We start from the raw sequence: 55,067 nt of genomic DNA, 5'->3' as shown, positions 1-55,067 counted from the left end.
GCTTGACCGAACTCTATTTCTACGTCGCGATCACGGCGGTGATTCTTGTGTGTAGGCGACCGCTGACGATGGCGCGCATACCGGAGCATTCTCCGAGCGGGCTGAGCCAGGTGTACTGATGCGTCTTCTGATACTCGTGGAGGATTCGCGCGACAATGCTCTCGGACGAGCGTATGTGCTTTGGCTCCTCGCGGAGCATCTTCGGTGGACTGCGGCGATAGTTGCGTCGCGAGGGAGTGAGATCTGGCAACCGCTCGCTCACACTAGATTTGCCGATGCTTGCGTGACTATTTCTGACGAAGAATCGCCCACGCTGCTTGATATGGCACGATCATCAGACCTGATCGTGGCGGTCAAACCTCTCCCCAATTCATTCGGTAGGGGCCGCGCGCTTTCGCGGCGCTCGCTCCGTCCGCTTCTCTTAGATGTCGATGACCCAGACCTTGAGTCCAGGATGGCTTTCGGTCGGCCCGGTAAGGCCATCGCGAAGGCCGTCTTGAAACCGAACGTCTACTGGGGATCTCTCCGGCTTCGACGTGCCGCGCGAGGTTATCCGGTGTTGGTTAGCAACCCGTCTTTGCAGAGCTATTACGGAGGGCGGATCGTGCCCCACGCCCGCGCCGACGGAGGAGCCGGGGAATTCCACAAATCATCGACGCCGACCGTTGCGTTTGTCGGAACGAATCGCCCGCACAAGGGTTTGGGTTTACTCCGTGACGCTGCGGCGCACGTGGGATTGCCGCTGGTGATCACGGATGACCCACCTACGGACGTCCGAACGAACGAGCGATGGGTTGGACGGACGACCATGCAGGAGGGGCTTGACCTCGTTAGAAGGAGCGACTTGGTGGTTCTCCCGAGTATGCCGACTGATGCGTATTCATGGGCACAACTTCCCGCCAAGCTGATCGACGGTATGCTGTCCGCCCGGCCAGTGATCGCTTCCGACCTCCCCCCACTGAGCTGGGCTCTGGGCCCCGGTGCCCCGACATTTCCGCCGGGAGATCGCGAGTCCCTGATTGCGAGGCTAGAGACCTACCGCTCGCCGACGCTTAGGGCGGAGACAGGGCTCGCCGCGCGCGACAGAGCACTCAAGCTCTTCACCATCGAGAGTGTGGCTCCCGAGTTTGAGAGCGCTTGTCTCGATGCGGTGCACCAAACGCAGCCAGGCCTTTAGGTCTCGTGGATGCTGGACTCTGGGGGTTCGGACCTCCTCGCGCCGCCGACCGACGCCACCCAGGGGTTGGTCACGTCTCCGGTCAGCCTTCAGGGCGACGCTCAGAGGTAGCCATTGATCTGGCCGGCTTCGTCACCACGCCGGCCCGCTCAACGGCTCCTCCGCAAGAGGATTGCCGCCACCTGCTTAATGTCGCGCCGCACTGGTGGTGTCGCCGCCGCCAGCGCATAGACGAGCGCCACCCCAGCAAGACTGCCCGCTAGCTGCAGGAGCGGTGCGGAGGCCGTCAGGAGCCGCGCTGCGATGTAAGCGCCCGCTGCTGAAAGCATCGCAACCGAGGCGGGAGCGACCAATTCTCTTGCCAGCACACGAGTAGGTAGTTGTGTCGCTCTGCACGCCCAGATGTACGCCGTTGGCGCCGACAGCACTGCCGCCAAGAGATAGGCGCACGCGACGGCCAAGGTGCCATACGGGGCAGCTAAGAGAATCGCGGCGGCCTTGATGCCGAGCGACACGGCACTGTACGTGCTGAGAGATCGTCCCTTGCCCGTTGCCAGAAGGATCCAACTGGAAATCGAGGCCAATTGCTGGATCGATGCGGCGATAGCCAGAACGGCCACGAGCTGTATGGTGGGTCTCCAATCTTCGCCCAGAAAGACCAGCACGACAGGAGTCGACGCACCCGCCACCACAAGAGCTGCGGGAAATATGGTGTAGGCCAGCACCTTCTGACCGAGGCCAACTGCGCGAACGAATCCTGGGCTGTCTTCCACCCGCCGCGACAGCAGCGGAAGCGCGACAGAAGTCGCTGGCGCCTTCAACAGAGTCAGGGGCTGCACCGCTACTTGAAAAGCGCGCGAGTAGTAGCCGAGTTGCGTCGGTGAAACCCACAATCCGAGCGCAAATATGTCGATGTTGTTACCGATGTAGATCAACGACTGCGATCCCGCGATGTGCGCACCGAATGTAATTACGCTTCTTGCGCCCTCCACCCGGCGCGGGAGTCCCGGCACCGACCCGCTCAGGGCCACAAGAGCCGCCGTTGAGACCACCGCGGAGGCGATCGGTTGCAGGACCAATGCCCAGTAGCCGAAGCCGACAGCCGCCGAGAATATGGCGACGCATACCCCGACAACGGGCGCCACGCTATCCACTATCGCCATCGCCGAAAAGCGCATGCTTCGATTCAGATCGGCTCTGTATTGTGCGCCGACTCCGTTGAGGATGAACACGAGCGACAGCCAAGGCAGGACGGTTCCCACCTGAGGGCTATCGAACAGGCTAGAAATCCAGGGAGCAATGAGGATCGTAAGGAACGCCAGAACGATTGCGATTACACAATTCAGCCAGAAAAGTAGGTCACGGAGCGACTTCGAGAGATCAGGTGTCGTGGTCGCGGCGGTCGACAATCCCATATCTCTCAGAATCTCGCCGACACCCACAATCGCCAGTGGGACCGCCACAAAACCGAATTCCTCCGGCGTGAGGAGCCGCGACAGAATTACTATGCCAAGGAAGAGAGTGACTGCTTTTGAGCACTGTGCAAGAACGAGACTTCTCGCGCCGCGCGGCGCCCGGGGTCCACCAGTCATAAACTGAGTGCCGCTAGATTGATCTTCTCCGCAGGCTGCCACCCAATTTACTGGCGACACGACGACCCGCCACCTGTTGCATTTGGATCATGCGGCGCGCCGGGGTAAGCCGACGGAATTCGTGCTCGAGGAGTTCCGCGCTCGCAACGCGGTCCTCCGGATGATTAGCGACGACGACTTGCACAGCCTCTGCGATATTTGACTCCGCATGGCGCGCGAGACTGTCCGCGAGTCGATGATCATCGCCCCCGCCCGTCGAGCCGATCCTCTCCGCCGACTCGACTGCCCTATCGAGGTGGCGAAGAGAAACACCCGTGGGGTACGGAATGTCCCAGGAGTTAGCGTACTGCTCCACCTTCTTTAGCAAGAGTCCTACACGAGGAACCGCGAAGGCGGTAGCGATGATGAATCCGTGCAGGGATGTGCCCGCCCAGAATCCAGAACGAGCGATCTCCGAGGCTTTGTCCAGCGCGGTCCGCGCGGTCGAGACATCTATTCGATCTCCGCCGCCGCGCCTGCGAAACTCGTCGGCGACGTTAGCCAACAGTTCGGTCGAGTCGTGCCCGGGTGCCTCCCCGGCCGAGAAGAGCCGAATCCGGAACCGGGAAAGAGCAAACGAGGTCCGCAATGCGTCGGCGAACCGGGTGATGCCAATCTGGCGGATGCGCGCCGCCTTTGCCTGAACAATTGCTATGTCAGGTGAAGGATTCTGTCGGAGGTCAGCAGTCAAGCGGAGGGTTTGGACAAGGTCGGGACTGACCGCGTGGGTGATCGACAAACTCCGCAAGAGTTCGGCAGACGCGCGATCCCGCACGGATAGGAAGCTTGCTTCTCGAAGCGACGCGATCGCCTCCAGCCGACGTGCACCATGCAGTGTAGCGACGCCCGAGATTCCTACTGAGTTGACGATAGCAGGGACCCGAGCGGTCGCGACGTGCCGCGTCGGTCGCGGGAGGTACGGAGAAGCCGAACTCGTAATCATACCGAGACTCGACGGCTCCAGGGAACCGCCGCTCATGCGGAGCGCATCTCCCACAGACGTCGCGCCAGCCTCTCCGCCGACTGTCCATACAAATCTGATCTCTGAACGGGCGAAAACCGCAGAGTACGCCTCCACGGCGTCGCCACCGACAGCGCTGGTGTCACCGGATGACGGGGCGCAAGCCACCGACTCGATGCCGCCTAGGTAGTGACGAGTTTGCTCAAGGAAGAGTATGTCTCCGAAATTGTCCCGTTCATATGCACCCACCAACACGCCCGCCACCATGGCGATCATGCTAGCCAAATCGCACCGTCGATGTCGGCTCAGCGCAGAGACCAGCCCTGGCTCCGCTGGGCCCATCCAGTTCGCCCAACAACCCGAGGTCCACAACTGGTGGCGTGGCCCAGATCGATGCCTCACCTGACTTACGTGGGATCAGTTGGCCTTCACACCGCTTCACGCGTTTCAGCACGCCACCGAGTGGCGGGTGCAGATGCCGTAAGGCGGATGGCCTTGAATCAACCAGCCGGCCGGTCGGGGACATCGCGATTACCTGACACTTCGTAGCGCTGCCCCCCAGCGCGAAGAGCAGCGCTGATTGCGGTCACGCGCCTGTTGGCGAAGATTGGCCGGATATAGACAAGCGCATGAATGCCTAGTCGACGCCTCATGGTAGTCAGCCAATGGCGCCATGCCGACCACGCCGCGTCACACCTCGTCTGATAGGAAAGATGCTGTTGCCTTCCCGCTCGAACGGAGAATCATGCGCCTGTCTGTCATCGGCTGCGGATACCTCGGCGCCGTCCACGCCGCGGCAATGGCGTCCATCGGGCACGATGTCGTCGGCATCGACGTCGACCCGCGCAAGATCGAGTCGCTCTCCCGCGGCGAGGCGCCGTTTTATGAGCCCGAGCTGCAGGAGCTGCTCGCGGCCGGGATCGAGTCCGGACGCCTGAGGTTCACGACCGACGTGGCCGCGGCATCCGGATCATCCGTGCACTTCATCGGGGTCGGCACCCCGCAGCAGAAGGACGGCTACGCCGCCGACCTCACCTACGTCAACGCGGCGGTGGACGCATTGCTCCCGTACCTGCGACCGGGCGACATCGTCGCCGGCAAGTCGACCGTGCCCGTCGGCACGGCGGCAGAGCTCGCGCCGCGCATCGAGGCGACCGGCGCGACGCTCGTGTGGAACCCTGAATTCCTGCGCGAGGGCTGGGCTGTACAGGACACCATCGACCCCGACCGCCTCGTCGTAGGCGTGCCCGGCGGAGACGCGGGAACGGAGGCGGCCGACCTGCTGCGCGAGGTGTACCACCCCGCGGTCGCGAAGGGCACGCCGTTCATCGTCACGGACTGGGCGACGGCCGAGCTCGTGAAGGTCGCGGCCAACGCGTTCCTCGCGACCAAGATCTCGTTCATCAACGCGATGGCCGAGATCGCCGAGGTCACCGGCGCCGACGTCACGCAACTCGCCGACGCCATCGGACACGACGTCCGCATCGGCCGCCGGTTCCTGGGCGCCGGCATCGGGTTCGGCGGCGGATGCCTCCCCAAAGACATCCGGGCATTCTCGGCGCGCGCCGAGGAGCTCGGTCGCGGCGAGTCGGTCGCATTCCTGCGCGAAGTCGACGCGATCAACCTCCGCCGCCGGGAGCGAGCAGTCGATCTGGTGATCGATGCGCTCGGAGGCTCCGTGTTCAAGAAGAACGTCACAGTGCTGGGAGCGGCCTTCAAGCCCTACAGCGACGACATCCGCGACTCCCCCGCCCTCGACGTGGCGGTGCGTCTGCACGGCCTGGGCGCCTGGGTCACGATCACCGACCCGGCGGCAATCGAGAACGCTCAGCGACTGCACCCGCAGCTCAACTACGTCGCCGACCGCGACGAAGCCCTCCGCGCGGCCGACGCCATCGTGCTCGTCACCGAGTGGGACGAGTACCGTCGCGAGCTGACTCCCGAGCACGCGTCGACCCTCACCACGGGCCGGGTGGTCGTCGATGGACGGAACGGATGGGATGCCGCAGCCTGGCGCGCGGCCGGCTGGAGCTACTACGGCATGGGGAGGCCGTGACAGCTCGCGCCCGGTGAATGGTTGGGTGTCTGTCCGATACGAGCTGAGCTGGACGGCGCCGTGCGACGCGGCTGTCGTGACGCCGGTCAGTGGCCTGGAATGAACCCGTCTGTGAACGGCCGACCGAGCTGGATCGTCTGGTCCGGGTCTATCACCCGCATGACCGCGGTCTGATATGGGTTCGCGTTCACGCCGAGCGCCGCTTCCCAGTACCAATCTCGGTAGCTCACCCGGTACTCCGGCACCGTCCAGGCCCGCTCCAGCTCCCGCGTGAGCAGGCCCTGCGCCTTGCCTCCGATGGACTGCTCATGCGCCACTTGCGCATCCATCGACGCGGAGATGATCAGCCGTCGCGGCCCGTCGCTCACCCGCTCCTCGACGATCCGCGGTTCCGGCACGTGAGCGGCGCGGACGATGGTCTCGGAGTGGCACGAGTCCACGATGATCGTGGCGGTGAGATCGGCCCTCGCGGCGGTCCAGAACGGCACCCACCAGTCGTCGATGAGGGGAACGTCCGACAGCGCGAAGAGTTCGTCCAGCCCGTCGGTCTCTTCGGTGTCGGAGGTGGGCACCTGGAAGCCGTGCCCGACGAGCACGATCACCAGTGCGTTGCAGCCGCAGGGCGGGTCCCGCCGCGCGTGCTTCTCGAGTTCGGCCGTGACGCTTTCGAAGGTGGTCTCTTCGGGGCACTCGAGGCGTGAGATGACCGCGGCGGGCGCCTCGTCGGTGATCATCGTCGTGAACGAGTCGAGGTCGTTGCCGACGCCGTCCAAGGTCGAGAACACGTAGTCGGAATCGAGCAACGGCTCCGTCGCCGTCACCCAGGTGCCGAGTTCGCCCGACCATCTCACTGGAGCAGGCGCCGCCACGCCGATCAGCACGGCGTGCACCTCGTTCACCGGTCCCCCTCCTCCCCCGCGGGTTCCTCAGGCTCGCCGGTCTGGGTCGTCGCGGGCGGATCCGAAACAGCCTGCTGCACAGTCAAGGCCGTCAAGCCCAGCACGACGAGCATCACGCCGATCACGAACGCCGCGATGGTGCCGCGCACCTTGCTCAGGGCCTTCGCGAGCCTCTCCACATCGGCGATGCTCATGCCGATTCCCCCGGCACCTCGCGTTCCGCCCTCCGCCAGGCTGAGCTTCGCCCTCTGCCTGCCCCTCGCCTCGAGAAGGGCCATCCAGACGCCGGCGAGGATCGCGATGACGCCCACCGCGAGCGCGATCGTGCTGGCGGCCGCGACGACGCGCTCAGTGATATCGACGTCGTCCGCAGCAACGCCTCCCATCGGGAGGATCCATAGAAGCATCCATGCGGCGAGACCCGCGAACAGGAACGCCAATCCCCGGAACACGGCGCCCGTGCGCCTGGCGAAGTCGGCGTCGTACTCACCGACCGCGACCTCGGCCGGCGCTTCGGCGTTGTTGCCGCTGCCACCCCCACCTCCGGTCGCCGCCGGCGTCTGCGCCGCGGCCGAGATGACGGTGATCGGCATCGCGGGCGAGCGCACTTCATCCGTCCCGTCGCCGACGGTGGCGTAGATGTCGTCCGCCGGCTGGCTGGCGAACGAGACGTTGCCGGACCACTCCTTCGCCGAGCCGTTCTTCATGCGGAAGGTGGCGGGTATCTTGACGGCACCTGCCTTGAGTGTGGGCTCGGCGATGTCGACGTTCGAGCGGACGGTGAAGAGAACCGGGGCCTTCGCCCTCACCGCAGACAGCGGATCCGGCGCCGTGACGGGCTGCTTCGGCGGCACCACCGCCGTGAGCACCAGCTGCGACGGATTGGTGACGTCCTTCCCCGGCAGTGACGGAGCGGGGACGGATGCCGCATCCGCCGCGGATGCCGGAGCAGCGGCCGGTTCGGGGGTTGCGGCTGAAGCGGCCCCCGACGCCGGGCCATCCGCGGTTGCCGCGCCGCCCGCGTCCGCAGTTCGACCCGACACAGGCTGTTCTGTCGCGGCGGGGTCGCTCGGCTCGGCCGGTGGTCCGGCTGCGGCCGAGGCCGAGGCGTCTGCGACGGCTTCACGGGGCACCGGCGGGTCGGAGCGACCCCCGACGCCGGCCGGCGGTTCCGAGTCGGCCGCGGCTGCGGCATCCATCCGCCCTCCGTCTGCCGGTCGGTCGCCCGCGTCCGCCGAATCGTCGTCTTCCGGCTCGTTGATCTGCGCGTCGTCCACGATCTCGCCCCCACACGGTCGAATCCAGGCGCGACGAACTGGCGCGCCTTCGCGATGACCCCCGACGATTGCCAGTACCCCCGCAATCGATGCCCGGATGCTAGCGCTCCCGACGACGGCGTACAAGGGACCCGCGCGCGCGGGAAAGTTTCGGTCGGCGCTCCGATGTCGGAACCCCGCGGCATCATTGGAACATCGAAGAGATCGGGCGACCGAGAGCTTCGATCGACCGGTTCATCGAGTGCCCGCGATGTTCCAGGTGGTGGTCCTTGTCAGGACGCTGTGCCGCGCGCTGCCGTGCGGCGGAAAGGGCACGAACGTGGGCGACGCAGAACGCGACGAGGTCGAGGCGCAGCGCGCCGGCGTCCTCGCTGACGAGCTGCGACGGATCCAGGCTGAAGAGGCCGCGTTGCACGCCCGCCGCGCTCGCGTGCTGGCTGATGCCTACGCGCTGACCGAGGCGCAGAAGGCGCGAATCGCCTCGACCGCGTCGAAGGAGCGCGACATGCCGTTGCGCTCGATGTCGGCGGAGCTGGGGATGGCCGTCCGTATGAACGACCGCACCATGCAGTCGCACATGTGGGATGCCTACGTCCTGACCACGTCGTTCCAAGCGACGCTGGCTGCCCTCGACGCGGGTCGCATCACGCGAGCGCATGCCACCGCGATCGTCGATGCAGGCACGGGGATCGACGAACCTTCCGCTCGGGCGCCGTTCGAGCAGACGGTGCTCGAGTTCGCCGAATCCACCACGTCGGCTCGCACGCGCGCCTACGCGAGGCAGCAGGCTGACATCTTCAACCCCCGCACGATGCAGGAGCGCCACGATCTGGCCGCCCAGGGCCGGCGCATCTGGGTCACCGACCTCGACGACGGCATGTCGCTGCTCTCCCAGCTCCTTCCGACCGTCATCGCCCACGGAATCCTCGACCGCACCACGCAGCAGGCGAAGCTGATCAAGAAGACCGATGCGATCCGCCGGCGCGAGGTCGCTGCCCGCCTGCGCAGCGGAACCATCGCACCGGGCGGTGTAGGCGACGGCACCGGCAGCGGCAACGGCCTCGACGGCGAGTGCGTGGGCATTGACAGCCGCGTCGGCACCGATGCCGGCGGCTCCGGCGACCATGGCGACCTCTGGTTCGATGAGCGCACTCTGGACCAGATCCGAGCCGACCTCGTTGCCGACATGCTCCTCACCGGTTCACCGCTCATCGACCCCTCTCGCGACACCGCACCCGGCGGACTGGGCGCGATCCGGGCGAACGTGCAGATCACTGTGCCGGTCACCACGCTCACCGGGGTCACCTCCGGCGGTGCCGAACTGGATGGCATCGCACCCGTCGACGACCTCACGGCGAAACGTCTCGCCGGTGACGCCCCGGGATGGGACCGCGTCCTGACCGATCCGGTCACCGGCATTGTGCTCGCGGTCGACCGGTATCAGGTGACTCCCGCGCAGAAGAGATTCCTCAACGCGCGCGACCGCCATTGCCGAACACCCGGTTGCCGACGGCCGGCTCGGTTGTGCGACCACGACCATACGCTCGACTACGCCTTGGGCGGGCAGACCGAGGTCTGCAACCTGGCCTGCTTCTGCAAGCGGCACCACACGCTGAAACATGCGACCGACTGGACCGTTCGCCAATTGGCAGGCGGCAGCCTCGAGTTCACCAGTCCATCGGGCCGCAGTTACCGGGACGACCCGACGCCGCGCGTCGTGTTCCTTCCGAGCGACGACGGCGCAGCGCCCTTCTGAGCCGGCGGAGCGCGCCCGCTACGGTGGAGCCACGCAACCGACTCCCGTCTCGCCACGGAGGACACGACATGACTCAGCGCCCGCTCGGCGTCACCCTCGTCGCCATCATCGCCTGGATCTCGGGCTTCCTGCAGATCCTCGGCTCGATCTTCGTGATCATCGCCGGTCTGTTCATCACCTGGCCCGCCATCCTCGGCTGGATCAGCCTGATCATCGGCGCGATCACGCTCGGTGTGGGCGTCGGACTGTGGCGCGGCAACTCCACAGCCCGCACGATCGCGATGATCGTCTTCGTCGTCACGATCGTGCTGCAGGTGCTCGGCGTCTTCAACGGCGCGAGCCTCTGGTCGGTGATCGGCGGGTCGCTGCTCTCGATCATCGGATTGATCCTGCTCAACACCCGCGACGCGCGCGCCTTCTTCGGGCACTGAGCACCGAGCAACTTCGCTACGCCGTCGCCGTGCGAGGTCCTCGTCAGGCGCCCCGTGCTGCGGGTCTCAGGGCGGAACTCCGTCCCTGGGGAGGTGCGCCACGGGGCGCGGCATCCGTCAATCCGGAAGCTTGCGGCGCTCGAGCAAGAGCACGAGCGCCAGCCCGATGGACGCACCCAGCACGTTCGCGACGATATCGCGCAAGCTCGGAGTGCGCTCGGTGAGGAACAGCGCCTGGCACGACTCGATGACGAGGGTCGTGGCCAGCGCGATCGGCAAGACCAGTCCGCGGTGCAGAGGAAGCGCCAGCGCGAGCAGGATCCCCAGCGGCACGAACAGCACGATGTTCGCAGTCATCTCGATGACGTCGTACGTGAGCCACGGCACCGCCCGCGAGATGGTCCGCAGCAGCCCGGCGGCACCGCGATCGACGGGAGTCGGCCAGAACGCGATCAGCGCCAGGGCCATGCCATAGACGAGCAGCAGACGGATGCCGCGCCCTTGCGCGAGAGGCCACGCCTTGGTTGCGACGGCGGCGGTCGACGAGTTCGCCGGCGCGAGGACGGGCGCATCAGTCACGGCGGCTCCCCTCGCTCGGGCGCCGCGACGATGCCGCGCAGTGCGGCGAGTCTACCGAGTCGGGGGGCGGTCGGTGGGGTTCACGACGGATGCCGCCATCCGCGTGCGACGGCGGCGCCACCGGCGGACGGGTGGCGGCCGCGAACATCGGTGAAGGCTTCGAGACCGACGATCCCGGCGAAAGGCCTCTCACCATCCCTCGCCGACGACGCCGCCTGCCTCGAGCCGTCATGACCTCTCGCGATCACCTCACTGAGAACAAACCGGTGACGATCGCGAGCGATCGTGGGACGAACGCACAGAGCAGCACGCCGGTGGACCGAACGATCGGGGTGAGGAGAAGCCGGGCGGCCTCGGTCCGGACCGATCGATCTCACGCGACAGCACGCGGTCGCCGCCGCCCACGCTTGCGAGCTGTCGACTTCGAACGCGAAGACGACGAACAAGCACGGGAGCCTTGATCGCGCGACGCCCGGACGATGACGCCGCCGGCTGCCGTCGCTAGGGTGGGCGCGTGACCGAGACCACCACCCTGCGACTAGGCGAGGCGGTCGAGCTCGGCTACGCCTGGGTGCAGCGAGCGGCAACGGGACGCGGCATCCGTGTGCTGTTCATCAAAGGTCCGGCGCTGCACCGTCAGGGGCTCCGCGACGAACGCGTGTCGGCCGATATCGACGTGCTCGTCGACCCCGCGAGGTTCGCGGAACTCTGCGACGCCGTCGCGGAGGGCGGCTGGCGCGAACGCCCGGGCAACTTCCTCAGCGCGCGCACGACGCTGCATTCTCGCACCTACGTCCGCGACGGCTGGCCCTGCGACCTCGACGTGCATAGCCACTTCCCCGGTTTCCTCGCCGACACGGCGACCGTCTTCGACGCCCTCTGGGCGCGCCGCGAGCACATGCCTTTCGCGCACCACGATTGCGACGTGCCTGACCGCATCGGGGCGATGCTGATCCTCGCACTGCACTCCCTGCGCAGTGCGCGCACCCAGCGCCGTCACGCCGACGAGCTCGAGCAGCTCCTGCGCGTCGAGCTCACAGACGAAGAGAGAGCGGATGCCGCGTCCCTCGCCCTCACGACCGGCAGCGCCGCCACTCTCGAAGCCGTGCTGCCGCGCCTGGGCATCGAGCTGGAACCACCGGCCGGTGAACTGCAGTCGGAGGCCCTACGCGAGTGGCGTCTGCGCGTCGCGGCAGGTGCGCACGGCGCGTACTTCTGGTTGCTCGCATTCCGTCGCGCGCCGTGGAAGGAACGGCCTGCCATCGTCTGGCGGGCCTGGTGGCCCACCCGCCGCGATCTGCTGGTCGCCCGCCCTCTTACCGTCGACACTGTGCGCGGCCGCACCGGTGCCCGGCTGGCGCGATGGAGCAGTGGCGTCCGGTTTGCTCCTGCGGCGATGCGCGCGCTCTGGGCGCACGGTCGGCCGGTGCGCTCGAGCGCATCCAGACGGCGAGGCGTCGACATCTGACCTGTTTTTGATTCTCGCTCGCACGGGCACCGCGCCGTTACGCTGGGATCAGGCGGAACGCCGAGACGGGGGCGTCGAACCGTCGTATCACGAGGATTCCGGGGGGGATTCCATGAACGAGTCGTTAGGTGCGTCGGACGGTCGGATGGATCGGCGGCAGCTACTGAAGGCCGGCGTCTGGGCCGCACCGGCACTCGTCGTCGCAACTGCGGTGCCCGCGGCAGCGGCTTCCGTCTCGAGCGCAACGGTATTCAGCAACGGGAGCATCAGAGCAGATTCTTTCGACGCGGCGCCGTTCGTCGAGAGCGCGGCGGGCGCTTTCGACCCGACTCAGGACTCGGTCCAGCTCATCGTGTCTTCGGCGGCGGGCCTGCTGCCGATCGATCCTCCGCTGACGACGGGTTGGAGCGTCCTCAGCTCGACCGCGACGCAGCTCATCATCTCCCACGCCCTCAACGGGCAGTACGCGAACACGGGCTACGTAGCGCTGACGCTGCTGGCGCCGGCAGCACCGGGAGAGTTCTCCGTGGATGCCGGCGTGCCGACGGCCGACCCCCTGACGAAGGTCGGTTCCCGATGGTCTGGAACGGCTGACTCCGCCGTTCGATCAGCCCTCGGCTTTCGAGGAGCACGAGAAACGCGTGGACATCCGCAGCGACGACCCCGACTGCGACTCCGGCCGACGCGGCCACCCGCTCCGTCACCTCGGCTTCGGTTGCGGGCGGTGTCAGGGCTTCCCAGATGAGGGCGGCCGACCCCTCCAGCGCACGAGGATGAGCTGCGGCATCCGCCATCGTCCACGCCACGACCCGACCCTCACCTCCGGTCCACGCGACATCTTCCCGCACGGCCCATCGCGAGACGAAGTGACGCAGAACGCCGCACCCAACGAGTTCGTCGGCGACGGCGGCGACGGCGGCGCGGGCATCCTTCCCATCCGGCTCTCCGTGAGCGGCGACGGCCGCATGCACCAGGCGTTCGAGAGAGATTCCGTCAGCCGCACGCCACAGCGCCGGAGCGATCCCCGCAAGGATGCGAAGCATCCCGGGGTCGTCGCTGTCGCCCCGATGAATCAGCGCGATCCGTTCGGGATCCTCCAGCAAGAGGGCGTCGACGAAGGGCGTGCGCGCGAGGCCTTCTCCGACCGAAGACGAGACAGACCGGGGAGACACCGTCGCCACCGTCACCGGCCGGGGCTCGGCGACGGCGAAGGCAGGAACCAGATCGGCCAGATCTGACGCCTCACGGTAGACCACGCGGCGCACGCCGCCCACCGCAGCGGCGTGCGCGGCGATCGTCCGCAGCGGCGCGGCCATCTCGGCGAGATGGCTCGACTGGGCCACCAGCTCGTCGAGCGCGTCGCCCAGCTCCATGTCCTCCACGATCGCGCCGTCGACGTCCTCCCGGCGATCCAGCAGCACGATGCCGGCAAGCCGCAGCGGAGCGTTCGGGAGCTCCTGCAACCCGAGTCTCGACGGTGAGCGCTGCGCTTTCACGGCCTCGCCCGGCTCGAGGATCGACAGCGGCTTGCGATAGGGGTGCACGCGCCCCTGTCCATCGATGGCGACGGTCTCATCCGACACGTACCCGAACGCCTCGCCGAGCACCCTGGCCGCGGTCGTCTTGCCACGCCCGCTCGGACCCACCAGCGCGACGACGCGACCGTCCGGAAGAGCGAGCCCCGCTGCGTGGAGCATCCACATCCGCCCGCGTTGCGCCTCGATCGCCGCGAGGGTCACGCGCTGCGACAGCCAAGCGAGGAGATGACGGATGCCGCCACCCGGGCGGGTGACCACGTCGACGTTGAACGCGCTCGACTCACCGGCATCCGCTCGAGCATCGCGCCACGCCTCTTCGACGGCCGCCCGCGAGAAGCCGTCGAGATCGTCGCACACGATGTGCACCTCCGCCCCGAGGGCCGAGATCCGCAGGCCGGCTGACACACCGGGTAGTGTACGGGGAACGGGGGAGGCCGCCCATGGAATTGCGGGACTATCTGCGCATCCTGCGAGCGCAGTGGCTCGCGGTCGTCCTGCTCACCCTCTTCGGGGCCGCTGCCGCGTGGGGGTGGACCGCCTTGCAGCCCCGGATCTACACGGCCGAGGCGAGCGGCATCGTGACCGCGACCAACGCCGGCTCCGACACCGGATCATCGCTCGTGGGCGATCAGCTGTCCCGCAGCAAGGTGACGTCGTACGTCGAGATCGGCTCGTGGCGCGCTGTCGCCGAGTGCGCGATCGACGAGCTCGGCCTGACGACGACGCCGGAGTCGCTCGTCACCCGCGTCGAGGTCGCGAACCCGGTCGACACCGTGATCGTCCGGGTCACCGCGACAGCCCCGAGCCCGGAGGAGGCCCGCGACCTGGCCCAGTCATGGATCGGCTGCATGGTGGAGCAGATCGACGCCGTCGAGGGCACCGGAGAGGCGGGCACGGCAGCCGTCACGCTCGTCACGGGCGACTCCGCGCGGCTGCCCACCTCGCCCTCGTCGCCCAACGTGCGCCTCGCGCTCGCTCTCGGAGCGCTCATCGGCCTCGCCCTCGGGATCGGCTACGCGGTGGTGCGGCACGTGCTCGACCGCCGGCTTCGCGATCCCCGCGACATCGAGCGCGAAACCGGGGTGCCCGTCGCCGGCACGCTCCCCGTCGACAAAGGCCTGGCAACCCAGCGGGGTATCGCGGACTTCGACAGCCAGCACTCGGCATCCGCGCCGCTGGCCGAGGCCATGCGGGAGCTGCGAACCAACCTGCAGTTCATGGACGTCGACAATCCGCCGCGAGCGATCGTGGTCACGAGCCCCCTGCCGGGCGACGGCAAGTCCACGACCGCCGCCAACCTCGCCGTGAGCCTCGCCGCCGCCGGCCGGCATGTCGTGCTCCTGGACGCCGACCTGCGGCGGCCGATGGTCGCCTCGGTCTTCGGCCTGCCGGAGGGCGCCGGGCTCACCGACGTGCTCGCCGGGCGGGCCGAGCTCACCGAGGTCGTCCACAACGTCGGCGCGAGCCGCCATCTCGCCGTGATCGCCGCCGGCAGGGTGCCGCCCAACCCGAGCGAGGTGCTCGGGTCGAATCGCATGCAGGCGCTGCTGCGCACCCTCACAGAGCACGCCCTCGTCATCATCGACTCGCCGCCCCTGCTTCCGGTGACCGATGCCGCCGTGCTCACCACCGCGGCCGACGGCGCGCTCGTCGTGGTGAGCGCCGGCAAGACGACGTACGACATGCTCCAGAAGGCGCTCGCGAACCTCGACAAGGCGAACGCCCGCGCGCTCGGCATCGTGCTGAATCGAGTTCCGCGCACGAGCGGCGCCTACTACGGCTACCAGTATCAGGGCGACTATTCCGCGGCCGACGCGAAGTGACTTCGCGGCGAACGCTCGGACCGGCCCCGTAGGGTGGTCGGGTGACCGACTCGCCGCTCCCCCGCTCCGCGCGTCTCGGAGGCATCGTCTTCGCCGCCGTGCTCGGGGCGATCCTGCTGATCACGGTCATCGGCGCCGCGTGGATCGGCGTCCGCGGCATCCTCGCCTACCTCCACCTGAGCGACGCGCAGCAGACCGCGTCGGAAGTACGGGACAGTCTCTCCGACCCTGCCGCCGCGAGCGAGGCGATCGCGGCCCTCGCCGCGGACACGGGCGCCGCCCGCGCCCTCACCTCAGACCCCGTATGGGAGCTGGCAGAAGGGCTGCCGTGGGTCGGCCCGCAGCTGGCTGCGGTTTCGACGGTCGCGGCATCCCTCGACGACGTGACGACGACGTCCCTCGGCCCGCTCGCCGACGTCGCCGCCTCATTCCAGGTCGAGGCGCTCCGCCCGCAGGGCGGTCGTCTCGACCTCGCGCCTCTTCAGCAGGTCAGCGGCGCCGCGCAGACCGCCGCCGACGGCGTGGGTGCGGCCGCGGCCTCCGTCTCCGCCATCGATCGCGCTGCATTGGTCGCACCGGTGCGCCAGGCGGTCGACGAAGTGGACGGACTGCTCGTCGAAGCCGAGGTCGCGACGGATGCGCTCTCGCGCGCGACGCGGCTCATTCCCTCGATGCTCGGCGCCGACGGACCGCGCGATTACCTCGTGCTGTTCCAGAACAACGCGGAGTGGCGATCGCTCGGCGGCATCCCGGGGGCGATGGCCCTCATTCACACGGACGGCGGCGCGATGAGCCTCGCCGCGCAGGAATCCTCGAGCGACTACCCCCGCTACGACGACGCCGTGCTGCCGCTCGACGAGGAGATCCTCGAGATCTACGGCGACCGGCCCGGCCGCTGGATCCAGAACGTGACCCAAGCGCCCGACTTCGCGGTGAGCGCTGCGCTCGCCCGCGAGATGTGGGCACGAGAGCACGGCGGGCAGCAGGTCGACGGCGTGATCGCGCTCGACCCCGTCGCGCTGTCCTACCTCCTCGAGGCCACTGGGCCGGTGACGCTCCCCGCCGGCGATGTGCTCACGCCCGAGTCCGCCGTGCCGTTGCTGCTCAACGACGTCTACGCGCGCTTCCCGCGCCCGGCCGACCAGGACGACTTCTTCGCGGAGGCCGCCGCCGCGGTGTTCGCGAGGCTGTCGGGCGGCGAGGTCGACCCGACCGCGCTGGTCGCCGCGCTCACCCGCGCCGGCGACGAGAACCGGCTCCTGCTGTGGAGCGGTCACGAGAACGAGCAGAGCCTGCTGGCCGACACGACCCTCGCGGGCGGCCTGCCCGCATCGGACGACGAGACCGCACGCTTCGGTGTCTACGTCAACGACGGCACCGGCTCGAAGATGGACTATTACCAGAACCTCGAAACGACGCTCGGGTGGAGCGACTGCGTGCTCGACACCTCTGGACAGGCGACCGGAGATGCCGTGCTCACCGCCACGATCGGCAACACCGCGCCCGCTGATGCCGCGAAGCTGCCCGCCTACATCACGGGTGGAGGCGGCTCCGGCGTGCCCGCCGGGATCACCCGCACCGTCGGCTACCTGTACCTGCCGGAGGGCTTCGAACTGGTCGAGGCGACCATGTCGGACGGCTCGGGATTCGGCGGTGGCATCCACGACGACCGCCGGGTGCTGAGCTTCTCGGTCGACCTGATCCCGGGCCAGACGGCGACCGCGACGGTGACCGCGCGCCCGACAGGCACGGCCGGCGCCACCCTCGAAGCCGTCGTGACCCCGACCCTGACCGCGCCCACGTCGGTTGCCGCCGTCTGCGGGGATTCGTAGACTGCTCTGGATGCCCCACGTCGCCGACTTCCCCCTGCGCCGAGCAGCCCTCGCCGCGACGCTTGCCGCCGCGGCGGTGTTCGCAGCGCCGGCAGCGGCGAATGCTTCGACCATCTACCCGCCCTCCGGCTCGTGCACGGCGTCTCCGACGACCACGCAGGCCGGAGGCACCATCGAGTTCGCCTGCGCCGCCGAGACCTTCTCGCCCGACGAGAGCGTCACGATCACCGTCACCGGTGAGAACGGCGCGGGAACCCGCATCGGCATGGTCCGCTTCGCCATCACGACGGCGAGCAGCACGGCGTCCTCCGCAGCGGACGGTTCGCTGCCCGGGATCGACATCACGCTGCCATCGAACGCCTCCGGCACCTACAACATCGCGGCGGTGTCTGCGACCTCCGCGGGCGGCAACGCCGCCGTGACGATCACCGGCGCCGACGGCCTGCCGTCGACGGGCCTCGATCAGGGGCAGACGCTCGGCCTGTGGATCGGCGGCGGTGCGCTCCTGCTCGCCGGCGCGGCCCTCGCCATCGTCGCCGCGATCCGCCGCCGCAACAACGCGCGCTGAACCCGCCCGGCTCCCGCCCGTCGCGCGGGCTGCCCGCTATCGTGAGCGGCATGTCCTCGCCCGGGGTCTCGACATCGCTCGAGCGCACCTACCGTTACCTGCGCATCGGGATCGCCGGCACCGTCGTCGCGATCTTCGTCGCCGTCGCGCAGGCCACCACGACCTACGGCTGGCTCACGTCGGTGAGCGACTACTTCTACACGCCGGCGCGCAACGTCTTCGTGGGCGCCCTCATCGCCGTGTCACTCGCGCTGTTCGCACTCTCGGGTCGCGGAGCGGAGCGTGCGCTCCTCGACGCGGCCGCCCTCTTCGCGCCGCTCATCGCCCTGGTGCCGACCACCGTGGCGACGGGCGCCGTGCCGGGAGTCGACGTGACGTGCGAGGCCCGATGCTTCCCGCCGGCGTACGAAGCGGATGTCGCCAACGGCGTGAGCGTTTACCTCGTGCTGGGCGTGCTCGTGCTGATCCTCGCGCTGGTCCTCGGTGCCCTGGGGCAGGTCTTCCTGCGGGCCGTCTGGCCGTCGCTGCTGATCGCGGCGATCGTGCTGGTGGCGACCGGTCTCACGTGGGCCTTCGCCCGCGGGGCATTCCTCGCGCAAGGGCACTTCGTGGCGACGACGGCGTTCTTCGCGCTCTTCGCCGCGGTCGCGATCCGCAGCGCCTTCCCGCGCCGCGGCCCGCAGCCCTCGCCCGTGGTCCGCGTGCTCTATGTCGCGATCGCCGCGGGCCTCGTACTGCTGCTGGTGCTGTACGTGGTGCTGCTGCCGCAGGCCGATGCCTCCGCCATCCCGATCGTCCTCCTCATCGAGGCGGCCGCCCTCGCGCTGTTCTTCGCGTTCTGGGTGGTGCAGGGGATCGAGAAGTGGAGCGATCCCGACCCCTCGATCATCGCGGGCTGAGGTCTGCGCGGACGCGGGCGCGTTTCGTCTCGCTCGCTCGACGACCGGGTGAGCTCAGGCCGCGCCGGCGTCGGCGACGGCGCCGGTCGTGGCCTCTGTGACCTCGACCACGCGTCGCACGCCCGGGGCGGGGTGCGCCGTGACGAGGATCGGCAGGTGGTCGCTGAGCCCCTGCGGCAGCGTGCGCACGCGGTCGATCTCGAAGCCGATCGAAGTGGCGAAGTCGTAATGGCCGCGGAAGAAGCGGTAGCGCGTGTACGTGCGAGAGTCCGAGAGATTCAGCTCGTAGCCCTGCTCGCGGATGTGCTGGCCCAGCCGCTCCTTGAACACCGGGTAGTTGTAGTCGCCGACCATGAGAGCGGGAACCCCTTCGCCGAGCTGCTGCAGCTCGCCGAGCGCCGTGCGGATCTGGTGACGCCGCAGCGAGTTGAGCGCGGTCAGCGGGGCGGCGTGGAACGAGGCCACGATGACGTCGATGTTCTCGTCGATGTCGTGGAGGCGCACCCCGAGCATGCGCTCCTCCGCCGGCTTCAGCACGCGGTCGTGCAGCGACTTCTTGAGGGCGAGCGCCCGCACGTCGACAGCGCGATAGGTGTTCTCGCGGTAGTACACGGCGAGGCCGAGGCGGTTGCGCTGCGTGGACTCGGCCAGTCGCAGGCCCGAGATCTCGTGCGGAAGGTCGGACGTGTCGGCCTCCTGCAGGCACAGCACGTCGGCTCCGTACCGCTCGACCAGGTGGGCGAGCTCCCCGGCGGCGCGATGCTTGCGCAGGTTGTACGAGATGACCTTCATGGCCAGCCAAGCCTATGCCGCAGACGTTGCCGTCGCGTGGCCTTGACAAGTCCGCATCGGGATCTCCCAGCAACCGCTCGAAGAAGGATGTACGAAATCCGGATGCCGCGGCTCTGGAGTGTTGTGCCGGTTCACGGCATCCGAACCCGAACCTGCACCCAGACCCGATCCAGGAGAACGCCATGGCCGCTTCCGCTTCCGCTTCCGTTTCCGCCATCCGCGCCGAGCTCGCCGACGCGCGCGACGCGAGCCGCACCGCCCGCGAGGCGGCCGAGCGCGAGCTGCGCGTCAGCGTGGTCGCCCGCTCGCGCGTCGCCGACGCCCTCGAGCGCACCGCGGCCCGCCCCGGCCTCCAGGAGGCCGAGCGCGCTCGCCTGCGCGCCGAGTACGCCGCCGCCGACCGTGTGGTCGCCGAGCGCCGCGCCGCGGTCGACAAGGCGCGCGAGTTCGAGGCAGCCGCGACGGTCGTCGCCGACGCCTTCGAGACCGAGGCCGCATCGGCCAGCCCGCTGGCGGCTGCCCTGATCGAGCTCGTCGGCTCGAAGCGGGGCACGTCGGCACGCGGCCGCACGGCAACCGTCTCGCCCCGTCGCACGGCCCCCGCCATCCGGCTGGGCGGCACCCGCCCTCGCACCGCGTGACACGCCGCCGCGAGGCGGACGTCTCGTAGGCTCGCCTTCATGCCCACCTCGCGACGGACCCTCACGATCCTCGCGGCCGTGGGTGCGGTCGCCCTGGCCGGCGTCGCCGCGATCACCGTGATCGCCCTGACCGGCGCCGCGGCTCCCGAGCCGCCGGGCGCCGGCACGCGGGTGGTGGCATCCGAGCTGTCGAAGGCGACGGATGCCGCGACCCGCGCCACGCCCGGAACACCCGAGCACGCCGCCGCCCGGTATCTGAGCGAGCAGCCGACAGCGGTCTGGCTGACGCCGGAAGCCGACCCGATCGGCGTCGTCGCCGATCGGATCGCCCAGCTGGCCGAGGAGGCCAGAGCGCAGTCGGCACGAGTGGCGGTCGTCGTGTACGGGCTCCCCGAGCGCGACTGCGGCGGGCTCTCGGCGGGCGGCCTCGACGACGACGCCTACCTCGAGTGGACGCAGGAGATCGGCGACGCGCTGCGCGCCGCCGCCGACACCTCACCCATCGTCATCCTCGAGCCCGACGGCCTCGCGCTGGCGCCCGAGTGCGGCAACGTCGCGGAGCGCGTGGAGCAGCTGGGCGCGGCCGCCCGCGCGATCGCCGCCGACACGACCTGGATCTACGTCGACGGCGGCCACTCGGGCTGGCTGCCGGCGGACGAGATGGCGGGCCTGATCTCGCAGGTCGACCGCGCGGCCGGCGACGGCGGTCGCGGCATCCGTGGATTCGTCACGAACGTGTCGAACTTCATGCCGACCGACGACGAGGTGGCGTACGCGCGCGACGTCGCCGGCCACCTGGACGGCCTGCACGCGATCATCGACACCTCACGCAACGGCGCGGGTTCGAACGGCGAGTGGTGCAACCCCCCGGAACGCCTCGTCGGCGAGCCGAGCGGAACCCTCGGGGATGACGTGATCGACACCAATCTGTGGGTCAAGCCGCCGGGAGAGAGCGACGGCGAGTGCAACGGCGGTCCGGCGGCCGGGCAGTGGTGGCCCGAGGCCGCGATCGAGCTCACGCGGAACGTCGTCCGCGAGGATTGACGCCCGACCGGGCCTTCCCTCCGGTTGTGTGTAGCATCGGAGGTACTGCGCATGCGTCGGGGGCCGCTGCTGGGGTCGGTGCTCGGGGCTCGTCCGTCCATCCTCCGAGAGGCCGCACGTTCTATGACCACCCCTTCTGACGAGCTGAAGACCGCCGTCATCATCGAGGACGACTCCGAGATCCGTCACATCCTCGCCGAGGTCCTCGAGTCCTCGGGCTTCTCGACGGTCTCCGTCGGCAACGGCATCGACGGGGTGCGCGCCGTCCTCACCTACAAGCCGCTGCTGACCACCATCGACGTCAACATGCCCGGGATCGACGGCATCGAGGCGGCCAAGCGCATTCGCGCGCAGTCCGACACGTTCATCATCATGCTGACGGGGCTCAACGACGAGGCGGACGTGATCGCGGGCCTCGGCGCGGGCGCGGACGACTATCTGCTGAAGCCCTTCCGGCCGCGCGAACTGCGGGCGCGCGTCGAGGCGCTGCTGCGCCGGTCGCGTCCCGTCGCGGGTGGCGCCGCTCAGCCGGCTCCGGCGCCGTCGCAGGGCAGCGTCGGCCCGTCCTTTCCGGGCGCCCGGCCGAGCACCACGGCGATCCCGACGACCTCGGGCACCGGCCCCCTCGAGGCTCCCGCCGAGACACCCGCGGCCGAGCCGCAGCCGGCGGCCGCGGCATCCGTCCCCTCCCCCGTCGACGCCGACGGCGACGCCGACGGCGAGTGGCTCGTGCACCGCGACCTGCGCCTGCACCCCGAGAACCGCATCGTGCTGATCGGCAGCGGGGAGCTCGAGCTCACCCGCACCGAGTTCGACCTGCTCGCGACCCTCCTCGAGTCCAAGCGGCGCGTGCGCAGCAAGGCCGATCTGACGCTCGTGCTGCGCGGCGAGTCCTACGTCACGAGCTACTTCGTCGGCGACGCCGACAAGCGCGCCGTCGAGGCCCACATGACGAACCTGCGCCGCAAGCTCGGCGACAGCGCCGCAAGCCCGCGCTACATCGAGACGGTGCGCGGCGTCGGCTACCGGCTGACTTCCGACGCGGTCTGATCGACGGATGCCGGATGCCGGATGCCGCGGCGAAGGCATCCGCTCTCCCCAGGTGAGCGGATGCCTCCGCGGCTTCCGGCGAACGCCCGTCCCTCCCCCGGACCGGGCGCCACACCGTACATCGGACGGGGTGCCCGTCCCTCCCCCGGACGGACACCCTCGCCTCCTCCCCCGCGTCGAGCCTCCCCAGCCTCGACGCTCTTCCCCAGTTCCGACCCGCCTTCGGGTGACGTGTCAGACCTTGTATCCGTGCTGTCGACGGATGAGCTTGAAGAACATGGACAGTGTCTGCAGCACCGTCACGACACCGACGATGGGCCAGCCGATCCAGAGGATCGTCGACTGCACCATCGGCCCGAGCATCGACCAGATGACCGCCATCGCCACGACGCTGGCGACCACCACGATGAGCGGCGTCCAGTGGCCGAGCCCCGCCCCGCGCTCGGCCTTCGCCTGCATCGCCCAGTTGTCGACCTTCTTCCGTGACAGGAAGCGGGTCCACGACCGCGCGAAGTAGCTGAGGCGCAGCCACATGTAGACCTCTGCCGGCGCGAGCGTCACCGCGAAGAGGATGTCGCGCGCGTTGCGGTTGCCCATCGTCATGGCCATGCGGGTGTTCAGCGCGATCGCGACGAGCGGCGGCAGCAGCCACCACGGCGAGAACACGAAGGCGCCGATCGAGAGCGACCCGGCCAGCAGCGCGATGAACGCCACCCGCACGAACAGGTTCGTGAGCATGCCGAAGTTCTCGAGCCAGCGCACCCGCAGGTTCGGGTGGAACGGCTGGCCCTTGGTGTCGCCGCGCTGGCCGGGCCACATGAGCTCGATGGCGCCGTACGTCCACTTGACCTGCTGGGCGTCGAGGGCGCGCAGCGTCGTCATTCCGCCCACGTCGGCACGGGCGAAGGGGCTGATCTTCGTGAGGTAGCCGGCGCTCTTGATCTGCAGCGACAGCAGCGAGTCCTCGACCTCGGAGTCCTTGACCCACGGCGTGGACTGGTGGTTCTCCTTCATCACGTCGCGCAGCGCCTGCGTCGAGAAGATCGAGAATTGGCCGCCGAGCACCGCCATGTTGCGGCCGCGGAGCAGGTTGTGCATGTTGAAGGCCGCGAACTGCGCGCGCTGACCGGTGATGAGGAACTTCGCGATGCCGCCCTTGATCGGCCGGTCGTCGATCGAGTAGATCGCCGAGATGCCGCCGATGCGGGTGTCGGAGGTCGCCTCCGCCTCGAGGTACTCGACGGCCTTCGTGTCGGCGACGGTGTCGCCGTCGACGCCGAGCAGGTAGTCGTAGCCCTCCACGAGCGTGTAGCCGTAGTTGAGCGCGCCGACCTTCTTGTCGGGGTTCTTGCCGATGTCGTGGACGAAGACCTCGGTGAACTGCTCGCCGAGCTCGGTGGTGATCTCGTGCGCGCCGGCGTATTGGGACGCGAGCCGGACGGTCGCGTCGGACGTGTTGTTGACCACCACGTGGATGACATCGGGCACCCGGGTCTGAGAGAGCAGCGACTCGATCACCTGCGCGATCGACTCCTCCTCGTTGTACGCGGGGATGACGCAGCCGATGGTCGAGCGGTGCACCGAGGTGTCGTCGAGCACGGCTTCGAAGTCGTCGGCGAACCCGGGCGCGTCGGTGAGAGGCTCCTGAGGTGCCACCTCGACGAGGCGCATCGTCCGCGGGCTGCGGGTGAGGGGGAGCAGTTCGGTCACGTTCTTCGCTTCCAGGTTCGGGAGCCGGTGTCTCCGGCATGGATCAAGCTTGACCCGCGCACCGCAACGGCCCGCCGAGACGACGCGAGGCCTGTCGCAACGTTTGCGCAAGGCTTCCGCAAGAATGCGTTCGCCCGCTCTCGGCTCCGCCGACGAAATGCCCGGTGGTCGGGTCAATAGACTTTCAGGCATGGCTACCGGGGCTGCACGACCGTCGGTCGTGGGCGCCCGCACGCGCTCGATCTGGCTCACCCAGCTCGTGCTGGCGGCGAGCGTGCTGATCACCGCCATCCTGATCATGGCGCTGCAGCCCGCGATGTTCAGCCGGTGGACGTTCCTGGCGGGCACCCTCACGGTGGTGCTGGTGACCCTCGCCACCCTCGCCCTTCCGTGGGCCCGGCTGCCCGAGCAGGCCGTCCTCGCCGTGCCGTTCGTCGACGCCGTCGCGATCGGGGTGCTCTCCAGCGGCCTGGACCTCCGCCTGGGGTACCTGTGGGCCTTCCCCGTGATGTGGGTGGCGATGCACTTCAGCGCGGCCGCGCTCGCGGCCCTGCTCGCGCTGATCGGCGGGATCCTGCTGATCGAGTCGGTGATCACGCCCGGCCCTCTTGCCGCCTTGCGCGGCTTCGTGGTGGTGGTGTCGATGACGTTCATCGGCATCACCGCGCACCTGGCGCACCGCCGCACGCGCTCGCTGCGCCGCCTGCTGAGACGCCAGGCCGACCGCCTCACCGCGACCCTCGCCCGCCGCTCCGACCAGGAGCGGCGTACCACCGAGATCCTCAACGGCGTCGACACCGGGGTCGCGCGGCTGTCGGAGGACGGCGTCGTGCTGACGGTCAACGACGCCTATTCGCGGCTGTACGGGCTCGACCCGCTCGATCCGACGCGGCCGGCGCGCTCGGTCGAGTACACCGGCCTGCGCGGCATGCCGGTGCCCTACTCGGAACGGCCGCTCGCCCGCGCCGCCCGGGGAGAGACCTTCACGGATGCCTCGATCTGGCTGTTCACCGCCGCCGGCGAATGGCGGGCCCTCGCGGTGACGGCGAAACGGCTGCCGGCACGCGGCGAGGAGGACTCGAGCATCCTGCTGCTCGTGGACGACGTGACGGCGATCACCTATGCGCAGCGCGAGCGGGAGCGGTTCACCGCGATGGCCTCGCACGAGCTGAAGCATCCGCTCACCGTGATGATCGGCAACGCGGAGCTGGCCCTCGACATGGACGAGCTCTCCCCGCGCACCCGGGAGCGGTTCGAGTCGATCATCGGCGCCGCAGAGCGGATGCTCACGATGACGGAGTCGCTCGGGCACACGTCGCGGCGCGGGTTCTCCGACCGCGACGAGGTCGACGACATCGATCTGCGGCAGATCGTCTTCGACTCCGTCGCGTCCTTCCGTCCGACGGCCGTGGCGGGCGACATCCAGGTCGAGGTGACGCTGGACGGTCCACTGCGCGTCACCGCCGACGGGTTCCGGCTGCGTCAGGTGATCGACAACATCGTCAGCAACGCCATCAAGTACACCCCGCGCGACGGACGCGTGCTGATCGCCGGCGCCACCTCGGCGCAGGCGATCGAGCTGTCGGTGTCCGACACGGGGATCGGGATCCCCGCGGCCGACCTGCCGAACGTCTTCACGCCGTACTTCCGCACCGCCGAAGCCAAGGACACCTCCGGCGGAACCGGTCTGGGCCTCGGCATCACCCGCGACATCGTCGCGGCCCACGGCGGCACGCTCACGATTCGGAGCGAGCCGGGAACGGGCACCGTTGTCACCGTGCGGCTTCCCCGGCCGTCCGACCTCGAGGGCCCCGCCCCTGACCGGCCCGACGCGGAGGGACGCGAATGACCGACCTCATCGCCGAGTCCGGCATCGACCTCGGCATCGCCCAGGCCGTGATCACGACCCTCGCGACCATGCTGACGATCGGGATCGCGTTCCTTCTCAAGCCCGGGCGGGCGACGCTGTACTGGGGCTTCGCCTTCGCGCTCTCGATGATCGCCACGTACGGCGTCGTCGCCGGCGAGCTGACCGGCGCCGAAGGCCTGCGTCGCGCGTCGCTGGGGGCGCTCCTCGGGGCACCTGGACTGCTGTGGTCGGGGTTCCGCGCCGCCTGGCGGCTGCGCCCGCACGTGTGGGCCGGTCCCGCTCTGGCTGCCGTGGCCGCCGTGGTGCTGGCGACGGCGGCCGACCTCGCGTGGTTCACCATGGCGTATCGCGCGGCGTTCTTCGCGGCATCCGTCTTCGCAGCGATCTTCGTGCTCGACTGGGCGCGCTCGGCCGCCCGGCGCAGCGACGGACTGTTGCTGCCGCTCGCGATCGTGTCGGTCGCGTTCTTCGCCACCGGCACGGCGACGTTGATCGGCGGCTTCGTCTTCCCGCCCTCCGGCGGAGACGACCTCCAGCTCGTGAGGCTGGTCTCGTCGGCGGGGATGCTGGTGTACGTGGCCTGCGCAGTGGTGGCCGTCGTCGGCACCACTGCGCGCGACAGCGGGATCGGTCGCGCCGCGGCCGGCTCGACGGCATGGCAGCAGTTCGAGCGGATCGCCGGGGACCGGCTGCTGCGGGCGGCCAGTACCTCCGAGCCGTGGTCGGTGGTGTATTTCACCCTCGACGACGCGCGCGACATCCGCCAGACGGCGGGTGGGACAGCCTTCGGGCGCCTGTCGGAGCGTCTCGTCGACGAGGTGCGCGGCGTGTTCCCGCCGGAGTCCGACGTCGGCTCCCCCGCGGCCGGATCCGTCGTCGTGCTGGTGCCACGCCCCGAGATCGCGGTGCGCGACCTCATGCGACTGAGCCTCGAGCGCGTCACCCTGCTCGACGTGCACGGAGCGCTGCCGATCCGCCCGACGGCGAGCGCGGGGTGGGCACCCGCGTCCGTGCTCGGCTACGACCTGGATGCGCTGGTGTACACCGGCCGGGAGGCGGCCGCCCTCGCGAGCGAGAAGGGCGGCGACCGGTGGGAACGCGTGGGCGCGACCGTCGTCGAGCGCCTGATCAGCCCGTCAGAGCGACTGTGACGGTATCGGTCGCGGTCTGCTTGGCGTACTCGCTCGAGGTCGGGGTCGTCTGCACGAGGAAGTCGTAGCTGAACTGCAGCGTCACCGCCGTCGCCTCGGCGGGCACCGGACCGACGTTGAAGGTCTGCGAGTAGCTGTACGGGTCGAGCACGAGGTAGCCGGGGCTGACGGTCGAGGCGTCGACCTGCGGCTCCAAGGCGTCCAGCGCACCATCCGCCGACGACGGCACGGCCGTCATCGCTGCGCGCTGGAGGTACACCTTCTGGCCGTCGGCCGGCTGCACGGTGGTGATCAGGGAGATGCTGACCGGCTTGATCGCCTCAGGCGTCCATCGGTCCATCGAGAGGGTCGACCAATAGTCGATCGTCGCGGTGACCGGACCCGCGGTGAGCTCGCGCTGGGTCGACCCGCTGGAGAGATCGTTCGGCGCGGGAGTCGGCACCGCGGTCGAGGTCGGCGTGGCGGTGGCGCCCCCGGCGGGATCCCACGGCGCGGGGCCGCACGCGGCGAGCGCGCCGACGCTCAGCACTGCGAGCGCGACGACGATGGTGAACCGGCTCCAACTGCGCATGAGACCCCCGAGATCGCTCGCGCCGGACAGTCCGGTCAGTCTAGCGACGAGCCCTCATTCCCGGTCGCGCCGCGCGCGCGTCTGCTCGGCGCGCTGCGCCAGCAGTTCGTCGGCGGGGTAGCCGACCTCGGTCAGCGTGAGGCCGCGCGCCGCGAGCACCTTGACCTCGGGCACGCGCTCCCGCGCGTCCCGGATGTCGACGACGTCGTCGATATCGAGCCGCCCCTCCCCGACCGCGACGCACGCACCCACCAGCGCGCGCACCATGCTGTGGCAGAAGGCATCGGCCTTGACATTGGCGACGAGCACGCCGGCGTCGTCTCTGTGCCAGTCGAACTCGAGGAGGGTGCGGATGGTCGTCGCCTCTTCACGCGGCTTGCAGTAGGCCGCGAAGTCATGGAGGCCGACGAGCGCGCGGGCCGCGGCATCCATCGCCTTCGCATCGAGGGATGCCCGCACCGACGTGGTGCGGTGCCGCTCCAGCGGGTCGTAGCCGGTCTCGGTGTCGCCGATCCGGTACTCGTACCGCCGCCACACCGCCGAGAACCGCGCGTCGAAGCCCTGGGCCGCGAGCCGGGACCCGTGGACGGCGACGTCGGAGTAGGCGCCGACCACGCCGGTCATGCGCGCGGCGAGCGCGGCGGCGCGATCCTCGGTCGTCTGCGGGCCGGCCGACGGTCGCGCGTGCCGCGCGAGCATGCGCTGCTGCTGCGCCTCGTCGAGGTCGACGTGCGCCACCTGGCCGGTCGCGTGGACGCCCGCGTCGGTGCGTCCGGCGACGACCAGTCTCGGATCGCCGCCCACGACCCGGGCCAGCGACGACTCGAGGGTCTCCTGCACGGTGCGCAGCCCGGGCTGACGCGCCCATCCGCGGAAATGCGTGCCGTCGTAGGCGATGTCGAGGCGGATCCGCACGGGACCCAGCCTACCGAGGCGGGTGACGGCGACCCGGTGGTTGCCCCGCCTGCCCCGTCGGCCGCCCCGACCTGCGCCCGCGACCGTGGGACGCCCAGCCGTGGCCGCGTACAATTGCCGTTTCCCCACCTCCCCCGTCCGCGGAAACCCATGACGTCGACTGCGCCCTCGCCCGCCCGCTTCGCCGGGCTCGACGGCATGCGCGCGCTCGCGGTGGTGCTCGTCGTGGTGTACCACCTGTTCCCGGTGCTGCCGGGCGGGTTCGTGGGCGTCGACGTCTTCTTCGTCATCAGCGGGTTCCTGATCACGAGCCTCCTGCTGCGCGAGCACGCCGCGCGGGGGCGCGTAGCGCTCGGCGCGTTCTGGCAGCGGCGCGCGCGACGGCTGCTGCCCGCGCTGGCCCTGGTCGTCGCGGTGTGCTCCGCCCTCGCGCTGATCGTCGGCGGCGATGTGCTGGTCGACCTCGACGCGCAGGTGCTCGGAGCCGCCACGTTCAGCTACAACTGGGTGTCGGTCGCGGGCGGCGGCGGATACTTCGCTGCCGCCGCGCCGGAGCTCTTCCGCAACTTCTGGTCGCTCGCGGTGGAGGAGCAGTTCTACCTGCTGTGGCCGCTCGTCTTCCCGCTGTTCCTGCTGCTGCCGTGGCGGTGGGCGCGGACGGCAGCGGCCTTCGGGCTCGCCGCGGCCTCAGCAGTCTGGATGGGGCTCGTCGTGGCGGGCGGCGGCGACGTCACGCGCGCGTACTTCGGCACCGACACGCACGCGTTCGGTCTGCTGCTCGGCGTGGGACTCGCGTTCCTGCTGACGCCGCTGTTCACCGCGGAGGCCCCGCGGTGGACCGCGTCACCCCTCGCCCGTCACCTCACCGGCGGCGCGGGCGTGATGGCGCTGGTGGCGCTCGTCGGACTCGCGACCGTGCCGGCAGCCGACACCACGGCGACCTTCCCGGGGAGCCTGCTCGCGGCGAGCCTTCTCAGCGCGGTCGCGATCGTGGCGGGCGTGTGGCCGGGCTCGTGGTTCGGTCCCGCACTCGACGTGCGTCCGATGCGCTGGATCGGCGACCGGTCCTACGGCATCTATCTCTGGCACTGGCCGCTGCTCGTACTGGCGGCCGCCGCCTTCTCGCCGGACGCCGCCATCGCCTCGACGCCGATGTGGATCGGCCTCGGCGTGCTCGCGGCGACGGCTGCGGCATCCGCCCTCTCGTACCGCTTCGTCGAGACGCCCGTGCGCCGGCTCGGCTTCCGGGCGTCTTTCCGCGCCGCGGTCAGAAGGCTCCGCGGCGGACCCACCGCCCGCCTGCGCGCACTCGGTGCCGCGCTGGCAGGTGCGCTCGTGCTCACCGGCGCCGGCGCGGCCATCGCGGTCTCGCCCGACGTGACCAGCGCCGAGGCCGCCGTCGAGGCGGGCCGCCGCGCTCTCGCCCAGGCCCTCCGCGAGAACCCCGCGCCGATCGCGCCGACACCCGGCGCGGAGACGGATGCCGCCGCCCCAGGCCCCGCGCAGGTCACGGGCGACCAGATCAGCGCAGTCGGCGACTCCGTCATGCTGGCGTCCGCCGGCGGCCTCATGGAGCGGCTGCCCGGCGTCGAGGTCGACGCCGAGGTGTCGCGCTCGATGTGGGCGGGGCCCGGGATCGTGGAGGACCTCGCCGACGGCGGGCGACTCCGCCCGTACGTCGTCGTGGCCCTCGGCACCAACGGGCCGGTGGACCATGCGGCGCTCGAGGAGCTCGCCGATGCCGTGGGCTCCGATCGCGGGCTCGTGCTCGTGAACGCCTACGCACCGCGGGACTGGATCCCGGGCGTCAACGCCGAGCTGGCCGCCTTCGCCGATGCGCGCCGCAACGTCGCCGTGGCGGACTGGTCGGGCGCCATCGCGCCGCACGAGGACCTGCTCGCCGACGACCGCATCCACCCCGGGTCGGCGGGCGGCCGCATCTTCGCCGACGCCGTCGCCACGGCCGTCGACGACCTCGCCGAGGAACGCAGGGCCTACGCCGCCGACATCGCCGGCCGCCTCGCGGAGATCTTCGAGGCCGACCTGACCGACGGCTGAGACCCGCTCCGCACCCCCTCGGGGGCCAGCGGCGCCGGCGTGCGCACGAAGTCGCCCGCAGACGCAGCGAGACCCGCCACCCAGTGGGTGACGGGTCTCGCGGTGCAAGGGTGCCGGGCGGCGACGCCCGGCGGGTCCGATTACTCGGACTTCTCCGCGGGGGCCTCGACGGCCTCCTCGGCGGCGGCCTCGGCGGCAGCGCCCTCCTCCTGCGACTCGGCGCCGGCCTCGGCGGCCTCGTCGGCGGCCGGGGTCTCGTCGGCGGCGGTCTCGTCGGCGGGAGCCTCCTCAGCCGGAGCCTCGGCGGCGGCCGGAGCGGCGGCAGCGGCGGACTTCTTGGCCGACGGCTTCTTCGTCACGGGCTCGAGGACGAGCTCGATGACGGCCATGGGGGCGTTGTCGCCCTTGCGGTTGCCGACCTTGGTGATGCGGGTGTAGCCGCCGTCACGGTCCGCGACCAGCGGAGCGATCTCGGTGAACAGGACGTGCACGACTTCCTTGTCACCGATGACCGAGAGCACGCGACGACGCGCGTGCAGGTCGCCGCGCTTCGCGAACGTGATGAGGCGCTCGGCGAGCGGACGCAGGCGCTTGGCCTTGGTCTCGGTCGTCTTGATCGACTTGTGGGTGAACAGCGCGGCGGCCAGGTTCGCAAGCAGCAGACGCTCGTGTGCGGGGCCGCCTCCGAGGCGGGGACCCTTGGTGGGCTTGGGCATTCTCAGTTACTCCAGGATGAAATTCGGTCGGGGGGAGACGGCTCAGACGGTCTCGTCGTCGTAGCCGCCGTAGAAGTGCGCACCGTCGAACCCGGGGACCGAGTCCTTCAGCGACAGGCCGAGCGAGACGAGCTTGTCGCGCACCTCGTCGACCGACTTCTGACCGAAGTTGCGGATGTTCATGAGCTGCGTCTCCGACAGGGCGACGAGCTCCGACACGGTGTTGATGCCCTCGCGCTTGAGGCAGTTGTACGAACGCACCGACAGGTCGAGGTCCTCGATCGGCATCGACAGCTCGTTCGAGAGGACCGTCTCGACCGGCGCGGGGCCGATCTCGATGCCCTCGGCCTCGACGTTGAGCTCGCGGGCCAGGCCGAAGAGCTCGGTCAGGGTGCGACCGGCGGAGGCGACGGCGTCGCGCGGGGCGATCGAGGGCTTGGTCTCGACGTCCAGCACGAGCTTGTCGAAGTCGGTGCGCTCACCGGCACGCGTCGCGTCGACGCGGTACGAGACCTTGAGGACCGGCGAGTAGATCGAGTCGACCGGGATCTGGCCGGCCTCGGCGTACTCGTTGCGGTTCTGCGTGGCCGAGACGTAGCCGCGGCCGCGCTCGATCGTGAGCTCGAGCTCGAACTTGGCGGTGTCGTTGAGCGTCGCGATGACGAGCTCGGGGTTGTGCACCTCGACACCGGCCGGGGCCGAGATGTCGGCGGCGGTGACCTCACCGGAGCCGGTCTTGCGCAGGTACGCGGTGATGGGCTCGTCGCGCTCGCTGGAGACCACCAGCTGCTTGATGTTGAGGATGATCTCGGTGACATCCTCCTTCACACCCGGAATGGTGCTGAACTCGTGGAGGACGCCGTCGATGCGGATGGACGTCACGGCCGCGCCGGGGATCGACGACAGGAGGCTGCGACGCAGCGCGTTGCCGATCGTGTAGCCGAAGCCGGGCTCCAGCGGCTCGATGATGAACCGGCTGCGGAACTCCCCGATCTTCTCCTCGGTCAGGGAGGGACGCTGTGCGATGAGCACTATGTGTTCCTTTCGATCACGTGCCCGCTATATGACACGTGCGGTGGGTGAGGTGTTGAGTTTTACTCGGCGGATGCCTCGGGAACGAGGCATCCGTGAAGCGTGCGGTAGCCGGGGCACCCGCGACGGGTGCCCCGGCTCCGAGATGTCAGACGCGGCGGCGCTTGGGGGGACGGCAGCCGTTGTGGGCCTGCGGCGTCACGTCCTGGATCGAGCCGACCTCGAGGCCGGCGGCCGTCAGCGAGCGGATCGCGGTCTCGCGACCCGAGCCCGGACCCTTCACGAAGACGTCGACCTTCTTGACGCCGTGCTCCTGCGCCTGGCGGGCAGCGGACTCCGCGGCCATGCCGGCGGCGTACGGCGTCGACTTGCGCGAGCCCTTGAAGCCCACGCCACCCGACGACGCCCAGCTGATGACAGCGCCCGACGGGTCGGTGATCGAGACGATCGTGTTGTTGAACGTCGACTTGATGTGGGCCTGGCCCAGCGCGATGTTCTTCTTCTCCTTGCGGCGCGGCTTGCGCGCGGCGGACTTGGCCTGTGCCATGTTGCGTTCTCCCTAAATCCTGGGGGCCGCGCCTTAGCGCGCCTTCTTCTTGCCGGCGACGGTGCGCTTCGGGCCCTTGCGGGTGCGCGCGTTCGTCTTGGTGCGCTGACCGCGCACGGGGAGGCCGCGGCGGTGGCGCAGGCCCTCGTAGGAGCCGATCTCGACCTTGCGGCGGATGTCGGCGGCGACCTCGCGGCGGAGATCACCCTCGACCTTGTAGTTGCCTTCGATGTAGTCGCGGAGGGCGATGAGCTGGTCGTCGCTGAGGTCCTTGACGCGGATGTTCTCGTCGATCTCCGTCGCGGTGAGGATCTCGTTCGAGCGGGTACGGCCGACGCCGTAGATGTACGTGAGGGCGATCACCACGCGCTTGTCGCGCGGGATGTCAACGCCGGCAAGACGTGCCATGCGGTTCTCCTGGGAGTAGGTGGAGGTGTGGAGCAGCATCGGTGCCCGGGCCTCCAGCCCGAGGTGTCCCCCGCTGTGGCGACCGGTCCCGAGCTTGTCGAGGGGTCGTGGGCGGGTTCTGACGCTGCCGAGTGTCGTATTCAGTTGTGGGATCCGGATGCCTCGACCCGAGGCATCCGGTAAGCCTGATCAGCCCTGGCGCTGCTTGTGACGCGGGTTCGACTTGCAGATCACCATGACGCGACCGTGGCGACGGATGACCTTGCAGTGGTCGCAGATGGGCTTGACGGAGGGGTTGACCTTCATGTTCTTTCCTGTTCGCTGTCTTCACCGGGCACGCCGGAGCGTGGGGTGTTACTTCTCGACCGGCCTAGCGGTAGCGGTAGACGATGCGCCCGCGGGTGAGGTCGTAGGGCGACAGCTCCACGACGACACGGTCCTCGGGAATGATGCGGATGTAGTTCTGCCGCATCTTGCCGGAGATCGTCGCGAGGACCTTGTGGCCGTTGCTGAGCTCAACGCGGAACATCGCGTTGGGCAGCGCTTCGGACACGACGCCCTCGATCTCGATGACACCGTCTTTCTTCGCCATACGCTCGCTAACACTTGTGCAGACCGGTCGATCTGCGGTGGATGGGATTCGGTGCTACGACACGCCAATGAAGGCGCAACGCACCAAAGATCAAGCATACGTGATAGTGGATGCCTCGGCAAATGGCCGCCGCCGGGTCACGGCTCGCATTCAGGAACACGGGCCACGCGCGGACGCCGGGAGGGACGGATGCCGCGGGCCGCGGCATCCGTCCCTCCCGACGCTCACTGGAAGAGCGTGGCGAGCTGGCCGGCCTCGGGCAGCTGCGAGTTCGCGATGACCTCGCCGTTGACGGCGATGGTGGGCGTGCCGATGCCCGACGCGCCGGGCTGGAGCGGGGTCTCCGCGGTCATCGCGGTCACGTACCCGGCATAGGTGCCGTCGTTGACGCACGAGTCGATGCCGCTGACGCCGACGCCGGAGGCGATGTCGAGGATCTCGTTGTTCGTCAGACCCGACGATCCCTCCGCCGGCTGGTTCTCGAACATGGCCTGCAGGAACGGCAGCGACGCGTCGGCGTCCTCGACCGCTACGCAGTAGGCGGCGTTGGCCGACCGCGTCGAGAACTGCGTGCCGTTGGACTGGCCGTCCAGGATCGAGATCGGGTGGATGCCGAGGGTGATGCTGCCGTCGTCCACCATGCCCTCGATCTCGGCGCCGTAGACCTGCTCGAACTGGTTGCAGATCGGGCACATGAAGTCGATGTAGGTGTCCAGGCGGTCTTCGCCGTCGCCGACGAGGATGGCCCCGGTCTCGCCGTCGATGTTCGACGCGGACGGCGTGTTCACCTCGGTCGGCAGCGGCTTGGGCGTGGCCGCGTTGTTGAGCGTCACCACGAGCACTGCGACGAGCACGAGCGCCACCACGACACCCGCCGTCACCCAGATCGCGAACCAGTTCGTCTTGCGTGCGGCCTGAGCCATGTGAGCCTCCTAGGCGATCTCGCGCGGTGTCACGCCGAAGGGCGCAAGGCCCGCGGCACCGCCGTCGGGTGCCGTGAGCACCCAGATTCCGTCCTCGTGCACGGCCACGCTGTGCTCCCAGTGGGAGCCTGCGGTGCCGTCGACTGTGGAGACCGTCCACCCGTCGTCCTCGACGAACGTGGCCTGGTCGCCGATGACCACCATCGGCTCGATCGCGAGCACGAGCCCCGGGCGGACCTCGGGGCCCGGGTCGGCGACGCGGTAGTTGAAGACGGAGGGCGACTCGTGCATCTTGCGGCCGATGCCGTGGCCGACGTACTCCCGGAGGATGCCGTAGGTGCCGGAATCGGGTGAGTTCGCCTCGATGTAGGACTGGATCGCCGTGCCGACCTCGCCGATGTGCTTCGCCGACGCGAGCGCGGCGATGCCTGCCCACAGCGACCCCTCGGTCACGTCCGACAGGTGCTGCCGCGCCGCGACCACCTCGGGGCGCGACTGGTCGGGCAGGACGAACGTGAACGCCGAGTCGCCGTTCCAGCCCTTGAACTCCGCGCCCGCGTCGACCGAGACGATGTCGCCGGCGCCGAGCACGCGGTCACCCGGGATGCCGTGAACGACCTCCTCGTTCACCGACGCGCAGATCGTGTGGCGGTAGCCGCGCACCATCTGGAAGTTCGACTTCGCTCCGCGGGAGGTGATGAGGGCGGATGCCGCGGCATCGAGGTCACCCGTCGTCACGCCGGGCGCGATCAGGCTGCGGGCGGCGTCGAGCGCCGCGGCGGTGATGAGGCCCGGCTCGACCATCGCCCGCAGCTGGGCGGGCGACTTGTAGATCGAACGGCGGAGCGACACGGGATCAGGCCGCAGCGGTACGACCGAGGCCCCGGGCCTCGAGCGCCGCGATGATGCGGTCGGTGATCTCGTCGAGCGAGCCGACGCCGTCGATGCGGTCGACGATGTCGCGCGTGCGGTACACCTCGAGGATCGGCGCCGTCTCGCGCTCGTAGATCGCCAGGCGGTTGGCGATGCCCTCTTCGGTGTCGTCGCTGCGGCCCTGCTCGGCGGCGCGGCGTGCGATGCGCGCGATGCTCTCGTCGCGCGGCACGACGAGCTCGATCACGGCGTCGAGCTCCTCGTCGCGGCCCTCGAGGAACTCGTCGAGGTGCATGACCTGGGCGACGTTGCGCGGGTACCCGTCCAGGAGGAAGCCGCCGGCGGCGTCCTGCTGCGACAGGCGGTCGCGCACGACCGCGCTGGTGAGCTCGTCCGAGACGAGGTCGCCGGCCTCGATGATGGCCTTGACCTGCTGGCCGAGTTCCGAGCCGTCCGCGACGGCGCCGCGGAACACGTCGCCCGTCGAGACGGCGGGGACGCCGAACGCGTGGGCGATGCGGATGCCCTGGGTGCCCTTGCCCGAGCCCTGCGGGCCGACGATCAGAAGACGGGTCATCGGAGGAGCCCTTCGTAGTGGCGCTGCTGGAGCTGCGCGTCGATCTGCTTCACCGTCTCGAGACCCACACCCACGATGATGAGGATCGAGGCGCCGCCGAACGGGAAGTTCTGGTTGGCGCCGACCGTCGCGAGCGCGATGAGCGGCAGGAGCGCGATCAGACCGAGGTAGATGGAGCCCGGCAGCGTGATGCGCGTGAGGACGTAGTCGAGGTACTCGGCCGTGGGGCGCCCGGCGCGGATGCCGGGGATGAAGCCGCCGTACTTCTTCATGTTGTCGGCGACCTCGACCGGGTTGAAGGTGATCGCGACGTAGAAGTACGTGAAGCCGACGATGAGCAGGAAGTACAGCGCCATGTACAGCGGGTGGTCGCCGCGCACGAGGTACAGCTGGATCCACGCGACCCAGGCCGGGACCTCTTCGCCCGCCTGCGGCTGGTTGAACTGCGCGATGAGCGCGGGGATGTACAGCAGCGACGAGGCGAAGATGACGGGCACGACGCCGGCCATGTTCACCTTGATCGGGATGTACGTGTTGGTGCCGCCGTACGTGCGACGGCCCACCATGCGCTTGGCGTACTGCACCGGGATGCGGCGCTGGGACTGCTCGACGAAGACCACGAGCGCGACGACGACGATGCCGACGGCGAGGACGAGCAGGAAGACCTCGAAGCCCTTGGACTGCCAGATCGCCCACATCGAAGCGGGGAAGGCGGCGGCGATCGAGGTGAAGATGAGGAGCGACATGCCGTTGCCGATGCCGCGCTCGGTGACGAGCTCGGCGAACCACATGATGAGGCCGGTGCCGGCGGTCATCGTGATGATCATCAGCAGCTGGGCCCACCACACGTCGTTGGTGAGGAGGTTCTCGCACTCCGGCACACCGGTGGTGCCGAACAGCTGCCCGCTGCGGGCGACGGTGACGAGGGTGGTCGACTGGAGGAGCGCCAGCGCGATCGTCAGGTAGCGCGTGTACTGCGTCAGCCTCGCCTGGCCCGACTGGCCCTCCTTATAGAGGGTCTCGAAGTGCGGGATGACCACGCGCAGCAGCTGCACGATGATCGTCGCGGTGATGTACGGCATGACGCCGAGCGCGAAGATCGACAGCTGCAGGAGGGCGCCGCCGGAGAACAGATTGACCAGCGAGAGCAGACCCTCGGTACCCGCCGACTGCCGCAGACACGACTGGACGTTGGGGAAGTCGACGAACGGCGCCGGGACGTGCGCGCCGAAGCGGTAGAGGGCGATGATCGCCAGGGTGAATGCGATCTTCCGCCGAAGGTCGGGGGTGCGGAAGATCCGCGCGATGGCGCTGAACAAGAGGTTCCTCCAAGAGGGGGCGTCGGCACGCACGACGTGCCAGCGTCCAGGGTAACCCAGTGGGGGCCGGAGCAAGCTCCGGCCCCCACTGTGCGCGTATTACTTGACGGCGCCGCCCGCGGCGACGATCTTCTGCTCGGCGGACGCCGAGACCTTGTCGACCGACACGTTGAGCTTCACCGAGATGTCGCCGGTGCCGAGCACCTTGACCTTCTCGTTCTTGCGCACCGCACCCTTGGCGACGAGGTCGCCCACGGTGACGTCGCCACCGGCCGGGTACAGCTCCGCGAGCTTGTCCAGGTTCACGACCTGGTACTCGACGCGGAAGGGGTTCTTGAAGCCGCGCAGCTTCGGGGTGCGCATGTGCAGCGGCATCTGGCCACCCTCGAAGCCCACCTTGACCTGGTAGCGGGCCTTGGTGCCCTTGGTGCCGCGGCCGGCGGTCTTGCCCTTCGAGCCCTCACCGCGACCCACGCGGGTCTTGGCGGTGTTGGCGCCGGGGACCGGACGCAGGTGGTGCACCTTCAGCACGCCCGGGCGCGCGGCCGGGACGTCCTTCTTGGCGGCAGCCTTCTTGGGCGCAGCCTTCTCGGCCTTCGCGGGAGCCTTGTCGGCAGCGGCCTTCTTAGGGGCAGCGGCCTTCTTCGGCGCCTTCTCGGCCTCGACGGCTTCGTTCTTCTCGGCCTTCTCAGCCATCAGTCGATCTCCTCAACCTTCACGAGGTGCGCGACGGTCCGGACGTAACCGCGCGTCTGCGCGTCGTCGGGACGGACGACGGAGTCGCCGATCCGCTTCAGACCGAGCGAACGCAGCGTGTCACGCTGGTTCTGCTTCTCGCTCACCTTGGACTTGACCTGCGTAACCTTCAGGCGCGCAGCCATCAGACACCTGCCTTCGCAGCGGCCGAGGCCTCAGCCTCGGCACGGACGAGACGGGCGGGGGCGACCTGGTCGAAGTCGAGGCCACGACGCGCGGCGACCGCACGGGGCTCCTCGAGCTGCTTCAGGGCCTCCACCGTCGCGTGGACGATGTTGATCGTGTTCGACGAGCCGAGCGACTTCGACAGCACGTCGTGGATACCGGCGCACTCGAGGACGGCACGCACCGGGCCACCGGCGATGACACCGGTACCGGCGGCGGCGGGGCGCAGGAGCACCACACCGGCAGCGGCCTCACCCTGCACCGGGTGCGGGATGGTCGAGCCGACACGCGGCACGCGGAAGAAGTTGCGCTTGGCCTCTTCGACACCCTTCGAGATCGCCAGGGGCACCTCGCGGGCCTTGCCGTAGCCGACGCCCACCACACCGTTGCCGTCGCCGACGACGACGAGCGCGGTGAAGCTGAAGCGACGACCACCCTTGACGACCTTCGACACGCGGTTGATGGTGACGACGCGCTCGAGGAACTGGCTCTCGTTGCGGTCGCGACCACCGCGGTCACCGCGGGTCTGGTTGCGCTCGCGGCCACCGCGACGCGGCTCGCGCTCGCGCTCGGCGGGCGCGTCGGCAGCCGGGGCCTGGGCCTCGGCAGCAGCCTGCTCGGTCACGATGTTCTCCTTGTTGTCACTCACAGGTTCAGACCTCCCTCGCGGGCGCCGTCGGCGATCGCCGCGACACGGCCGGCGTAGCGGTTGCCGCCACGGTCGAACACGACGTCCGAGACGCCGGCGGCCTTGGCGCGCTCGGCGAGGAGCTCGCCGACCTTGCGGGCCTTGGCGGTCTTGTCAGCGTCGGACGCGCGCAGGTCGGTCTCGAGCGTCGAGGCGGAGGCCACGGTGTGGCCCTTGCTGTCGTCGACGAGCTGCACGAACACGTGACGCGACGAACGCGTGACGACCAGGCGGGGACGCTCGGGCGTGCCGACGACCTTCTTGCGAAGGCGGGCGTGACGACGCGCGCGCGCGTCGGACTTCGACTTCACAGCCATGGTTACTTACCAGCCTTTCCGGCCTTGCGCCGAACGACCTCGCCGGCGTAGCGCACACCCTTGCCCTTGTACGGCTCGGGCTTGCGGATCTTGCGGATGTTGGCCGCGGCCTCGCCGACAGCCTGCTTGTCGATGCCAGCGACCGTGAGCTTGTTGTTGCCCTCGACGGTCAGGGTGATGCCCTCGGGCGCCTCGACGAGGACGGGGTGCGAGAAGCCGAGAGCGAACTCGACCGCCGTGCCCTTCTGCGCGACGCGGTAACCCGTGCCGACGACCTCGAGACCCTTGGTGTAGCCCTGGGTGACACCGATGATGTTGTTGTTGATGAGCGTGCGGGTCAGGCCGTGGAGCGAACGCGAAGCGCGCTCGTCGTCGGGACGGGTCACGACGACCTGGCTGTCCTCGACCTTGACTTCGATGGGACGGGCCACGGTGAGCACGAGCTCGCCCTTGGGGCCCTTGACGGCGACATCCTGGCCATCGACCGAAACGGTCACGCCGGAGGGGATGTCGATCGGAAGACGACCGATACGCGACATGTCAGATCACCACACGTAGGCGAGGACTTCCCCACCCACGCCCTTCTGCTCTGCCTGGCGGTCCGTGAGAAGACCGGAGGAGGTGGACAGGATCGCGACGCCGAGGCCGCCGAGGACGCGGGGGATCTCGGTCGACTTCGCGTACACGCGAAGACCGGGCTTCGAGACGCGCTTGATGCCGGCGATCGACCGCTCGCGGTTCGGGCCGTACTTGAGCGTCAGGGTGAGGGTCGAGCCGACGCGGGCGTCGCTGACCTCCCACGCGGAGATGTAGCCCTCCTGCTTGAGGATCTCGGCGATGTGGGTCTTGAGCTTCGAGCTCGGCAGCGACACGGAGTCGTGGTGCGCCGAGTTCGCGTTGCGCAGACGGGTCAGCATGTCTGCGACCGGGTCTGTCATTGTCATTTCTTGATTCCTTTGTTCACGAGGTATCGGCTGCCGTTACACGCCAGACGACCTTCCATGACGGTGATGTTCAGTTGTGGGGACGTCTCGTCTCGCTTCGCTCGCTCAACGACCGGGGCCCGGTCGTTGAGCGAGCTTGCGAGACGAAACGCGTTCAGGCCTGCGCGTCGTCCGACTTGAACGGGAAGCCCAGGGCGCGCAGGAGAGCGCGGCCCTCGGCATCCGTCTTCGCCGACGTCACGATGGTGATGTCGAAGCCGCGGACGCGGTCGATCTTGTCCTGGTTGATCTCGTGGAACACGGACTGCTCCTGGAGACCGAAGGTGTAGTTGCCGTGGCCGTCGAACTGCTTGCCCGAGAGGCCGCGGAAGTCGCGGATGCGGGGCAGGGCGAGGTTGACGAGACGGTCGACGAACTCCCAGGCACGGTCGCCGCGGAGAGTGACGTGCGCGCCGATGGCCTGGCCCTCACGCAGCTTGAACTGCGCGATGGACTTGCGGGCCTTGGTCACGACCGGCTTCTGACCGGTGATCTTGGTGAGGTCGTCGACCGCGCCATCGATCACCTTGCTGTCGCGAGCGGCCTCGCCGACACCGGTGTTCACGACGACCTTGACCAGGCCGGGGATCTGCATGACGTTCGGGTAGCCGAACTCCTCCTGCAGAGCCTTCTTGATCTCGGCGTTGTACTTCTGCTTCAGGCGGGGCTGGATCTTGCCAGCCTCCACGGCAGTGGTGGTGCTCATGTTCAGAGGTCCTTGCCTGACTTCTTCGCGTAGCGCACGCGGACGGTGCGCTTCACGCCGTCCTTGGTCTGCTCCTCGACGCGGTGGCCGACACGCGTCGGCTTCTTGCTCGAGGGGTCGACGACCTGGACGTTGGAGATGTGGATGGGGGCTTCCATCGTCTCGATGCCGCCCGTCTTGGTGCCGCGCTGCGACTGACCGACACGGTTGTGCTTCGTGACGTAGTTCACGCCCTCGACGATGACGCGGTTCTGCTCGGCGAGGACCTCGAGGACCTTGCCCTGCTTGCCGCGGTCGCCGCCCTTGTCCTGCTTCTTGCCCGTGATGACCTGAACCAGGTCACCCTTCTTGATCTTGGCCATGGGGTCAGATCACCTCCGGTGCGAGCGAGACGATCTTCATGAACTTCTTGTCGCGAAGCTCACGACCGACCGGTCCGAAGATGCGGGTGCCGCGGGGCTCCCCGTCGTTCTTCAGGATGACGGCGGCGTTCTCGTCGAACTTGATGTACGAACCGTCGGCACGACGGGTCTGCTTGACGGTGCGGACGACGACGGCCTTGACCACGTCGCCCTTCTTGACGTTGCCGCCCGGGATCGCGTCCTTGACGGTGGCCACGATGATGTCACCCAGGCCCGCGTAACGGCGGTTCGAGCCACCGAGAACGCGGATGGTGAGCAGCTCCTTGGCGCCCGTGTTGTCGGCGACCTTGAGGCGGGACTCGTTCTGAATCACTTGGCCTTCTCCAGGATCTCGACCAGACGCCAGCGCTTGGTGGCGCTGAGCGGGCGGGTCTCGTTGATGAGGACGAGGTCGCCGATGCCGGCGGAGTTCGTCTCGTCGTGCGCCTTCACCTTGGAGGTGCGGCGGATGACCTTGCCGTAGAGCGGGTGCTTCACGCGGTCCTCGACCTCGACGACGATGGTCTTGTCCATCTTGTCGCTGACGACGTAGCCGCGGCGGGCCTTGCGGTAACCGCGGGCGTCGGCGTCGCGGACGTCGTGCTCGCCGTGCTCGACCTCAACGGCCTGCTTCTTGTCAGCCATCACTCGGCCTCTTCCTTCGCGGCCTCGGAAGCCTCATCGGACTTCTTGGCCTTCGTCTTCTTCGCCTTCGTCGCGGTCTCCAGCGGCGCAGGCGTGGCACGGATGCCGAGCTCGCGCTCGCGGATCACGGTGTAGAGCCGCGCGATGTCGCGCTTGACCGCACGGATGCGGCCGTGGCTCTCGAGCTGGCCGGTGGCCGACTGGAAGCGCAGGTTGAACAGCTCTTCCTTGGCCTTGCGCAGCTCCTCGACGAGGCGCTGGTCTTCGAACGTGTCGAGCTCGCTCGGGGCGAGCGTCTTGGTGCCGATCGCCATTACGCGTCGCCCTCCTCGCGCTTGATGATGCGTGCCTTGAGCGGCAGCTTGTGGATGGCACGGGTCAGGGCCTCACGAGCGAGTTCCTCGTTGACGCCGGCGACCTCGAAGAGGACGCGACCCGGCTTGACGTTTGCGACCCACCACTCCGGCGAACCCTTACCGGAACCCATGCGGGTCTCGGCCGGCTTCTTGGTGAGCGGACGGTCGGGGTAGATGTTGATCCACACCTTGCCGCCACGCTTGATGTGACGCGTCATGGCGATACGAGCGGACTCGATCTGACGGTTGGTCACGTAAGCGGGCGTCAGGGCCTGGATGCCGAACTCGCCGAACGACACCTTGGTGCCGCCGGTGGCCTGGCCCGAGCGGCCGGGGTGGTGCTGCTTGCGGTACTTGACCTTGCGGGGGATGAGCATTACGCCGACGCTCCTTCTGCCACGGGGGCCTCGTTACGGCGGTCGCCGCCACGCTCGCCGCGGTCGCCACGCGGGCCGCCACGACGGTCGTCACGACGACGGTCCGACTTCGGCGCGTTGGCCTGCTCGCGAGCGAGCTCCTTGTTGGTCAGGTCGCCCTTGTAGATCCAGACCTTCACGCCGATGCGGCCGAAGGTGGTCTTCGCCTCGTAGAAGCCGTAGTCGATGTTCGCCCGCAGCGTGTGCAGCGGCACACGACCCTCGCGGTAGAACTCCGAGCGGCTCATCTCGGCGCCGCCGAGGCGGCCGGAGACCTGGATGCGGACGCCCTTGGCGCCGGCGCGCTGCGCGCCCTGCAGGCCCTTGCGCATCGCGCGGCGGAACGCCACACGAGCGGTGAGCTGCTCGGCGATGCCCTGCGCGACGAGCTGGGCGTCGGCCTCGGGGTTCTTGACCTCGAGGATGTTCAGCTGGATCTGCTTGCCGGTGAGCTTCTCGAGGTCGGCGCGGATGCGCTCGGCCTCGGCGCCGCGGCGACCGATCACGATGCCAGGGCGGGCGGTGTGGATGTCGACGCGAACGCGGTCACGGGTGCGCTCGATCTCGATGTTGCTCACGCCGGCCCGGTCGAGCTGGGTCTGCAGGAGCTTGCGGATGCGGATGTCCTCGGCGACGTAGTCGGCGTAACGCTGGCCGGGCTTCGTCGAGTCCGAGAACCAACGCGACACGTGGTCGGTCGTGATGCCGAGGCGGAACCCGTACGGGTGGACCTTCTGTCCCATTACTTGCTCGCCTTCTTGCTCTTGGCAGCCGGCGCCGTCTCAGCGACCTCGGGGGTCGAGAGCACGACGGTGATGTGGCTGGTGCGCTTCTTGATCTGGAACGCACGACCCTGCGCGCGGGGCTGGAAACGCTTGAGCGTCGTGCCCTCGTCGACGTACGCGTTCTTCACGTACAGGTCCTGCTCGTCCAGGTACTCGCCGTCCTTGTCGGCCTTCACGCGAGCGTTCGCGATCGCCGAGGCGACGAGCTTGTAGATCGGCTCGCTCGCACCCTGCGGTGCGAACTTGAGGATGGCCAGGGCCTCCTCAGCCTGCTTGCCCTTGATGAGCGCAACGACACGACGAGCCTTCTGAGGGGTCACGCGGATGTGTCGCACGCGTGCGATGGACTCCACCATTTCTCTCTCCTCTGCCCCCGCGTCAGCGGCGGCGGCCCTTCTTGTCGTCCTTCACGTGGCCGCGGAAGGTGCGGGTGGGCGCGAACTCGCCCAGCTTGTGGCCGACCATGGTCTCGGTCACGAACACGGGGATGTGCTTGCGACCGTCGTGCACGGCGATGGTGTGACCCAGCATGGCCGGGATGATCATCGAACGGCGCGACCAGGTCTTGATGACGTTCTTGGTGCCGGCTTCGTTCTGGACGACGACCTTGCGAAGCAGGTGCTCGTCGACGAAGGGGCCCTTCTTAAGGCTGCGAGGCATCTTCCTCTACTCCTACTTCCGCTTCTTGCCGGCGTTGCGACGACGGACGATGTATTTGTCGCTTTCCTTGTTCGCGTGGCGGGTGCGGCCCTCAGGCTGACCCCACGGCGAAACCGGGTGACGACCACCGGACGTCTTGCCCTCACCACCACCGTGCGGGTGGTCGACCGGGTTCATGGCGACACCGCGGACGGTCGGGCGGACGCCCTTCCAGCGCTTGCGGCCGGCCTTGCCCCAGTTGATGTTCGACTGCTCGGCGTTGCCGACCTCGCCGACGGTCGCGCGGCAGCGCGCGTCGACGTTGCGGATCTCGCCCGAGGGCAGACGCAGCTGGGCGTACGGGCCGTCCTTCGCCACGAGACGAACCGACGCACCCGCCGAACGCGCCATCTTCGCGCCGCCGCCGGGGCGGAGCTCGATCGCGTGGATCACGGTACCGGTGGGGATGTTCTTCAGCGGCAAGTTGTTGCCCGGCTTGATGTCGGCCGACGGACCCGACTCGACGATGTCGCCCTGCTGCAGCTTGTTCGGCGCGAGGATGTAGCGCTTCTCACCGTCGAAGTAGTGCAGGAGCGCGATGCGCGCGGTGCGGTTGGGGTCGTACTCGATGTGAGCGACCTTGGCGTTGATGCCGTCCTTGTCGTTGCGACGGAAGTCGATGACACGGTACTGACGCTTGTGGCCACCGCCGATGTGGCGGGTGGTGATGCGGCCCTGGTTGTTGCGGCCACCGGTCTTGGCGAGCGGGCGGAGGAGCGACTTCTCGGGCGTCGATCGGGTGATCTCGGCGAAGTCGGCCACCGACGAGCCGCGGCGACCCGGGGTCGTGGGCTTGTACTTGCGAATAGCCATAGTTCTCTAGTCCTCTGTCCCGACCGTCAGCCGACTGCCGTGAAGATGTCGATGGTGCCCGACTTCAGGGTCACGATGGCGCGCTTGGTGTCCTTGCGCTTGCCGGTGCCGAAGCGGGTGCGACGAGCCTTGCCCGTGCGGTTGAGCGTGTTGACCGCTGCGACCTTGACGCCGAAGATCTTCTCGATGGCGAGCTTGATCTCGGTCTTCGAGGCGCGCGGGTCGACGAGGAAGGTGTACTTGCCCTCGTCGATGAGCCCGTAGCTCTTCTCCGAAACGACCGGCTTGAGGATGATGTCGCGCGGGTCCTTGTTCACGGCGGTCATGCCGAGGCCTCCTCGGTGGCGGCGGTCTTCGAGGCGACGAACGCGTCGTAGGCAGCCTTGGTGAAGACGATGTCGTCCGAGACGAGCACGTCGTAGGCGTTGAGCTGGTCGAACGGCAGCACGTGCGCGAACGAGATGTTGCGGACGCTCAGGACGCTGATGTCGTCGGAGCGGTCCACGACCACGAGGACGTTCTTGACGGCGCCGAGACCGGTCAGGACCGCGGCAGCGGCCTTGGTCGACGGAGCACCCTCGATGCCGAATGACTCCACGACGTGGAGACGCTCACCGCGTGCGCGGTCGCTGAGCGCGCCCAGCAGGGCGGCAGCGATCATCTTCTTGGGGGTGCGCTGCGAGTAGTCGCGCGGCTTCGGGCCGTGCACGATGCCACCGCCGGTCATGTGCGGCGCGCGGATCGAGCCCTGGCGGGCGTTACCCGTGCCCTTCTGCTTGAAGGGCTTGCGGCCGGCGCCCGAGACCTCACCGCGACGCTTGGTCGAGTGGGTGCCCTGGCGAGCCGCCGCGAGCTGCGCGACGACGACCTGGTGGATGAGCGGGATGTTCGTCTTGACGTCGAACAGAGCGGCGGGCAGCTCGATCGAGCCGGCCTTCTTGCCGTCTGCCTTCACGACGTCGAGCGCGAGAGTCGAGTCAGCCATGAGATCAGGCACCCTTCACTGCGTTGCGGACGTAGACGATGCGGCCGCGCGCGCCGGGGACGGCGCCCTTGACGAGCAGCAGACCCTTCTCCGCGTCGATGCCGTGCACCGTGAGGTTGAGGACGGTCACGCGCTCGCCACCCATACGGCCGGCCATGCGCATGCCCTTGAACACGCGGCTCGGGGTCGACGAGGCGCCGATCGAACCGGGCTTGCGGTGGTTGCGGTGCGCACCGTGCGATGCCGAGACGCCCTTGAAGTTGTGGCGCTTCATGACACCCGCGGTGCCCTTGCCCTTGCTGGTGCCGACGACGTCGACCAGCTGGCCGGCCTCGAACGTGCCGTCCACCGTGAGCTCCTGACCGAGTGAGTAGTCAGCGGCGTCCGCGGTGCGGATCTCGGTGAGGTGACGGCGCGGGGTCACACCGGCGGCCTCGAAGTGGGCCGTCTGGGGCTTGTTGACCTTGCGGGGGTCGATCTGGCCGTAGGCGATCTGGACGGCCTTGTAGCCATCCTTCTCGGGCGTGCGAACCTGGGTGACCACGTTCGGCGCGATCTCGATGACGGTGACGGGAACGAGCTTGCCGTTCTCGTCCCAGACCTGGGTCATGCCGAGCTTGGTGCCGAGCAGGCCCTTGGAAACCTTGTTGTTGATGTCAGCCATGTCGAACCTCAGAGCTTGATCTCGATGTTCACATCGGCCGGAAGGTCGAGGCGCATGAGCGAGTCGACGGCCTTCGGCGTCGGGTCGACGATGTCGATCAGACGCTTGTGGGTGCGCATCTCGAAGTGCTCGCGGCTGTCCTTGTACTTGTGGGGAGAACGGATCACGGCGATCACGTTCTTCTCGGTCGGAAGGGGCACGGGGCCCACGACGGTCGCGCCCGCACGGGTCACGGTGTCGACGATCTTGCGCGCCGACGAGTCGATGACCTCGTGGTCGTACGACTTCAGGCGAATGCGGATCTTCTGTCCCGCCATTGTCTGCTCACTCTCTTTCTCGCGTCATACCCCTGTGGCATTGGACGCACGTGGCGCGGAGCGCCGTGGCACTTACTCCTCGCGGCCGCTCGGTTCCCGAGCTTGTCGAGGGATGCTGCACCGCTGTTCTGCTGTCAATCCGGATGCCGCGCCGAAGCGCTGCTCCCGGCATCCGTCCTCCTCCGCGCGCGAAGCATGGCTCCGCAGTGGGTGGATTCGAGATGTTTTGGTTCTGCTGCCCGCGGCCTAGGACCCTGCGCGTTGCGCCGCCTATGCACTGCCCTGGCAGTGATCCGACGCACGCCGAAAGGGGCGTCGGAATGTGGAACCTCACTAGTCTACGTGCAGCCCGGGCGTGTCGCAAACTCGGGCCTGTCGCGGCGCGAGTATGCTCGGCGGTTTCCCAGACGGCGGGAAGACGGATGCCGCGACCGCAGCGGAGAGGGCGGCCGCGCTGCGCGCGACCGCCCTCTCGGACCAGCGGGTGCCGGTTACTTCATGTCCGCCTGGCGGCGACGGTAGGCGGCGAAGGCCACCGCCGCGATGCCGGCGACGAGCGCCGCTCCACCGGCGACGACGAACATCGGGCTGATGCCGCCACCCGTGGCGGGCAGCGTCTCGGCGTCGGACGACGCCGGCGTGCCGGTCGGGTCGTCACCGCCGCCCACGGGCGGGTTCGCGCACAGCGCGGTCGCCGCGGGGTACTCGACCTCGGTCTCGTACGTCGGGTTGACGTCGAAGCGCACCGTGATGCCGTTGCGCGTCCAGTCGAAGTTGCCCGTCGTCTTGACGTACTCGCCGTTCACGAGCTCCCAGCCCGGCCACATCTTCGGCTCGGCGTTCGAGGCGCCCGGCCACAGCAGCGCGCCGCTGAGGGGCTGGTCCTCGACGACATAGTTCTCGCCGTCCGGGTTCACGAACGTGATGGTGACCGGGTTCTCGCTGTCGGCCTCGTAGCCCTCGGGCAGCGACACCTCGTAGCCGAGGTATGGCACGTCGCCCACGCAGACCGAGGTGATCTCACCGGGGAGCAGCGGGCAGTCCGCGAGCTCCTCCTCGGTCAGCGGACGCGCGGTGATGGAATGCTTCGTCACGGGGCTACCGAGCTCCCACTTCTCACTGCCGGCGTTCCACACGTAGGGGATGATCGTGGTGGTGGTCGTGACGTTCGCCGTAGTGCTGCTGCAGTCGACCACGGTCTTCGGGACAACCGTCATGAGCGGGTCCGGCTGCTGCGGTTCCTCCGAGTCGCATGCCTCCGTCAACTTCCCCAGGTCCGTCTTGACCACCCAGTGGATCACCGCACCTTCATCGAACTTCGTGCCGTCGAGCGGCGCGGCAGTCCAGGTGGTCGTGCCGTCGCCGTTCTCCTTCGAGGTCCATTTAGCGTTGTCGCTCGGGATGACGGACCCTTCGACCAAGCAGGTCGGCTCGTCGTAGTCGAGTGTCGGCGTCACGACCTCGAGCTGGGGTTCGTCCGGGGTGATTCCCTTGCAGACGATCCAGTGCGAAACCTTCGCCTGGTTCTTGCCCTTGGGCGGCGAGGCGTACGCCTTGTTCGCCTCCGGGTGCTCGATGACGCTGTTCCACTCGTTGCCAGCCTTGATGACGAGGAGCTCCCAGTGGTCAGCGGGCTTCCAGGCAGGGTTGAAGTCCTCGAGCGTCACACTCCATCCGTTACCCGTCACGGCGCCGTGCGCGCCGCCGCCTTCGTAGCACGTCGCTTTGTGGTCGGTGTAGTCCTCCCAGTAGTCCGCCTTGTTGCTGTCGGACGTCCACTCGACGAGCTCGCCCTTCACACCGACGGTGTCGGCGGGCCACACGGCCGACGCCGCCGCAGGTTCCTTGTCATTTTCCTTCGCGGATGCACCGGCCGTCACCACCGGCGCCACGACGAGTGCTGCGGCGACCAGTGCCCCAGCGAAGGCCTTCAAAGTTCTGTTGCGCACTGCAGGCACACCCATTCCTCCCGACGCACAGCGCCGTATCACCGGCGCACAGCGCCGTCCCATCGGCGCGCGGGGGGACGCGCCGTCCTGCTGAAGCGGCGCGGGGGCACCGCCCCTTCCTTCGATGAGCGGGGTGAGCACACCGATGAGGCCGGAAGGAAGGCCTGGATCGCCGACGGGGGGAGTCTGCGATTTTGACCAGCGGCCCCTCGGCGGGCCGGCGGTCGACGGCGAGCCGTCGCTTCGAACGCTAGCGGTCAGCCGGCAGCTGCACCAAACTGACGCGCCGGAAGCGGATCCTGTGCCGGCCGTTCGACGCCGACCCTCGCTGCGGAAGGGCGATCGTGAGCCGATGTCGTCGCAGGAACGACGAAGCGGCCCGGGTCTCCCCGGGCCGCTTCCCCACCGTTGGCTACTGGTTACCGACCGCTCCGTCGATGTTCCCGCGTACGTCGTCGATCTTGTCGTGATGCTGCTCCGGCACGACCTTCTTGGCGACGCCGGATGCGCCGTCCAGCACCTTGTCGCTGATCTCCTCGGCCTGCTCGGACTTCAGGAACTCGCCGATCTTGTCCTTGTGCTGCTCGTAGAGCCCCTTGCCCTGATTGACGAGGTCGTCGAAACCGCTCATGCTCACTCCTTCGGCCGCCCCGCGCGAGGCGTCAGCACCATCCTGGCGGGACGGATGCCGCGGGGAAAGGCCTTCGCCCGCGCCGCCGAGCAGGGCACGGCAGGCCCCCGGAACGCGGAGAAGCCCCCGGGGTCACTCCCGGGGGCTTCTCTCGAGGCAGTTGCGCCGAAGACCTTACTTGAGGATCTTCGTGACCGTGCCGGCGCCGACGGTGCGGCCACCCTCACGGATGGCGTAGCCGAGGCCCTCCTCCATGGCGATCGGCTGGATGAGCTCGACCGTCATGTCGGTGGTGTCGCCGGGCATGACCATCTCGGTGCCCTCGGGCAGCGTGATGACGCCGGTGACGTCGGTGGTGCGGAAGTAGAACTGCGGACGGTAGTTCGTGAAGAACGGGTTGTGACGGCCGCCCTCCTCCTTGGACAGGATGTACGCCGTGCCCTCGAAGTTGGTGTGCGGGGTGACCGAACCGGGCTTCACGACGACCTGGCCGCGCTCGACGTCGTCACGCTTGGTGCCGCGCAGGAGCAGACCACAGTTCTCGCCGGCCCAGGCCTCGTCGAGCTGCTTGTGGAACATCTCGATACCGGTGACGATCGTCTTCTGCGTCGGGCGCAGACCCACGATCTCGACCTCGGAGTTGATGGCCAGCGTGCCACGCTCGGCGCGGCCCGTGACGACGGTGCCACGGCCGGTGATGGTGAAGACGTCCTCGATGGGCATGAGGAACGGCTTGTCCTTGTCACGCACCGGGTCGGGGATCGACTCGTCGACGGCGTCCATGAGCTCGACGATCTTCTCGACCCACTCGGCGTCGCCCTCGAGAGCCTTCAGGCCCGAGACGCGGACGACCGGAGCGTTGTCGCCGTCGAAGTCCTGCGACGACAGCAGCTCGCGGACCTCGAGCTCGACGAGCTCCAGGATCTCCTCGTCGTCGACCATGTCGCTCTTGTTCAGCGCGACGAGCAGGTAGGGAACGCCGACCTGCTTGGCGAGCAGAACGTGCTCACGCGTCTGAGCCATCGGGCCGTCGGTGGCGGCGACCACGAGGATCGCGCCGTCCATCTGGGCGGCACCGGTGATCATGTTCTTGATGTAGTCAGCGTGACCCGGGGCGTCGACGTGAGCGTAGTGACGCTTCGGGGTCTCGTACTCGACGTGCGAGATGTTGATCGTGATACCGCGCTGACGCTCCTCGGGAGCGGAGTCGATCGACGCGAAGTCGCGCTGCACGTTGGTGGCCGACGGGTACTTGTCGGCGAGCACCTTCGAGATCGCTGCGGTGAGCGTGGTCTTGCCGTGGTCGACGTGACCGATCGTTCCGATGTTCACGTGCGGCTTGGTCCGCTCGAACTTGGCCTTAGCCACTGGGTCCTCCTCAGGACGGTCGTGTAGAACTTCCGGGCACTGGTTTGCGACCGGTCGTCTACGGGGATTTCTCTAGCTTAGTAGAGGGGTTCTGTTGAAGCAGTGTGAAGTTGTGGACGGATGCCGGGGGCCCTTCGGCGGGCGAAGGGACGAGCCCCGGCATCCGGGGCGATCACTCGCCCTTGACCTTCTGGATGATCTCGTCGGCCACGTTGCGAGGAACCTCGGCGTAGCTGTCGAACTCCATCGAGTACACGGCACGGCCCGAGGTCTTCGAGCGCAGGTCGCCGATGTAGCCGAACATCTCGGACAGCGGCACCAGCGCGCGCACGACCTTGACGCCCTGGGCGTCCTCCATCGACTGGATCTGGCCACGACGCGAGTTCAGGTCGCCGATGACGTCGCCCATGTACTCCTCGGGAGTACGCACCTCGACGGCCATGAGCGGCTCGAGGATGACGGGGTTCGCCTTGCGGACGGCCTCCTTGAAGCCCATGGAGCCCGCGATCTTGAACGCCATCTCGGACGAGTCGACGTCGTGCGAGGCGCCGTCCATGAGGATCGCCTTCACGCCCACCATGGGGTAGCCGGCGAGCACGCCGACGTTCATGGCGTCCTGGAAGCCCTGGTTGGTCGGCTCGATGTACTCGCGCGGGATGCGGCCACCGGTGACCTTGTTCTCGAACTCGTACGTCTTGTCGGCCGTGACCTCGAGGGGCTCCAGCGCGAACTGGATCTTCGCGAACTGGCCCGAGCCACCGGTCTGCTTCTTGTGGGTGTAGTCGTGACGCTCGACGGTCTTGCGGATCGTCTCGCGGTACGCCACCTGGGGCTTTCCGACGTTGGCCTCGACCTTGAACTCGCGCTTCATGCGGTCCACGAGGATGTCGAGGTGCAGCTCGCCCATGCCCTTGATGACCGTCTGGCCGGTCTCGGCGTTCTGCTCGACGCGGAACGTCGGGTCCTCTTCGGCGAGCTTCTGGATCGCCAGACCCAGCTTCTCCTGGTCGGCCTTGGTCTTCGGCTCGATGGCGACCTCGATGACCGGCTCCGGGAACGTCATCGACTCGAGGACGACCTGGTTCTGGCTGTCGGCGAGGGTGTCACCGGTGGTGGTGTCCTTCAGGCCGATGACCGCGTAGATGTGACCTGCGGTGACCGAGTCGACCGGCATCTCCTTGTTGGCGTGCATCTGGAAGATCTTCCCGATGCGCTCCTTCTTGCCCTTGGTCGCGTTGACGACCTGGGCGCCCGAGTCGAGGTGACCCGAGTAGACGCGGATGTAGGTCAGGCGACCGAAGAACGGGTGCGTCACGATCTTGAACGCGAGCGCCGCGAACGGCTCGTCGCGGTCGGCGTGACGCTCGATGATGATCTCCTCGTCCTTCGGGTCCTTCGCCTCGATGGCGGGGACGTCGAGGGGCGACGGGAGGTAGTCCACGACTGCGTCGAGCATGGGCTGCACGCCGCGGTTCTTGAACGCCGACCCGCAGAGGACCGGGTAGAGCTCCGAGGCGATGGTGAGCTTGCGGATCGCCGCCTTGATCTCGGCGACCGTGAGCTCCTCGCCGCCGAAGTGCTTCTCGAGAAGCTCCTCGTCGGACTCGGCGACCGTCTCGAGAAGGATCTCGCGGTACTCCGCGGCCTTGTCGGCGAGGTCGGCCGGGATCTCCTGGATCTCGTACTTGGCGCCCATGGTCACGTCGCCCTTGGCGTCGCCGGGCCACACCAGCGCGCGCATCTCGACGAGGTCGACGACGCCGATGAAGTCGCTCTCCGAGCCGATGGGGAGCTGCAGCACGAGCGGCTTCGCCTTCAGGCGGTTGACGATGGTGTCGACCGTGAAGTAGAAGTCGGCGCCCAGCTTGTCCATCTTGTTGACGAAGCAGATGCGGGGCACGTCGTACTTGTCGGCCTGACGCCAGACGGTCTCGGACTGGGGCTCGACGCCCTCCTTGCCGTCGAAGACGGCGACCGCGCCGTCGAGGACGCGCAGCGAACGCTCGACCTCGACCGTGAAGTCGACGTGGCCGGGCGTGTCGATGATGTTGATCTGGTTCTTGTTCCAGAAGCACGTGACGGCGGCCGACGTGATCGTGATGCCGCGCTCCTGCTCCTGCTCCATCCAGTCGGTGGTGGCAGCGCCGTCGTGCGTCTCGCCGATCTTGTGGTTGACGCCCGTGTAGAACAGGATGCGCTCGGTCGTCGTCGTCTTGCCGGCATCGATGTGCGCCATGATGCCGATGTTGCGGACCTTGTTGAGGTCGGTGAGCACTTCTTGTGCCACGGGGGTGTCCTTAGCTGTTGAAGGTGGTACTGGGGCGTTTCGTCTCGCTTCGCTCGCTCAACGACCGGAGCCCGGCCGTTGAGCGAGCGAGGTGCGAGCGAAACGCGCTGAGGCTGGTTACCAGCGGTAGTGCGCGAAGGCGCGGTTCGACTCGGCCATCTTGTGGGTGTCCTCGCGGCGCTTGACCGCGGCACCGAGGCCGTTCGAGGCATCCAGGATCTCGTTCTGGAGGCGCTCGGTCATGGTCTTCTCACGACGACCCTTGGCGTAGCTCACGAGCCAGCGGAGGGCGAGCGTGTTGGCGCGGTGAGGCTTGACCTCGACCGGCACCTGGTAGGTCGAGCCGCCGACGCGGCGCGACTTGACCTCGAGGGTCGGGCGCACGTTGTCGAGGGCCTTCTTGAGGGTGGCGACGGCGTCCTGGCCGTTCTTCGCCTCGACGCCGCGGAGGGCGCCGTAGACGATCGACTCGGCCAGCGACTTCTTGCCGTCGACGAGGATCTTGTTGACGAGCTGGGTGACGACGGGGGCGCCGTACACCGGGTCGTTGACGACGGGGCGCTTCGGGGCGGGTCCCTTACGAGGCATCTGTCTCAGCCCTTCTTCGCGCCGTAGCGGCTGCGAGCCTGCTTACGGTTCTTGACTGCCTGGGTGTCGAGCGCACCGCGGATGATCTTGTAGCGGACACCGGGGAGGTCCTTCACACGGCCGCCGCGGACCAGCACGAGCGAGTGCTCCTGCAGGTTGTGGCCCTCGCCGGGGATGTAGGCGGTGACCTCGGTGCCGTTGCGGAGCTTGACACGGGCGACCTTGCGCATCGCCGAGTTCGGCTTCTTCGGGGTGGTCGTGTACACGCGGGTGCAGACACCCGCCTGCTGCGGGTTCGCCTTGAGCGCGGGCGCCTTGGTCTTCGCGACCTTGGGCGAGCGGCCCTTGCGAACCAACTGCTGAATGGTTGGCACGTTCTCTCCTTGTTGTGCTGCACGGTGACAGCGTTCGTGGGTCTCCCCCGCCGGATCCGGATCTTGCGATTCGTGACGCTGCGGGCTCACGTGGATCCACCGCCGCGGCATGATGGTGCCGGGCTTTTTCGTGGTGGATATGCCGTGGGGGTGGCCTGTTCGCAGGCCGTTCCCTGAGATGCGGCGCCCGCCCGGCCGCCGACACGCCGAGGCACGTCTGACGGCGCGCGTGAGCGCACACCCGATCTATGATACGTGGGTTTCGGGGGTGCGGCAAACGCGCGCGACCGGGCGGGGTCAGCCGGTGGTCAGGAGGGCCACGAGCACGGCCACCGCGACCACGAGGGCGACGGATGCCGCGGCCACGACCGCGATGACCCGCCGGCGACGGCGACGGCGACGGGTGGCGTCGGTCGCCGCGGTGTCGACGAGCGGCTGCGGCTCCTGCCGGGCCGGCGTGCTGCGCACGAGCGGGATGGTCGGCACGGCA

At 68.6% G+C, this 55,067-nt stretch carries 62 protein-coding genes (1 of these 62 running past the window's edge); 15 read left to right on the top strand and 47 right to left on the bottom strand.

From position 1 onward, the window contains the following. Positions 1-119: the 3' end of a hypothetical protein gene (locus tag IM767_RS12090; RefSeq protein WP_162564281.1), read on the top strand. 1,153 nt of this gene lie to the left of the window's left edge; 119 of the gene's 1,272 nt are visible here — the last part of the coding sequence; the start codon falls outside the window, past its left edge; its stop codon occupies positions 117-119. Between the two features lie 1,207 nt (positions 120-1,326). On the opposite strand, the gene IM767_RS12080 is transcribed toward IM767_RS12090, so the two are convergent. Then, the gene (locus IM767_RS12080; RefSeq protein WP_109210449.1) at positions 1,327-2,769 is read right to left on the bottom strand and encodes a lipopolysaccharide biosynthesis protein; all 1,443 of its coding nucleotides are present in this window, start codon (positions 2,767-2,769) and stop codon (positions 1,327-1,329) included. Positions 2,770-2,782: 13 nt separating this feature from the next. After that, positions 2,783-4,036 (bottom strand): polysaccharide pyruvyl transferase family protein, encoded by a 1,254-nt coding sequence (locus IM767_RS12075; RefSeq protein WP_162564284.1) that lies wholly within the window; start codon positions 4,034-4,036, stop codon positions 2,783-2,785. Between the two features lie 478 nt (positions 4,037-4,514). On the opposite strand from IM767_RS12075, the gene IM767_RS12070 reads away from it, so the two are divergent. Beyond that, positions 4,515-5,825 (top strand): UDP-glucose dehydrogenase family protein, encoded by a 1,311-nt coding sequence (locus tag IM767_RS12070; RefSeq protein ID WP_109210451.1) that lies wholly within the window; start codon positions 4,515-4,517, stop codon positions 5,823-5,825. An 86-nt stretch (positions 5,826-5,911) separates the two neighbouring features. Here IM767_RS12070 and IM767_RS12065 read toward each other — a convergent pair whose 3' ends face one another. After that, positions 5,912-6,724 carry a caspase family protein gene (locus tag IM767_RS12065; RefSeq protein ID WP_109210452.1) on the bottom strand — a complete coding sequence of 271 codons (813 nt, stop codon included), beginning with the start codon at positions 6,722-6,724 and terminating at the stop codon, positions 5,912-5,914. Further along, entirely contained in the window at positions 6,721-8,001 is a 1,281-nt protein-coding gene (locus IM767_RS12060) for a hypothetical protein (protein ID WP_109210453.1), read from the bottom strand. The genes IM767_RS12065 and IM767_RS12060 overlap by 4 nt, the downstream gene beginning before the upstream one ends. Before the next feature lie 409 nt (positions 8,002-8,410). On the opposite strand from IM767_RS12060, the gene IM767_RS12050 reads away from it, so the two are divergent. Both IM767_RS12050 and IM767_RS12045 read left to right on the top strand, forming a co-directional pair. Further along, positions 8,411-9,757, top strand: coding sequence for an HNH endonuclease signature motif containing protein (locus IM767_RS12050; RefSeq protein WP_162564286.1), 1,347 nt, complete (start codon positions 8,411-8,413; stop codon positions 9,755-9,757). A 68-nt stretch (positions 9,758-9,825) separates the two neighbouring features. Next, on the top strand, positions 9,826-10,188 hold the full coding sequence (locus tag IM767_RS12045; RefSeq protein WP_109210455.1) for a hypothetical protein: 363 nt from the start codon (positions 9,826-9,828) through the stop codon (positions 10,186-10,188). A gap of 117 nt (positions 10,189-10,305) precedes the next feature. Here the strand turns inward: IM767_RS12045 and IM767_RS12040 are convergent, their stop codons facing one another. Further along, complete coding sequence (locus tag IM767_RS12040; RefSeq protein ID WP_109210456.1) at positions 10,306-10,767, bottom strand: VanZ family protein; 462 nt, start codon at positions 10,765-10,767, stop codon at positions 10,306-10,308. Positions 10,768-11,281: 514 nt separating this feature from the next. On the opposite strand from IM767_RS12040, the gene IM767_RS12035 reads away from it, so the two are divergent. Then, the gene (locus IM767_RS12035; protein ID WP_109210457.1) at positions 11,282-12,235 is read left to right on the top strand and encodes a nucleotidyltransferase family protein; all 954 of its coding nucleotides are present in this window, start codon (positions 11,282-11,284) and stop codon (positions 12,233-12,235) included. A 452-nt stretch (positions 12,236-12,687) separates the two neighbouring features. Here IM767_RS12035 and IM767_RS21165 read toward each other — a convergent pair whose 3' ends face one another. After that, positions 12,688-14,178, bottom strand: coding sequence for a PqqD family peptide modification chaperone (locus IM767_RS21165; protein WP_109210458.1), 1,491 nt, complete (start codon positions 14,176-14,178; stop codon positions 12,688-12,690). Positions 14,179-14,213: 35 nt separating this feature from the next. Between IM767_RS21165 and IM767_RS12025 the strand changes: the two genes are divergently transcribed. From IM767_RS12025 to IM767_RS12010, 4 genes are read left to right on the top strand one after another with little or no spacing between them, the layout of a single operon-like run. Further along, positions 14,214-15,596, top strand: a complete 1,383-nt coding sequence (locus IM767_RS12025) for a tyrosine-protein kinase domain-containing protein (RefSeq protein ID WP_109210459.1) — start codon at positions 14,214-14,216, stop codon at positions 15,594-15,596. A gap of 41 nt (positions 15,597-15,637) precedes the next feature. Further along, the gene (locus IM767_RS12020) at positions 15,638-17,428 is read left to right on the top strand and encodes a DUF4012 domain-containing protein (RefSeq protein ID WP_239453292.1); all 1,791 of its coding nucleotides are present in this window, start codon (positions 15,638-15,640) and stop codon (positions 17,426-17,428) included. 10 nt (positions 17,429-17,438) lie between these two features. Continuing rightward, a complete protein-coding gene (locus IM767_RS12015) occupies positions 17,439-17,996 on the top strand; it encodes an LPXTG cell wall anchor domain-containing protein (protein ID WP_109210460.1) in 558 nt (185 codons plus the stop codon). A 50-nt stretch (positions 17,997-18,046) separates the two neighbouring features. Continuing rightward, on the top strand, positions 18,047-18,895 hold the full coding sequence (locus IM767_RS12010) for a hypothetical protein (protein ID WP_109210461.1): 849 nt from the start codon (positions 18,047-18,049) through the stop codon (positions 18,893-18,895). 54 nt (positions 18,896-18,949) lie between these two features. Here the strand turns inward: IM767_RS12010 and IM767_RS12005 are convergent, their stop codons facing one another. After that, complete coding sequence (locus IM767_RS12005) at positions 18,950-19,687, bottom strand: endonuclease/exonuclease/phosphatase family protein (RefSeq protein WP_109210462.1); 738 nt, start codon at positions 19,685-19,687, stop codon at positions 18,950-18,952. A gap of 182 nt (positions 19,688-19,869) precedes the next feature. Between IM767_RS12005 and IM767_RS12000 the strand changes: the two genes are divergently transcribed. From IM767_RS12000 to IM767_RS11990, 3 genes are all read left to right on the top strand, one after another. Next, positions 19,870-20,328, top strand: a complete 459-nt coding sequence (locus IM767_RS12000) for a hypothetical protein (RefSeq protein WP_109210463.1) — start codon at positions 19,870-19,872, stop codon at positions 20,326-20,328. 39 nt (positions 20,329-20,367) lie between these two features. Beyond that, positions 20,368-21,372 (top strand): glycoside hydrolase family 6 protein, encoded by a 1,005-nt coding sequence (locus tag IM767_RS11995; protein WP_109210464.1) that lies wholly within the window; start codon positions 20,368-20,370, stop codon positions 21,370-21,372. A 123-nt stretch (positions 21,373-21,495) separates the two neighbouring features. Beyond that, positions 21,496-22,422 carry a response regulator transcription factor gene (locus IM767_RS11990; protein WP_109210465.1) on the top strand — a complete coding sequence of 309 codons (927 nt, stop codon included), beginning with the start codon at positions 21,496-21,498 and terminating at the stop codon, positions 22,420-22,422. 234 nt (positions 22,423-22,656) lie between these two features. Here IM767_RS11990 and IM767_RS11985 read toward each other — a convergent pair whose 3' ends face one another. After that, positions 22,657-24,093, bottom strand: a complete 1,437-nt coding sequence (locus IM767_RS11985) for a glycosyltransferase family 2 protein (protein WP_198425913.1) — start codon at positions 24,091-24,093, stop codon at positions 22,657-22,659. Positions 24,094-24,322: 229 nt separating this feature from the next. On the opposite strand from IM767_RS11985, the gene IM767_RS11980 reads away from it, so the two are divergent. After that, complete coding sequence (locus tag IM767_RS11980; RefSeq protein ID WP_109210467.1) at positions 24,323-25,981, top strand: sensor histidine kinase; 1,659 nt, start codon at positions 24,323-24,325, stop codon at positions 25,979-25,981. After that, the gene (locus IM767_RS11975) at positions 25,978-27,153 is read left to right on the top strand and encodes a hypothetical protein (protein ID WP_109210468.1); all 1,176 of its coding nucleotides are present in this window, start codon (positions 25,978-25,980) and stop codon (positions 27,151-27,153) included. The genes IM767_RS11980 and IM767_RS11975 overlap by 4 nt, the downstream gene beginning before the upstream one ends. On the opposite strand, the gene IM767_RS11970 is transcribed toward IM767_RS11975, so the two are convergent. Together IM767_RS11970 and truA are read right to left on the bottom strand one after the other, a co-directional pair. After that, a complete protein-coding gene (locus tag IM767_RS11970) occupies positions 27,131-27,724 on the bottom strand; it encodes a hypothetical protein (protein ID WP_109210469.1) in 594 nt (197 codons plus the stop codon). The two genes, IM767_RS11975 and IM767_RS11970, sit on opposite strands and share 23 nt — an antisense overlap. A gap of 54 nt (positions 27,725-27,778) precedes the next feature. After that, a complete protein-coding gene (truA, locus tag IM767_RS11965) occupies positions 27,779-28,639 on the bottom strand; it encodes a tRNA pseudouridine(38-40) synthase TruA (protein ID WP_109210470.1) in 861 nt (286 codons plus the stop codon). A gap of 150 nt (positions 28,640-28,789) precedes the next feature. Here truA and IM767_RS11960 point away from each other — a divergent pair, with 150 nt between their 5' ends. Next, complete coding sequence (locus IM767_RS11960; RefSeq protein WP_109210471.1) at positions 28,790-30,697, top strand: acyltransferase family protein; 1,908 nt, start codon at positions 28,790-28,792, stop codon at positions 30,695-30,697. Between the two features lie 140 nt (positions 30,698-30,837). Here IM767_RS11960 and rplQ read toward each other — a convergent pair whose 3' ends face one another. From rplQ to IM767_RS11775, 37 genes are all read right to left on the bottom strand, one after another. After that, complete coding sequence (gene rplQ / locus IM767_RS11955; RefSeq protein ID WP_109210472.1) at positions 30,838-31,413, bottom strand: 50S ribosomal protein L17; 576 nt, start codon at positions 31,411-31,413, stop codon at positions 30,838-30,840. 42 nt (positions 31,414-31,455) lie between these two features. Next, positions 31,456-32,445 (bottom strand): DNA-directed RNA polymerase subunit alpha, encoded by a 990-nt coding sequence (locus IM767_RS11950; RefSeq protein ID WP_109210473.1) that lies wholly within the window; start codon positions 32,443-32,445, stop codon positions 31,456-31,458. Between the two features lie 148 nt (positions 32,446-32,593). Beyond that, positions 32,594-32,992 carry a 30S ribosomal protein S11 gene (rpsK, locus tag IM767_RS11945; RefSeq protein ID WP_018171470.1) on the bottom strand — a complete coding sequence of 133 codons (399 nt, stop codon included), beginning with the start codon at positions 32,990-32,992 and terminating at the stop codon, positions 32,594-32,596. Between the two features lie 33 nt (positions 32,993-33,025). After that, positions 33,026-33,400 carry a 30S ribosomal protein S13 gene (gene rpsM, locus IM767_RS11940; protein WP_109210577.1) on the bottom strand — a complete coding sequence of 125 codons (375 nt, stop codon included), beginning with the start codon at positions 33,398-33,400 and terminating at the stop codon, positions 33,026-33,028. Positions 33,401-33,589: 189 nt separating this feature from the next. Further along, positions 33,590-33,706, bottom strand: coding sequence for a 50S ribosomal protein L36 (gene rpmJ / locus IM767_RS11935; protein WP_005050492.1), 117 nt, complete (start codon positions 33,704-33,706; stop codon positions 33,590-33,592). 64 nt (positions 33,707-33,770) lie between these two features. Then, on the bottom strand, positions 33,771-33,992 hold the full coding sequence (gene infA, locus IM767_RS11930; RefSeq protein WP_018171468.1) for a translation initiation factor IF-1: 222 nt from the start codon (positions 33,990-33,992) through the stop codon (positions 33,771-33,773). Between the two features lie 224 nt (positions 33,993-34,216). Further along, positions 34,217-34,915, bottom strand: coding sequence for a DsbA family protein (locus tag IM767_RS11925; protein WP_109210474.1), 699 nt, complete (start codon positions 34,913-34,915; stop codon positions 34,217-34,219). A gap of 9 nt (positions 34,916-34,924) precedes the next feature. Beyond that, positions 34,925-35,767: a type I methionyl aminopeptidase gene (gene map, locus IM767_RS11920; RefSeq protein WP_109210475.1), complete on the bottom strand. Its 843-nt coding sequence runs from the start codon at positions 35,765-35,767 to the stop codon at positions 34,925-34,927. A gap of 4 nt (positions 35,768-35,771) precedes the next feature. After that, positions 35,772-36,365, bottom strand: a complete 594-nt coding sequence (locus IM767_RS11915) for an adenylate kinase (RefSeq protein WP_109210476.1) — start codon at positions 36,363-36,365, stop codon at positions 35,772-35,774. After that, the gene (secY, locus tag IM767_RS11910; protein ID WP_109210477.1) at positions 36,362-37,684 is read right to left on the bottom strand and encodes a preprotein translocase subunit SecY; all 1,323 of its coding nucleotides are present in this window, start codon (positions 37,682-37,684) and stop codon (positions 36,362-36,364) included. The genes IM767_RS11915 and secY overlap by 4 nt, the downstream gene beginning before the upstream one ends. A 99-nt stretch (positions 37,685-37,783) precedes the next feature. Beyond that, on the bottom strand, positions 37,784-38,380 hold the full coding sequence (gene rplO, locus IM767_RS11905; protein WP_109210478.1) for a 50S ribosomal protein L15: 597 nt from the start codon (positions 38,378-38,380) through the stop codon (positions 37,784-37,786). Further along, a complete protein-coding gene (gene rpmD, locus IM767_RS11900; RefSeq protein WP_018171461.1) occupies positions 38,380-38,565 on the bottom strand; it encodes a 50S ribosomal protein L30 in 186 nt (61 codons plus the stop codon). The genes rplO and rpmD overlap by 1 nt, the downstream gene beginning before the upstream one ends. Continuing rightward, positions 38,565-39,254, bottom strand: coding sequence for a 30S ribosomal protein S5 (gene rpsE, locus IM767_RS11895; protein ID WP_109210479.1), 690 nt, complete (start codon positions 39,252-39,254; stop codon positions 38,565-38,567). The genes rpmD and rpsE overlap by 1 nt, the downstream gene beginning before the upstream one ends. Next, positions 39,251-39,610 (bottom strand): 50S ribosomal protein L18, encoded by a 360-nt coding sequence (gene rplR / locus IM767_RS11890; protein WP_109210480.1) that lies wholly within the window; start codon positions 39,608-39,610, stop codon positions 39,251-39,253. Before rplR ends, rpsE begins: the two co-directional genes overlap by 4 nt. Positions 39,611-39,612: 2 nt before the next feature. After that, positions 39,613-40,149 carry a 50S ribosomal protein L6 gene (gene rplF, locus IM767_RS11885; RefSeq protein WP_109210481.1) on the bottom strand — a complete coding sequence of 179 codons (537 nt, stop codon included), beginning with the start codon at positions 40,147-40,149 and terminating at the stop codon, positions 39,613-39,615. A 6-nt stretch (positions 40,150-40,155) separates the two neighbouring features. After that, positions 40,156-40,554 carry a 30S ribosomal protein S8 gene (gene rpsH, locus IM767_RS11880; RefSeq protein WP_045301501.1) on the bottom strand — a complete coding sequence of 133 codons (399 nt, stop codon included), beginning with the start codon at positions 40,552-40,554 and terminating at the stop codon, positions 40,156-40,158. 154 nt (positions 40,555-40,708) lie between these two features. Continuing rightward, positions 40,709-41,299 carry a 50S ribosomal protein L5 gene (rplE, locus tag IM767_RS11875; protein WP_109210482.1) on the bottom strand — a complete coding sequence of 197 codons (591 nt, stop codon included), beginning with the start codon at positions 41,297-41,299 and terminating at the stop codon, positions 40,709-40,711. Between the two features lie 2 nt (positions 41,300-41,301). Beyond that, positions 41,302-41,661 carry a 50S ribosomal protein L24 gene (gene rplX / locus IM767_RS11870; RefSeq protein WP_109210483.1) on the bottom strand — a complete coding sequence of 120 codons (360 nt, stop codon included), beginning with the start codon at positions 41,659-41,661 and terminating at the stop codon, positions 41,302-41,304. A gap of 4 nt (positions 41,662-41,665) precedes the next feature. After that, positions 41,666-42,034, bottom strand: coding sequence for a 50S ribosomal protein L14 (gene rplN / locus IM767_RS11865; RefSeq protein ID WP_045301495.1), 369 nt, complete (start codon positions 42,032-42,034; stop codon positions 41,666-41,668). Next, positions 42,031-42,345, bottom strand: coding sequence for a 30S ribosomal protein S17 (gene rpsQ / locus IM767_RS11860; protein WP_109210484.1), 315 nt, complete (start codon positions 42,343-42,345; stop codon positions 42,031-42,033). The genes rplN and rpsQ overlap by 4 nt, the downstream gene beginning before the upstream one ends. After that, the gene (gene rpmC, locus IM767_RS11855) at positions 42,345-42,659 is read right to left on the bottom strand and encodes a 50S ribosomal protein L29 (protein WP_109210485.1); all 315 of its coding nucleotides are present in this window, start codon (positions 42,657-42,659) and stop codon (positions 42,345-42,347) included. The genes rpsQ and rpmC overlap by 1 nt, the downstream gene beginning before the upstream one ends. Next, the gene (rplP, locus tag IM767_RS11850; RefSeq protein WP_018171451.1) at positions 42,659-43,078 is read right to left on the bottom strand and encodes a 50S ribosomal protein L16; all 420 of its coding nucleotides are present in this window, start codon (positions 43,076-43,078) and stop codon (positions 42,659-42,661) included. The genes rpmC and rplP overlap by 1 nt, the downstream gene beginning before the upstream one ends. Continuing rightward, positions 43,078-43,860, bottom strand: coding sequence for a 30S ribosomal protein S3 (gene rpsC / locus IM767_RS11845; RefSeq protein WP_045301490.1), 783 nt, complete (start codon positions 43,858-43,860; stop codon positions 43,078-43,080). The genes rplP and rpsC overlap by 1 nt, the downstream gene beginning before the upstream one ends. Further along, the gene (gene rplV / locus IM767_RS11840) at positions 43,860-44,258 is read right to left on the bottom strand and encodes a 50S ribosomal protein L22 (protein ID WP_109210486.1); all 399 of its coding nucleotides are present in this window, start codon (positions 44,256-44,258) and stop codon (positions 43,860-43,862) included. Before rplV ends, rpsC begins: the two co-directional genes overlap by 1 nt. A 22-nt stretch (positions 44,259-44,280) precedes the next feature. Next, positions 44,281-44,562: a 30S ribosomal protein S19 gene (gene rpsS, locus IM767_RS11835; protein WP_018171448.1), complete on the bottom strand. Its 282-nt coding sequence runs from the start codon at positions 44,560-44,562 to the stop codon at positions 44,281-44,283. A 12-nt stretch (positions 44,563-44,574) separates the two neighbouring features. Next, positions 44,575-45,414: a 50S ribosomal protein L2 gene (gene rplB / locus IM767_RS11830; protein WP_109210487.1), complete on the bottom strand. Its 840-nt coding sequence runs from the start codon at positions 45,412-45,414 to the stop codon at positions 44,575-44,577. Positions 45,415-45,440: 26 nt separating this feature from the next. Continuing rightward, positions 45,441-45,740 carry a 50S ribosomal protein L23 gene (rplW, locus tag IM767_RS11825; RefSeq protein WP_045301485.1) on the bottom strand — a complete coding sequence of 100 codons (300 nt, stop codon included), beginning with the start codon at positions 45,738-45,740 and terminating at the stop codon, positions 45,441-45,443. Beyond that, on the bottom strand, positions 45,737-46,399 hold the full coding sequence (rplD, locus tag IM767_RS11820) for a 50S ribosomal protein L4 (protein ID WP_109210578.1): 663 nt from the start codon (positions 46,397-46,399) through the stop codon (positions 45,737-45,739). The genes rplW and rplD overlap by 4 nt, the downstream gene beginning before the upstream one ends. A gap of 4 nt (positions 46,400-46,403) precedes the next feature. Then, positions 46,404-47,063, bottom strand: coding sequence for a 50S ribosomal protein L3 (rplC, locus tag IM767_RS11815; RefSeq protein WP_109210488.1), 660 nt, complete (start codon positions 47,061-47,063; stop codon positions 46,404-46,406). Between the two features lie 8 nt (positions 47,064-47,071). Then, the gene (gene rpsJ / locus IM767_RS11810) at positions 47,072-47,380 is read right to left on the bottom strand and encodes a 30S ribosomal protein S10 (protein WP_106816553.1); all 309 of its coding nucleotides are present in this window, start codon (positions 47,378-47,380) and stop codon (positions 47,072-47,074) included. A gap of 491 nt (positions 47,381-47,871) precedes the next feature. Next, complete coding sequence (locus tag IM767_RS11805) at positions 47,872-49,338, bottom strand: LPXTG cell wall anchor domain-containing protein (protein ID WP_162564287.1); 1,467 nt, start codon at positions 49,336-49,338, stop codon at positions 47,872-47,874. 403 nt (positions 49,339-49,741) lie between these two features. Beyond that, positions 49,742-49,960: an Rv0909 family putative TA system antitoxin gene (locus IM767_RS11800; RefSeq protein ID WP_109210490.1), complete on the bottom strand. Its 219-nt coding sequence runs from the start codon at positions 49,958-49,960 to the stop codon at positions 49,742-49,744. A 174-nt stretch (positions 49,961-50,134) separates the two neighbouring features. Beyond that, on the bottom strand, positions 50,135-51,328 hold the full coding sequence (tuf, locus tag IM767_RS11795) for an elongation factor Tu (RefSeq protein ID WP_109210491.1): 1,194 nt from the start codon (positions 51,326-51,328) through the stop codon (positions 50,135-50,137). A 172-nt stretch (positions 51,329-51,500) separates the two neighbouring features. Continuing rightward, positions 51,501-53,615 carry an elongation factor G gene (gene fusA / locus IM767_RS11790; RefSeq protein WP_109210492.1) on the bottom strand — a complete coding sequence of 705 codons (2,115 nt, stop codon included), beginning with the start codon at positions 53,613-53,615 and terminating at the stop codon, positions 51,501-51,503. A 117-nt stretch (positions 53,616-53,732) separates the two neighbouring features. Beyond that, on the bottom strand, positions 53,733-54,203 hold the full coding sequence (rpsG, locus tag IM767_RS11785; RefSeq protein ID WP_106816549.1) for a 30S ribosomal protein S7: 471 nt from the start codon (positions 54,201-54,203) through the stop codon (positions 53,733-53,735). A 5-nt stretch (positions 54,204-54,208) separates the two neighbouring features. Continuing rightward, the gene (gene rpsL / locus IM767_RS11780) at positions 54,209-54,577 is read right to left on the bottom strand and encodes a 30S ribosomal protein S12 (RefSeq protein WP_106816548.1); all 369 of its coding nucleotides are present in this window, start codon (positions 54,575-54,577) and stop codon (positions 54,209-54,211) included. Between the two features lie 297 nt (positions 54,578-54,874). Further along, the coding region (locus tag IM767_RS11775) for a hypothetical protein (RefSeq protein WP_194398875.1) at positions 54,875-55,067 on the bottom strand (193 nt) is incomplete at its 5' end.

Source organism: Microbacterium ureisolvens (assembly GCF_015278315.1).
Lineage (GTDB): Bacteria > Actinomycetota > Actinomycetes > Actinomycetales > Microbacteriaceae > Microbacterium > Microbacterium ureisolvens.
Note: the sequence above shows the minus strand (reverse complement) of the source record. Positions and strands in the feature narration are given on the sequence as shown.

What these genes read in the sequence shown, in the direction of transcription:
- IM767_RS12080 (WP_109210449.1), bottom strand. Translation starts at nt 2,769, where the DNA reads ATGACTGGTGGACCCCGGGCGCCGCGCGGCGCGAGAAGTCTCGTTCTT.
- IM767_RS12075 (WP_162564284.1), bottom strand. Translation starts at nt 4,036, where the DNA reads ATGGTGGCGGGCGTGTTGGTGGGTGCATATGAACGGGACAATTTCGGA.
- IM767_RS12070 (WP_109210451.1), top strand. Translation starts at nt 4,515, where the DNA reads ATGCGCCTGTCTGTCATCGGCTGCGGATACCTCGGCGCCGTCCACGCC.
- IM767_RS12045 (WP_109210455.1), top strand. Translation starts at nt 9,826, where the DNA reads ATGACTCAGCGCCCGCTCGGCGTCACCCTCGTCGCCATCATCGCCTGG.
- IM767_RS12025 (WP_109210459.1), top strand. Translation starts at nt 14,214, where the DNA reads ATGGAATTGCGGGACTATCTGCGCATCCTGCGAGCGCAGTGGCTCGCG.
- IM767_RS12015 (WP_109210460.1), top strand. Translation starts at nt 17,439, where the DNA reads ATGCCCCACGTCGCCGACTTCCCCCTGCGCCGAGCAGCCCTCGCCGCG.
- IM767_RS12010 (WP_109210461.1), top strand. Translation starts at nt 18,047, where the DNA reads ATGTCCTCGCCCGGGGTCTCGACATCGCTCGAGCGCACCTACCGTTAC.
- IM767_RS12005 (WP_109210462.1), bottom strand. Translation starts at nt 19,687, where the DNA reads ATGAAGGTCATCTCGTACAACCTGCGCAAGCATCGCGCCGCCGGGGAG.
- IM767_RS12000 (WP_109210463.1), top strand. Translation starts at nt 19,870, where the DNA reads ATGGCCGCTTCCGCTTCCGCTTCCGTTTCCGCCATCCGCGCCGAGCTC.
- IM767_RS11995 (WP_109210464.1), top strand. Translation starts at nt 20,368, where the DNA reads ATGCCCACCTCGCGACGGACCCTCACGATCCTCGCGGCCGTGGGTGCG.
- IM767_RS11990 (WP_109210465.1), top strand. Translation starts at nt 21,496, where the DNA reads ATGACCACCCCTTCTGACGAGCTGAAGACCGCCGTCATCATCGAGGAC.
- IM767_RS11985 (WP_198425913.1), bottom strand. Translation starts at nt 24,093, where the DNA reads ATGCGCCTCGTCGAGGTGGCACCTCAGGAGCCTCTCACCGACGCGCCC.
- IM767_RS11980 (WP_109210467.1), top strand. Translation starts at nt 24,323, where the DNA reads ATGGCTACCGGGGCTGCACGACCGTCGGTCGTGGGCGCCCGCACGCGC.
- IM767_RS11975 (WP_109210468.1), top strand. Translation starts at nt 25,978, where the DNA reads ATGACCGACCTCATCGCCGAGTCCGGCATCGACCTCGGCATCGCCCAG.
- IM767_RS11970 (WP_109210469.1), bottom strand. Translation starts at nt 27,724, where the DNA reads ATGCGCAGTTGGAGCCGGTTCACCATCGTCGTCGCGCTCGCAGTGCTG.
- IM767_RS11960 (WP_109210471.1), top strand. Translation starts at nt 28,790, where the DNA reads ATGACGTCGACTGCGCCCTCGCCCGCCCGCTTCGCCGGGCTCGACGGC.
- rplQ (WP_109210472.1), bottom strand. Translation starts at nt 31,413, where the DNA reads ATGCCCAAGCCCACCAAGGGTCCCCGCCTCGGAGGCGGCCCCGCACAC.
- rpsK (WP_018171470.1), bottom strand. Translation starts at nt 32,992, where the DNA reads ATGGCACAGGCCAAGTCCGCCGCGCGCAAGCCGCGCCGCAAGGAGAAG.
- rpsM (WP_109210577.1), bottom strand. Translation starts at nt 33,400, where the DNA reads ATGGCACGTCTTGCCGGCGTTGACATCCCGCGCGACAAGCGCGTGGTG.
- rpmJ (WP_005050492.1), bottom strand. Translation starts at nt 33,706, where the DNA reads ATGAAGGTCAACCCCTCCGTCAAGCCCATCTGCGACCACTGCAAGGTC.
- infA (WP_018171468.1), bottom strand. Translation starts at nt 33,992, where the DNA reads ATGGCGAAGAAAGACGGTGTCATCGAGATCGAGGGCGTCGTGTCCGAA.
- IM767_RS11925 (WP_109210474.1), bottom strand. Translation starts at nt 34,915, where the DNA reads ATGGCTCAGGCCGCACGCAAGACGAACTGGTTCGCGATCTGGGTGACG.
- IM767_RS11915 (WP_109210476.1), bottom strand. Translation starts at nt 36,365, where the DNA reads ATGACCCGTCTTCTGATCGTCGGCCCGCAGGGCTCGGGCAAGGGCACC.
- rplO (WP_109210478.1), bottom strand. Translation starts at nt 38,380, where the DNA reads ATGGCTGAGAAGGCCGAGAAGAACGAAGCCGTCGAGGCCGAGAAGGCG.
- rpmD (WP_018171461.1), bottom strand. Translation starts at nt 38,565, where the DNA reads ATGGCTGCGCGCCTGAAGGTTACGCAGGTCAAGTCCAAGGTGAGCGAG.
- rplR (WP_109210480.1), bottom strand. Translation starts at nt 39,610, where the DNA reads ATGGCTGTGAAGTCGAAGTCCGACGCGCGCGCGCGTCGTCACGCCCGC.
- rplF (WP_109210481.1), bottom strand. Translation starts at nt 40,149, where the DNA reads ATGTCGCGTATCGGTCGTCTTCCGATCGACATCCCCTCCGGCGTGACC.
- rpsH (WP_045301501.1), bottom strand. Translation starts at nt 40,554, where the DNA reads ATGACAATGACAGACCCGGTCGCAGACATGCTGACCCGTCTGCGCAAC.
- rplE (WP_109210482.1), bottom strand. Translation starts at nt 41,299, where the DNA reads ATGAGCACCACCACTGCCGTGGAGGCTGGCAAGATCCAGCCCCGCCTG.
- rplX (WP_109210483.1), bottom strand. Translation starts at nt 41,661, where the DNA reads ATGGCCAAGATCAAGAAGGGTGACCTGGTTCAGGTCATCACGGGCAAG.
- rpsQ (WP_109210484.1), bottom strand. Translation starts at nt 42,345, where the DNA reads ATGGCTGACAAGAAGCAGGCCGTTGAGGTCGAGCACGGCGAGCACGAC.
- rpmC (WP_109210485.1), bottom strand. Translation starts at nt 42,659, where the DNA reads ATGGCGATCGGCACCAAGACGCTCGCCCCGAGCGAGCTCGACACGTTC.
- rplP (WP_018171451.1), bottom strand. Translation starts at nt 43,078, where the DNA reads ATGCTCATCCCCCGCAAGGTCAAGTACCGCAAGCAGCACCACCCCGGC.
- rpsC (WP_045301490.1), bottom strand. Translation starts at nt 43,860, where the DNA reads ATGGGACAGAAGGTCCACCCGTACGGGTTCCGCCTCGGCATCACGACC.
- rplV (WP_109210486.1), bottom strand. Translation starts at nt 44,258, where the DNA reads ATGGTGGAGTCCATCGCACGCGTGCGACACATCCGCGTGACCCCTCAG.
- rpsS (WP_018171448.1), bottom strand. Translation starts at nt 44,562, where the DNA reads ATGCCTCGCAGCCTTAAGAAGGGCCCCTTCGTCGACGAGCACCTGCTT.
- rplB (WP_109210487.1), bottom strand. Translation starts at nt 45,414, where the DNA reads ATGGCTATTCGCAAGTACAAGCCCACGACCCCGGGTCGCCGCGGCTCG.
- rplW (WP_045301485.1), bottom strand. Translation starts at nt 45,740, where the DNA reads ATGACCGCCGTGAACAAGGACCCGCGCGACATCATCCTCAAGCCGGTC.
- rplD (WP_109210578.1), bottom strand. Translation starts at nt 46,399, where the DNA reads ATGGCTGACTCGACTCTCGCGCTCGACGTCGTGAAGGCAGACGGCAAG.
- rplC (WP_109210488.1), bottom strand. Translation starts at nt 47,063, where the DNA reads ATGGCTGACATCAACAACAAGGTTTCCAAGGGCCTGCTCGGCACCAAG.
- rpsJ (WP_106816553.1), bottom strand. Translation starts at nt 47,380, where the DNA reads ATGGCGGGACAGAAGATCCGCATTCGCCTGAAGTCGTACGACCACGAG.
- IM767_RS11800 (WP_109210490.1), bottom strand. Translation starts at nt 49,960, where the DNA reads ATGAGCGGTTTCGACGACCTCGTCAATCAGGGCAAGGGGCTCTACGAG.
- rpsG (WP_106816549.1), bottom strand. Translation starts at nt 54,203, where the DNA reads ATGCCTCGTAAGGGACCCGCCCCGAAGCGCCCCGTCGTCAACGACCCG.